This window comes from Vreelandella sp. 2A-K22, assembly GCF_054065485.1.
This window is the reverse complement of record NZ_JBSUGC010000006.1, coordinates 169,806-225,161: the sequence shown is the minus strand read 5'-3', so window position 1 is coordinate 225,161 and position 55,356 is coordinate 169,806. Positions and strand designations below refer to the sequence as shown.

59 protein-coding genes (1 of these 59 cut by a window edge) are annotated in these 55,356 nt (G+C 54.7%); 41 read left to right on the top strand and 18 right to left on the bottom strand.

Annotated elements, in window-relative coordinates:
- From yddG to ACW17M_RS10445, 5 genes are all read left to right on the top strand, one after another.
- A protein-coding gene (gene yddG / locus ACW17M_RS10465) for an aromatic amino acid exporter YddG (RefSeq protein ID WP_039859273.1) crosses the window boundary here: on the top strand, positions 1-299 show its 3' portion. Its footprint begins 583 nt before the window's first position; 299 of the gene's 882 nt are visible here — the last part of the coding sequence; its start codon lies off the left edge, out of view; it ends in the stop codon at positions 297-299.
- A 206-nt stretch (positions 300-505) separates the two neighbouring features.
- Positions 506-754, top strand: a complete 249-nt coding sequence (locus ACW17M_RS10460; RefSeq protein WP_457547354.1) for a hypothetical protein — start codon at positions 506-508, stop codon at positions 752-754.
- Positions 755-769: 15 nt separating this feature from the next.
- Entirely contained in the window at positions 770-1,033 is a 264-nt protein-coding gene (locus tag ACW17M_RS10455; RefSeq protein WP_457547353.1) for a GNAT family N-acetyltransferase, read from the top strand.
- Between the two features lie 62 nt (positions 1,034-1,095).
- Positions 1,096-1,566: a GNAT family N-acetyltransferase gene (locus ACW17M_RS10450; RefSeq protein WP_039859274.1), complete on the top strand. Its 471-nt coding sequence runs from the start codon at positions 1,096-1,098 to the stop codon at positions 1,564-1,566.
- A gap of 76 nt (positions 1,567-1,642) precedes the next feature.
- Positions 1,643-2,125 carry an N-acetyltransferase family protein gene (locus ACW17M_RS10445; protein WP_457547352.1) on the top strand — a complete coding sequence of 161 codons (483 nt, stop codon included), beginning with the start codon at positions 1,643-1,645 and terminating at the stop codon, positions 2,123-2,125.
- Positions 2,126-2,590: 465 nt separating this feature from the next.
- On the opposite strand, the gene ACW17M_RS10440 is transcribed toward ACW17M_RS10445, so the two are convergent.
- Positions 2,591-3,472 carry a helix-turn-helix domain-containing protein gene (locus ACW17M_RS10440; protein ID WP_009287226.1) on the bottom strand — a complete coding sequence of 294 codons (882 nt, stop codon included), beginning with the start codon at positions 3,470-3,472 and terminating at the stop codon, positions 2,591-2,593.
- 168 nt (positions 3,473-3,640) lie between these two features.
- On the opposite strand from ACW17M_RS10440, the gene ACW17M_RS10435 reads away from it, so the two are divergent.
- Entirely contained in the window at positions 3,641-4,537 is an 897-nt protein-coding gene (locus ACW17M_RS10435) for a DMT family transporter (RefSeq protein ID WP_009287227.1), read from the top strand.
- Positions 4,538-4,644: 107 nt separating this feature from the next.
- Here ACW17M_RS10435 and ACW17M_RS10430 read toward each other — a convergent pair whose 3' ends face one another.
- The 4 genes from ACW17M_RS10430 to ACW17M_RS10415 form a co-directional block, all read right to left on the bottom strand.
- Positions 4,645-4,875, bottom strand: a complete 231-nt coding sequence (locus ACW17M_RS10430) for a hypothetical protein (RefSeq protein WP_342583886.1) — start codon at positions 4,873-4,875, stop codon at positions 4,645-4,647.
- Complete coding sequence (locus tag ACW17M_RS10425; protein ID WP_027959845.1) at positions 4,872-5,285, bottom strand: hypothetical protein; 414 nt, start codon at positions 5,283-5,285, stop codon at positions 4,872-4,874. Before ACW17M_RS10425 ends, ACW17M_RS10430 begins: the two co-directional genes overlap by 4 nt.
- Positions 5,286-5,322: 37 nt before the next feature.
- A complete protein-coding gene (locus ACW17M_RS10420) occupies positions 5,323-6,144 on the bottom strand; it encodes an aldo/keto reductase (protein WP_027959844.1) in 822 nt (273 codons plus the stop codon).
- Between the two features lie 381 nt (positions 6,145-6,525).
- Complete coding sequence (locus tag ACW17M_RS10415) at positions 6,526-7,773, bottom strand: AGE family epimerase/isomerase (protein WP_027959843.1); 1,248 nt, start codon at positions 7,771-7,773, stop codon at positions 6,526-6,528.
- Positions 7,774-8,195: 422 nt separating this feature from the next.
- On the opposite strand from ACW17M_RS10415, the gene ACW17M_RS10410 reads away from it, so the two are divergent.
- The 7 genes from ACW17M_RS10410 to ACW17M_RS10380 all read left to right on the top strand — a co-directional run bounded on the left by ACW17M_RS10410 (position 8,196) and on the right by ACW17M_RS10380 (position 14,893).
- Complete coding sequence (locus ACW17M_RS10410) at positions 8,196-8,483, top strand: hypothetical protein (protein WP_027959842.1); 288 nt, start codon at positions 8,196-8,198, stop codon at positions 8,481-8,483.
- Positions 8,484-8,654: 171 nt separating this feature from the next.
- On the top strand, positions 8,655-9,650 hold the full coding sequence (locus ACW17M_RS10405) for a 3-oxoacyl-[acyl-carrier-protein] synthase III C-terminal domain-containing protein (protein WP_457547351.1): 996 nt from the start codon (positions 8,655-8,657) through the stop codon (positions 9,648-9,650).
- Entirely contained in the window at positions 9,647-10,657 is a 1,011-nt protein-coding gene (locus tag ACW17M_RS10400; RefSeq protein WP_427768580.1) for an NAD-dependent epimerase/dehydratase family protein, read from the top strand. The genes ACW17M_RS10405 and ACW17M_RS10400 overlap by 4 nt, the downstream gene beginning before the upstream one ends.
- Positions 10,654-11,502: an MBL fold metallo-hydrolase gene (locus ACW17M_RS10395; protein ID WP_041157819.1), complete on the top strand. Its 849-nt coding sequence runs from the start codon at positions 10,654-10,656 to the stop codon at positions 11,500-11,502. Before ACW17M_RS10400 ends, ACW17M_RS10395 begins: the two co-directional genes overlap by 4 nt.
- A complete protein-coding gene (locus ACW17M_RS10390) occupies positions 11,429-12,727 on the top strand; it encodes a hypothetical protein (protein WP_152618893.1) in 1,299 nt (432 codons plus the stop codon). Before ACW17M_RS10395 ends, ACW17M_RS10390 begins: the two co-directional genes overlap by 74 nt.
- A complete protein-coding gene (locus ACW17M_RS10385; protein ID WP_427768584.1) occupies positions 12,720-13,880 on the top strand; it encodes an ATP-grasp domain-containing protein in 1,161 nt (386 codons plus the stop codon). Before ACW17M_RS10390 ends, ACW17M_RS10385 begins: the two co-directional genes overlap by 8 nt.
- Positions 13,880-14,893, top strand: coding sequence for a Rieske 2Fe-2S domain-containing protein (locus ACW17M_RS10380; RefSeq protein ID WP_457547350.1), 1,014 nt, complete (start codon positions 13,880-13,882; stop codon positions 14,891-14,893). Before ACW17M_RS10385 ends, ACW17M_RS10380 begins: the two co-directional genes overlap by 1 nt.
- A 39-nt stretch (positions 14,894-14,932) precedes the next feature.
- Here ACW17M_RS10380 and ACW17M_RS10375 read toward each other — a convergent pair whose 3' ends face one another.
- The gene (locus ACW17M_RS10375; RefSeq protein ID WP_041157821.1) at positions 14,933-16,744 is read right to left on the bottom strand and encodes a DUF4153 domain-containing protein; all 1,812 of its coding nucleotides are present in this window, start codon (positions 16,742-16,744) and stop codon (positions 14,933-14,935) included.
- 226 nt (positions 16,745-16,970) lie between these two features.
- On the opposite strand from ACW17M_RS10375, the gene ACW17M_RS10370 reads away from it, so the two are divergent.
- The 6 genes from ACW17M_RS10370 (at position 16,971) to ACW17M_RS10345 (ending at position 21,558) form a co-directional block, all read left to right on the top strand.
- Positions 16,971-17,309, top strand: coding sequence for a low molecular weight protein tyrosine phosphatase family protein (locus tag ACW17M_RS10370; protein WP_041158123.1), 339 nt, complete (start codon positions 16,971-16,973; stop codon positions 17,307-17,309).
- Between the two features lie 161 nt (positions 17,310-17,470).
- Complete coding sequence (locus ACW17M_RS10365) at positions 17,471-18,064, top strand: hypothetical protein (protein ID WP_457547349.1); 594 nt, start codon at positions 17,471-17,473, stop codon at positions 18,062-18,064.
- A gap of 274 nt (positions 18,065-18,338) precedes the next feature.
- A complete protein-coding gene (locus tag ACW17M_RS10360) occupies positions 18,339-18,725 on the top strand; it encodes a DUF6559 family protein (RefSeq protein ID WP_027959836.1) in 387 nt (128 codons plus the stop codon).
- Between the two features lie 531 nt (positions 18,726-19,256).
- Positions 19,257-20,027 (top strand): aminoglycoside nucleotidyltransferase ANT9, encoded by a 771-nt coding sequence (locus ACW17M_RS10355; RefSeq protein ID WP_027959835.1) that lies wholly within the window; start codon positions 19,257-19,259, stop codon positions 20,025-20,027.
- 136 nt (positions 20,028-20,163) lie between these two features.
- Positions 20,164-20,847: a DUF899 domain-containing protein gene (locus tag ACW17M_RS10350; protein WP_027959834.1), complete on the top strand. Its 684-nt coding sequence runs from the start codon at positions 20,164-20,166 to the stop codon at positions 20,845-20,847.
- Positions 20,848-21,030: 183 nt separating this feature from the next.
- Complete coding sequence (locus ACW17M_RS10345) at positions 21,031-21,558, top strand: GNAT family N-acetyltransferase (RefSeq protein WP_009287232.1); 528 nt, start codon at positions 21,031-21,033, stop codon at positions 21,556-21,558.
- A gap of 420 nt (positions 21,559-21,978) precedes the next feature.
- On the opposite strand, the gene ACW17M_RS10340 is transcribed toward ACW17M_RS10345, so the two are convergent.
- On the bottom strand, positions 21,979-22,902 hold the full coding sequence (locus ACW17M_RS10340; protein WP_009287233.1) for a LysR family transcriptional regulator: 924 nt from the start codon (positions 22,900-22,902) through the stop codon (positions 21,979-21,981).
- Positions 22,903-22,999: 97 nt separating this feature from the next.
- On the opposite strand from ACW17M_RS10340, the gene ACW17M_RS10335 reads away from it, so the two are divergent.
- Positions 23,000-24,226 (top strand): MFS transporter, encoded by a 1,227-nt coding sequence (locus ACW17M_RS10335; protein ID WP_101148310.1) that lies wholly within the window; start codon positions 23,000-23,002, stop codon positions 24,224-24,226.
- A gap of 5 nt (positions 24,227-24,231) precedes the next feature.
- The gene (locus tag ACW17M_RS10330) at positions 24,232-25,263 is read left to right on the top strand and encodes an aldo/keto reductase (protein WP_161463328.1); all 1,032 of its coding nucleotides are present in this window, start codon (positions 24,232-24,234) and stop codon (positions 25,261-25,263) included.
- Between the two features lie 92 nt (positions 25,264-25,355).
- On the opposite strand, the gene ACW17M_RS10325 is transcribed toward ACW17M_RS10330, so the two are convergent.
- On the bottom strand, positions 25,356-26,423 hold the full coding sequence (locus ACW17M_RS10325; protein ID WP_457547348.1) for an AGE family epimerase/isomerase: 1,068 nt from the start codon (positions 26,421-26,423) through the stop codon (positions 25,356-25,358).
- On the opposite strand from ACW17M_RS10325, the gene ACW17M_RS10320 reads away from it, so the two are divergent.
- Positions 26,407-26,835 (top strand): hypothetical protein, encoded by a 429-nt coding sequence (locus ACW17M_RS10320; RefSeq protein ID WP_236614955.1) that lies wholly within the window; start codon positions 26,407-26,409, stop codon positions 26,833-26,835. The genes ACW17M_RS10325 and ACW17M_RS10320 overlap by 17 nt on opposite strands.
- Positions 26,836-27,007: 172 nt before the next feature.
- A complete protein-coding gene (locus ACW17M_RS10315; RefSeq protein WP_022520572.1) occupies positions 27,008-27,178 on the top strand; it encodes a hypothetical protein in 171 nt (56 codons plus the stop codon).
- A 48-nt stretch (positions 27,179-27,226) separates the two neighbouring features.
- Here ACW17M_RS10315 and ACW17M_RS10310 read toward each other — a convergent pair whose 3' ends face one another.
- Entirely contained in the window at positions 27,227-28,744 is a 1,518-nt protein-coding gene (locus ACW17M_RS10310; protein ID WP_400668707.1) for an ATP-binding cassette domain-containing protein, read from the bottom strand.
- Positions 28,745-28,848: 104 nt separating this feature from the next.
- Positions 28,849-30,321 (bottom strand): ketol-acid reductoisomerase, encoded by a 1,473-nt coding sequence (gene ilvC / locus ACW17M_RS10305; RefSeq protein ID WP_457547347.1) that lies wholly within the window; start codon positions 30,319-30,321, stop codon positions 28,849-28,851.
- Positions 30,322-30,564: 243 nt separating this feature from the next.
- Between ilvC and ilvY the strand changes: the two genes are divergently transcribed.
- A complete protein-coding gene (gene ilvY, locus ACW17M_RS10300) occupies positions 30,565-31,443 on the top strand; it encodes an HTH-type transcriptional activator IlvY (protein ID WP_009287237.1) in 879 nt (292 codons plus the stop codon).
- Positions 31,444-31,887: 444 nt separating this feature from the next.
- Positions 31,888-32,133: a GNAT family N-acetyltransferase gene (locus ACW17M_RS10295; protein ID WP_414126941.1), complete on the top strand. Its 246-nt coding sequence runs from the start codon at positions 31,888-31,890 to the stop codon at positions 32,131-32,133.
- Here ACW17M_RS10295 and ACW17M_RS10290 read toward each other — a convergent pair.
- Complete coding sequence (locus tag ACW17M_RS10290) at positions 32,044-32,913, bottom strand: LysR family transcriptional regulator (protein WP_457547346.1); 870 nt, start codon at positions 32,911-32,913, stop codon at positions 32,044-32,046. The two genes, ACW17M_RS10295 and ACW17M_RS10290, sit on opposite strands and share 90 nt — an antisense overlap.
- Before the next feature lie 114 nt (positions 32,914-33,027).
- Between ACW17M_RS10290 and ACW17M_RS10285 the strand changes: the two genes are divergently transcribed.
- From ACW17M_RS10285 to ACW17M_RS10265, 5 genes are all read left to right on the top strand, one after another.
- Complete coding sequence (locus tag ACW17M_RS10285; protein WP_035538570.1) at positions 33,028-33,456, top strand: DoxX family protein; 429 nt, start codon at positions 33,028-33,030, stop codon at positions 33,454-33,456.
- Entirely contained in the window at positions 33,453-34,133 is a 681-nt protein-coding gene (locus ACW17M_RS10280; RefSeq protein ID WP_457547345.1) for a glutathione S-transferase family protein, read from the top strand. The genes ACW17M_RS10285 and ACW17M_RS10280 overlap by 4 nt, the downstream gene beginning before the upstream one ends.
- A gap of 314 nt (positions 34,134-34,447) precedes the next feature.
- Positions 34,448-34,810: a TfoX/Sxy family protein gene (locus ACW17M_RS10275; protein WP_457547344.1), complete on the top strand. Its 363-nt coding sequence runs from the start codon at positions 34,448-34,450 to the stop codon at positions 34,808-34,810.
- A 286-nt stretch (positions 34,811-35,096) separates the two neighbouring features.
- Positions 35,097-35,861 carry an SDR family oxidoreductase gene (locus ACW17M_RS10270; protein WP_457547343.1) on the top strand — a complete coding sequence of 255 codons (765 nt, stop codon included), beginning with the start codon at positions 35,097-35,099 and terminating at the stop codon, positions 35,859-35,861.
- Between the two features lie 150 nt (positions 35,862-36,011).
- Positions 36,012-36,548, top strand: coding sequence for a YdeI/OmpD-associated family protein (locus ACW17M_RS10265; RefSeq protein ID WP_027959822.1), 537 nt, complete (start codon positions 36,012-36,014; stop codon positions 36,546-36,548).
- A gap of 86 nt (positions 36,549-36,634) precedes the next feature.
- On the opposite strand, the gene ACW17M_RS10260 is transcribed toward ACW17M_RS10265, so the two are convergent.
- Complete coding sequence (locus tag ACW17M_RS10260) at positions 36,635-37,303, bottom strand: FMN-dependent NADH-azoreductase (protein WP_141439697.1); 669 nt, start codon at positions 37,301-37,303, stop codon at positions 36,635-36,637.
- A 139-nt stretch (positions 37,304-37,442) separates the two neighbouring features.
- Here ACW17M_RS10260 and ACW17M_RS10255 point away from each other — a divergent pair, with 139 nt between their 5' ends.
- The gene (locus ACW17M_RS10255) at positions 37,443-38,291 is read left to right on the top strand and encodes a LysR family transcriptional regulator (protein ID WP_159176330.1); all 849 of its coding nucleotides are present in this window, start codon (positions 37,443-37,445) and stop codon (positions 38,289-38,291) included.
- A gap of 294 nt (positions 38,292-38,585) precedes the next feature.
- Here the strand turns inward: ACW17M_RS10255 and ACW17M_RS10250 are convergent, their stop codons facing one another.
- Complete coding sequence (locus ACW17M_RS10250; protein WP_457547342.1) at positions 38,586-39,401, bottom strand: aminotransferase class IV family protein; 816 nt, start codon at positions 39,399-39,401, stop codon at positions 38,586-38,588.
- Between the two features lie 79 nt (positions 39,402-39,480).
- On the opposite strand from ACW17M_RS10250, the gene ACW17M_RS10245 reads away from it, so the two are divergent.
- The gene (locus ACW17M_RS10245; protein ID WP_457547341.1) at positions 39,481-39,831 is read left to right on the top strand and encodes a MerR family transcriptional regulator; all 351 of its coding nucleotides are present in this window, start codon (positions 39,481-39,483) and stop codon (positions 39,829-39,831) included.
- A gap of 118 nt (positions 39,832-39,949) precedes the next feature.
- On the opposite strand, the gene ACW17M_RS10240 is transcribed toward ACW17M_RS10245, so the two are convergent.
- Positions 39,950-41,167 carry an MFS transporter gene (locus ACW17M_RS10240; protein WP_141439693.1) on the bottom strand — a complete coding sequence of 406 codons (1,218 nt, stop codon included), beginning with the start codon at positions 41,165-41,167 and terminating at the stop codon, positions 39,950-39,952.
- Positions 41,168-41,279: 112 nt separating this feature from the next.
- Here ACW17M_RS10240 and ACW17M_RS10235 point away from each other — a divergent pair, with 112 nt between their 5' ends.
- From ACW17M_RS10235 to ACW17M_RS10220, 4 genes are all read left to right on the top strand, one after another.
- On the top strand, positions 41,280-42,212 hold the full coding sequence (locus ACW17M_RS10235; protein WP_427768608.1) for an AraC family transcriptional regulator: 933 nt from the start codon (positions 41,280-41,282) through the stop codon (positions 42,210-42,212).
- 400 nt (positions 42,213-42,612) lie between these two features.
- Entirely contained in the window at positions 42,613-43,071 is a 459-nt protein-coding gene (locus ACW17M_RS10230) for a carboxymuconolactone decarboxylase family protein (RefSeq protein ID WP_457547340.1), read from the top strand.
- Between the two features lie 66 nt (positions 43,072-43,137).
- Positions 43,138-43,566 (top strand): RidA family protein, encoded by a 429-nt coding sequence (locus ACW17M_RS10225; RefSeq protein WP_039859290.1) that lies wholly within the window; start codon positions 43,138-43,140, stop codon positions 43,564-43,566.
- Positions 43,567-43,581: 15 nt separating this feature from the next.
- Positions 43,582-44,469: a sigma-70 family RNA polymerase sigma factor gene (locus ACW17M_RS10220; protein ID WP_457547339.1), complete on the top strand. Its 888-nt coding sequence runs from the start codon at positions 43,582-43,584 to the stop codon at positions 44,467-44,469.
- A gap of 121 nt (positions 44,470-44,590) precedes the next feature.
- Here ACW17M_RS10220 and ACW17M_RS10215 read toward each other — a convergent pair whose 3' ends face one another.
- Positions 44,591-45,157: a manganese efflux pump MntP gene (locus ACW17M_RS10215; protein ID WP_039859291.1), complete on the bottom strand. Its 567-nt coding sequence runs from the start codon at positions 45,155-45,157 to the stop codon at positions 44,591-44,593.
- Between the two features lie 444 nt (positions 45,158-45,601).
- Positions 45,602-46,561: an AraC family transcriptional regulator gene (locus tag ACW17M_RS10210; RefSeq protein WP_022520552.1), complete on the bottom strand. Its 960-nt coding sequence runs from the start codon at positions 46,559-46,561 to the stop codon at positions 45,602-45,604.
- A gap of 512 nt (positions 46,562-47,073) precedes the next feature.
- Between ACW17M_RS10210 and ACW17M_RS10205 the strand changes: the two genes are divergently transcribed.
- Together ACW17M_RS10205 and ACW17M_RS10200 are read left to right on the top strand one after the other, a co-directional pair.
- Positions 47,074-48,261, top strand: coding sequence for an efflux RND transporter periplasmic adaptor subunit (locus ACW17M_RS10205; protein ID WP_427768616.1), 1,188 nt, complete (start codon positions 47,074-47,076; stop codon positions 48,259-48,261).
- 6 nt (positions 48,262-48,267) lie between these two features.
- Positions 48,268-51,450, top strand: a complete 3,183-nt coding sequence (locus ACW17M_RS10200) for an efflux RND transporter permease subunit (RefSeq protein WP_427768618.1) — start codon at positions 48,268-48,270, stop codon at positions 51,448-51,450.
- Here ACW17M_RS10200 and ACW17M_RS10195 read toward each other — a convergent pair.
- Entirely contained in the window at positions 51,423-52,382 is a 960-nt protein-coding gene (locus ACW17M_RS10195) for a sodium-dependent bicarbonate transport family permease (protein ID WP_427768620.1), read from the bottom strand. The genes ACW17M_RS10200 and ACW17M_RS10195 overlap by 28 nt on opposite strands.
- 108 nt (positions 52,383-52,490) lie before the next feature.
- Between ACW17M_RS10195 and ACW17M_RS10190 the strand changes: the two genes are divergently transcribed.
- From ACW17M_RS10190 to ACW17M_RS10180, 3 genes are all read left to right on the top strand, one after another.
- Positions 52,491-53,450: a LysR family transcriptional regulator gene (locus ACW17M_RS10190; RefSeq protein WP_223827993.1), complete on the top strand. Its 960-nt coding sequence runs from the start codon at positions 52,491-52,493 to the stop codon at positions 53,448-53,450.
- Between the two features lie 193 nt (positions 53,451-53,643).
- Entirely contained in the window at positions 53,644-54,114 is a 471-nt protein-coding gene (locus tag ACW17M_RS10185) for a GFA family protein (RefSeq protein WP_041157837.1), read from the top strand.
- A 146-nt stretch (positions 54,115-54,260) separates the two neighbouring features.
- Positions 54,261-54,590 carry a four-helix bundle copper-binding protein gene (locus tag ACW17M_RS10180; protein ID WP_041157838.1) on the top strand — a complete coding sequence of 110 codons (330 nt, stop codon included), beginning with the start codon at positions 54,261-54,263 and terminating at the stop codon, positions 54,588-54,590.
- Between the two features lie 92 nt (positions 54,591-54,682).
- Here the strand turns inward: ACW17M_RS10180 and ACW17M_RS10175 are convergent, their stop codons facing one another.
- Entirely contained in the window at positions 54,683-55,336 is a 654-nt protein-coding gene (locus ACW17M_RS10175) for a phosphoribosyltransferase (protein WP_022520544.1), read from the bottom strand.
- Positions 55,337-55,356 lie beyond the last annotated feature (20 nt).

Below are 55,356 nucleotides of genomic sequence, written 5' to 3'. Positions count from 1 at the left end.
GGTGCCATATGCTGTGGGAAAAGACGGTGTGGCCGGATGGCTTGATGCAATGGGTAGGCGTGGTTGGGCTGGGCCTCGGGCCGGTTGGAATCGCATTTTTTACCTGGGACTATGGCGTCAAACACGGGAACATCCAGCTACTTGGCACCCTAGCCTACAGCGCGCCACTCATTTCGGTGGTGCTACTGATCCTGGCGGGATACGGCGAGGCCACGGTGGCCGTATTGAGTGCCAGCGTGCTCATCGTCATTGGTTCTTTGATCGCAAGTCGCGCGAAGCATCGGGGCGCGCAGCGCTAGAAATGATGGCAGACTGATAACGCTGGTGCTGCAAAAGACGACTTGCTGGCGTTATCGCCAACTCCGTTAAGGCAGAAGTGGTCACCGAGATTCAGCGTTAAAGCGGATAAGTAGTTGGTTGCAGGGGCGTGGTATAGCAAAACGTCATGGCAGCGGTTAGCCTAAACGGTTTGTTGATGACGCTCATTGAGCAAATAGGCGCAGCCATGGAACATTCATCCGCAGTCACGCTGGCGTTGGCAGACGCATCGGCATTTGATGCGTTCAAGCAAGAGTTAAAAGCCTCGTTTAGCGTGGCGGTAGAAGAGACCTTTGGCGCGGTGGAGCCGAGCTTGATTCCCTCTGACTCAGATATTGAGAACTCTCTTAATGCGCCAGATGCCATGGTGCATCACATCCTTTTAGATGGCGTTAAAGTGGGGGGCGCGATTGTAGTCATTGACGAATCCACCTAACACAACTCGCTGGACTTGTTCTATCTCTTGCCCAGCACCCACGGACGTGGCGTGGGCTACCGTGCGTGGAAAGCCATCGAGCAGGCGTACCCCAAGACGCGGGTATGGATGACCCATACGCCTTACTTCGAAAAGCGAAACATCCACTTTTATGTCAACAAGTGTGGTTTTAAGATTGCCTCCTTTTACAACCGCTATTACCTCTTGCCGGATGATGAGGAGGCAGGCAGTAAGGCACACAAGCTAGAGTTTTTTGGATTCGAAAAAGTCATGATGTAAGCCCCAGAAAGGGCGAGTATGAGCCGATAGCAACGGGCTCTCAAAGAAAAAAGGACTTTAGAATGACCGTAAGAGCAGCAGAAAAAAACGATATTGCCGCCATCGCCGAGGTGTACCAAGCGTGTTTCCCCCGTGAGAAAAATCACGTGCTGTGGATTGAGTCGTCGTTTAACACCTATCCACGGGGCGTTTACTACGTGGTGGAGGTGGAAGGCCAGGTGCGTGGCTATATCCTTTGGTGCGTTAAGAACGGCTTTCGGGAAAAAAGCATCATCGAGCTGGAGCAAATCGGCATTCACCCGGAAGCAGCAGGTAGGGGGCTGGGTAAGCGGCTCATTGTGGAGTCGCTAGCGCCGTTCAAGGCCCACGTGCGTCGCCAGGGCTGCGATGTGGGGGCGGTGATGGTGACCACCTCGGAAGGCAACTTCGCAGAGAAGCTGTATCAATCCACGCTGGGAGTCTCCCGCGCGGCCGTGATTAGCGGCTATGGGGCTGGAGATGAGGTGATCTTATATAACGCCAGCGTAGAGTAGCGCGAGAGCGGTTGCGTGCGAATTGGTGACGCAGCAAGCGGAACACAAACATTATTACAAGATACGGAGGTAGGTAATGTCAGGAGTGGAAATCCGGCAAGCTACCATTGAAGACTCGGCTTTAATCCATAAATTTGTCATAGAACTTGCGACTTATGAAAAAGCAGAACATGAAGCGTTAGCGACAGTCGCGGATATAGAAAACGCTTTGTTTGGCGATAATACGACGACTAAGGCCGTTATCTGTTATTTCAATAACGAACCTATTGGCTTTGCGGTCTATTTCTTCAATTTCTCAACATGGCTCGGTAAGCATGGGCTATATCTTGAAGATTTGTACGTTACTCAAAAATATCGTGGCGTCGGGGCTGGCAAAGCACTTTTGAAGTATCTTGCTAACATTGCAATATCGAAAAAATGCGGCCGTTTCGAGTGGAACGTACTTGACTGGAATGAACCTGCGATCCAGTTCTATGAGTCAATAGGCGCAAAACCGCAAAATGAATGGATAGGCTACCGTTTGACAGGAAAAGCGCTTGAAGACTTTGCAGTTAGTTAACAAGATATAACAAGTCGCAGCAGTTCGCGTCCGGTGGCCGCCCTTTCCTTGGCTTCTTCTTCGCCACTCCATAGGGCGAAACCCTGGAACATGATAAGGGCTAGGCCCAGCGTGGTAACTGCTGTGGGGGCGGCATGAATGCCGAACACTTCCGCCAGGTGCCAGGTGCCAGGTGCCAGGTGCCAGGTGCCAGGTGCCGCCGCTTAGCGGCGCCATCAGCGGCATTATGATCAGGCCGAAGAGGCTGATGGCTATACCTATAGCAACTGGTGAGTTTGTTGCGCGTGGCGCGTTATCCATTCCCCATCCCGTTAACGCCATCAATACCAGCAGCATGGCCTGGGCAATGAAAGCGTCTCCAATATAGCCCCCGGCCCAGTTGAGCGCTGCATAGCGCTGAAAGAAAAACGCGACGGCGACAAAGTCCTAAAGCGGGGCGGGTAGCAGGCAGTCTTCGTAAGAATCCTAGCTACGTTGTTGCGTCCGATACTCAGTAGGACTGACACCTGTCTCTGCGCGAAAGCGGTTGCTGAAATGACTGCTGGAGCCAAAACCGCAGCGTAGTGCGATCTCAGTCATATTTAGCGATGTTTCCGCCAACAAGTATTGCGCCCGGATAAGACGACGGTGCAGCACATAGCGATGTGGTGGGTAACCAGTGGCTTGTTTGAACATGCGGGCGAAGTGGTAGTCACTTAAGCCAGTGATACCCGCCATGCATGCCAGCGTAAGGGGTTGGTTCAGGTGATGCTCAATGAACTCCACCACTCGTTTTAATTGCCACGCAGGTAGTCCACCGGTTGGGCGCAGAGTTGGCAGTCGGTGCTGGCTATAGTGGCGTAGGGTGTGTATCAATGCCGTTTGGGTGGCGGAATCCAGCGCTAATTGATCCAGCGGGTCTTGCCAGTTGCTCTGGCCAAGGGTGGTGCAAAACAGCTGAGTGAGCAGGGCATCCTGGGCGAAGTCGATTTCGTCCAGTTGCACGCTTCGGCCATCTTTATCCCATACCTGTTCGATCAACTGACTCAGGTGAGTGTCGCTGAAATAGAAATGCAGTAGTGAGATAGGCCCATGCACGTCCCAACTTGTGATCAGATTGGCGGGCATTAAACACACGCTATTGCTGGTCTCGCTGGCAATGGTTTGTGATCCCTGCCTGCGTAGGGAGTTCTCCGCGCCGTTCAGATAAACGCTCAGAGTGTGGTGGTTTGAGTGAATTTTCTCAATACGGTCTTCTTGGTTACTCCAACGGGCCAGCGCCATGCCATTTTTTAGCTGGGTGCTACTTACTAGACGCGCCTGCGTCTGTTTCATCCTGGGATAGTGGCTCAAAGTGTCGGTGAACATGGGCGGCTCCTGGGAACTGCGTTAACAGTACTCAGGCTCAGCACGAAACTCAATTCAGCGAACCATTCAACCGCAAGAATAGACAAACTGGCGCAAACGCAGGCAAGCTAGCCAGCCGGGGTGAGCCGATACTATGGCTGACACTAACCACTCTGGGAATGGCAAGCCATGAATAGTCTTCTGTATATCTCAACAGTTCTTATCTGGGGCTCGACCTGGCTGGCTATCGCTTGGCAAGTGGGCGAGGTGGCGGTGCCGGTCTCGGTATTCTATCGTTTTCTCATCGCCGCGCTGGTGCTGTTGGCCGGGCTTACATTGTTGCGCCGACGCCAGGCTCTGCATACCAGGGATCATCTTTTCTGCCTGTTGCAGGGGGGCTGTGTCTTTGGTTTGAATTTCTACTGCTTCTATACCGCTGCGGGTTATCTGCCCAGCGGCCTAATTGCCATCCTGTTTTCTATGTCGATACTGTTTAATGCGGCCAATGGCTACCTGTTCTTTCGCACACCGGTTCCGCGGGTATTTTACCTGGCTTTGGCCCTTGGTCTGCCGGGCATGGCGCTGATTTTCTGGCAGGATCTGGTCACAGTTGAGGCTACGTGGGAACTGCTGGGCGCCATTGGTTTGACGTTGCTGGGTACCTACGGGTTTTCGCTGGGTAACATGGTGTCGGTCAGGCACCAGCGATGCGGCTTGAAAATCAACACCACCAACGCCTTTGCTATGCTGTATGGGGGGATGTTGATGGGGCTGATTGCCTGGGCTCAGGGAGCCAGTTTCAGCCTGCCAGCGGAACCGAGATATCTAGGTGCCCTGGTTTATTTGGCGGTAATAGGATCGGTGGGAGGCTTTGGTGCCTACTTTATGCTGGTCGGCCGTATTGGTGCCGGTAAGGCGGCTTATGCGACGGTATTGTTTCCTTTGGTTGCGCTGGCGCTGTCAACGGTGTTCGAGGGTTACCAGTGGCATGCGGATGCACTTATAGGGTTAGCAATGATTGTGAGTGGCAACCTGCTGATGTTTAATGCCCATCGTTTGGTTTGGCGGTGGCGGCAGCCTGTTTAGTGACTAATAAAGAGGGCACTGCATTTCAGTTGCGGTGGTTGGAGGCGCCGAGCCATACATGGGCGAAGAGTCGATCAGTCCGCCGTCATGCTCGAAGAATGCCTTAACTACTTCGGTACGCACATCGAGCAGCTTCGGATCACTGCCAACGTTGAATGTTCGCCAAGTGCCCATGCCGATAATGGCAGCGTTTTGTCCGTGCCCGCAAAGGTCTTCTGTTGCATCCCGCCCGTGTTGGCAAGAAGTGATACGGTTGGGAGCGTCATGGCGGTGAGCGTGGTGCCGATGATCGTAAGGCTTTGTCTGCGCGTGATGCGATGCTTGATGTGATGCTTCATAGCGGTCGCTCCTTCAGGTTTTTTTGAACCGGCACCGTGGCAGCCAACACCAGCACAAAGCATGTCAGCACAAATACCTTATTCACAAACCAGTTGGTACGCCAGATCGACCACTCAGGGTCGGCGAGAAAACGGACGAACAGGGTACAGATGATGAGGATTTCAATGACGGACATGCCCACCGCCAATGCACGCGTATAGCTAGGCCGTTCGAGCAGCGCCCAACCTAGCCAAACGTGCGCCAGTGGCCATAGATCCCAATAGATATGCCTTGCCCAGGGCTCGCCGTATGCCAGCCCGTACCCAATGGGAAACAGGTATTTAATGAACAGCGTCCACGCCGCCAGAATAAACAGCAGGTGGGCGAGAAAGCGAATCCAGGCGTTTGGTTGTGGGGCGGGCAGTGACATGACATCACTCCAGTGCTGGGCTGTTAATGACTCTTCTTCAAACCATCTTCAGAGACTGCTTGCGCATTGGGCGAGGATAGGCGGCATCGATCTGTGCCAGATCATCTTCGTCGAGTCTGACGTTATCTGCATCAAAGTTCTGTCTGAGGTGATCCAGTTTCACGGCTTTAGGAATAGCAATCACACCAGGGTGGCGCAGAGCCCAGGCGAGGGCGACTTGCGCGGTGGTGGCGCTGTGTTTGCCGGCGATGCGTTGCAGGGCGGCATCATGCAGTAGCGCGCCGCCTTGCCCGATCGGGCAATAGGCCATGAGCGGCATGTTTTGTTGTGCTTGCCAGGGCAGCAGGTCGTATTCAATGCCCCGTGCTTCGGGATTGTAGAGCACCTGATTGGTGGCGCAAGCTGGCTCGTTGAGCTCTGCTAAGTCGTCAATGTCGAAGTTCGACACACCCCAGCGCAGGATCTTGCCCTGCTCACGCAGCCGTTCGAAGGCTTCCACTGTTTCGCTCAGCGGGTACTGGCCGCGCCAGTGCAGCAGGTATAGATCGATAGTGTCGGTGCCCAATCGGCGCAGGCTGCGCTCGCAGGCAGCCTGAACACCCTTGGTGCTGGCGTTGTGCGGGTAGACCTTGCTGACCAGATACACCTCATCGCGCCGGTCACGGATCGCTTGGCCAACGACCTCTTCAGCACCGCCCTCGGCATACATCTCGGCGGTATCGATCAGCGTCATGCCCAGATCCAGCCCTTCGCGCAGCGCCCTGACCTCAGCCTGCCGCTGCCCTGCATTCTCGCCCATATGCCAGGTGCCCTGGCCGATACGGGGTACGCTTTCTCCGCCTAGTTTGATTGTCTGCATGTTCTCCTCCTGGTTGTTGGGTAAATGGATGAGAGGTGGGTTCTCGTCCTCTATATCATGCGAGAAGAGCGGAAGCATCGGGCGTACATGCTTAGGAGCAGCTAGCCAGGCGCGTCACTCGAATGCCTCCGCTTCGATACGTCAAAGTCATCGCTGCGCTTCAGGCAGGCCGTATAGCCGGGCCTAGGGGGAGCTTTGAATCTATTCCGGATCACTATGAGTTAATGCAGCTTGAACTCATTAAATTATTCAAGGAAAGAGTTCCAGAGTATGTACGATTAGCGACAGTCGAAAAATAGCTAGGTTAGCCACAGTGACCACTACCCTGGCAGCTAACCTCAGGTGGTCATAATACGATCAGTTCGGGTAAAGGTTGAGCTACTACAGCCTCTCGACAGCCAACGCCAAGTTGAGTGCCAAGGGTAGCCGCGGTATCAGTGTGGCCTGGTAAGCGTGGTAGAGATCGGGCTTGATGTCACCTTCGGCAGTGTCGATCTGCAGCTTACCGTCGAGCTCCTGATACCAGCCGCCCCGCGCGCGATCAATAAAGGTGGTGTCGATGAAATCCCAAAGCCGCCGATACCAGCGCTCGTAGTGGGCCTGATCGGTGCGTTGTAGAAACGCGGCAGCGGCGGCCAGTGCTTCGGCGTGAGTCCAGTGGCGACGCCGCAGGGAGTTTGGGCGACCCTCCCAATCCACGGTATACACTAGCCCTGGGGTGCCGTCGGTGGCCCAGCCGTCACGCAGGCTGGCGTCAAATAGCGCCGCAGCGTCAGCGAATAGCCAAGAAGGAGCTGCGCGGCCGCGAGATTCAAGCGCCGCCTCCAGTTGCAGCATCAGCCGCGACCACTCGAAACCGTGACCCGGCGTGGCGCCATAGGGATAGAACCCGTCGTCGGGGCAGTCGGCGTTGTGCTCCGGCCATTCTGACCAGTCGCCATGAAAATGCTCGAGGATGCGGTAATCCCGGGGAGCCGCGTGGTGGTGAATCAGCCGTTCAACGATGGCTAGCGCCCGGTCAAGCCATAGCGGTTCGTCGCGCACATCGGCTAGCGCCAAGCACAGCTCTACGCCGTGCATGTTGCTGTTACCGCCGCGGTAGTCGCTCAGTTCGCTCCAGTCCTGGCTAAAACTCTCGACAAAAGCTTGCTCATCCATCGACCAGAAGCGGGTGTCGATCACCCCAATGGCCTCTTCGAGCAGAGCAGCCGCGCCGGGAATGTCGGCGTGGGTCGCAGTGGCGGCACCGAGGGCGACGAAGTGATGGGTATAGCACTGCTTAGTGCGGTCGTCGCTGGTGGCGGGATCGGCCCCGAACCAGCCTCCGTGATGCTCGTCGCGCAGCTTGCCAGACAAAGCGCGAATGGCGTGCTCGGCCAGTGCTGCAGCACCTGGTAGGCCTTGTAGTGCCGCCAGGGCACAGCTGTGCGCCATGCGTGCGGTGAGCATGGTGTCGGCGCTGGCGCCGTCGGGAATGCGCCCGTCACCATCGAGTAGTGCGAAACCACCAGAGGCCAGACGCGCCTGGCGATGAAATTCGAACAATGCGAGCCCTTCGCGGGTCAGCCAGTGGTGATGGGTGGCACTATTGAGCCAGCGCCGGGGTTTTTGATCGGTGTCGTGGTTCATCGCAGCCATGCCTTATGTGATCGAGTGGGATCTTACCTCAGCCATTGACGATGGTGCCGCCGGTCTGACAGCTGGAAGGCTATAAGCGGTGCTTTGCTCAAGGGGCGTAGGTTATGTTTAATTGAGACACCGAGCCCTTTGTGGCCGCATACACAATCCATGCGCCAGATGCCAAAGCTACGTTATATGCTATGACCATGAATCCGACTTATAGAAAATGCAATCATAAAGACATACAACCTATCGCACCGTCAGGTGGCGCACTTCTCAGCCTGGTTCGCTTTTTTCATCGTCGCGCTTCGTTAGTTTCAGCGCAAAGTCTTTGCGCCAAAACAGTTGGTCAAGTATCGAATACCATAGCTTCTACATTTCCGCGTTTTTGCCACCCGTGAGAAGCGGCATTAAATATATATTGGAGTGCTATGTTTAGGCTCGAAGTCGCGGCATTAGTTACTGGTTTAGCAAGTATTGCAGTTGCTTTGCTCATCCCTTTTGCCTGGAGTTTGTTTCCCGAAATAATGCGCGCCTACTTTCTCGGTGGCGAGCCAGGGGCGATAGTCGTTGGAGTAGGTGTTTTAGTTGGGATAGTAGGAAGTATGCTGTTTGTTATAAACCTGTTTCGCAGGCAGTTCACTCTGTGGTGGGTGAGGCTATTAGCGGTGTTGGCTCTTTCCCTGGGCCTCGCCACGGTCGGTGCAACTGGAATTTAACAAACGTAAGCAGCAGACAGCTATCCGCAAATCACGAGCTTTTTTAGCGTGTGATTGGCTCTCCTTTACGCGCTCCACCAAGTTAGCCATAAAATGAACATCGTCTAATTTCTAATTGATTGATATTAAGCTTTATTAGAGTATGAGAGCGAATCGATTAGAATTGGACATATGATTAGCAACTTTACGATTGCCGGGTGGGGCAGCTATCGCCCTCACACCCTGTTAACTTCGCGCGCCCTGGACGAGCGTCAAGGTCAATCGGCCGGCTGGACAGAACGCCAGTTTGGCATCGCTGCGCGCCATGTCGCGAGCGAGGATGAGACCACCTCGACGATGGCGACTGAGGCAGCCCGTGAGGCGCTGAACCGCGCTGGCTGGGGCAATACACCGCCCGACGTCATCATTGGCGGTTGTGGCGTTATGGAGCAACCGATTCCGTCTACAGCCGCTTTAGTCCAGAACCGACTCGGCTTTGGCCAGTCCGGCGTGCCTAGCTTTGATGTTAACCAGACCTGTTTATCCTTTATGGTGGCACTGGATATCGCCGCCATGGGCATTGCCTGCGGGCGCTGGCGGCGCGCGCTTGTATTTGCGAGTGACATCGCGTCGGCAGGGCTTAACCCTGAGGAGCCGAAAACGCGGTCCATCTTTGGCGATGGCGCAGCGGCGCTGGCGATTGAGGCGACGTCAGACCCAACCTGCGGAATGCGCTCAAGCGTTACGGTTACCCATGGTGCTCACCACGCGCTAGCGCAGCTTCGGGCGGGCGGCACAAAGTTGCGCATCGCTGAAGGTTACCAGGCGCTGGTCGCCGGTTCCTATTTCGAGATGGACGCCTTTGGCATCTTCAAGGCCGCTGCCAAAGCGTTGCCTGGCGTCATTGAGCGTGCGCTCGAACAGGCGGAAATAAGCAAGGATGATCTTGCCTGCGTGATTTGCCACCAGGCGAGTGCGCCAGGGGTCGAGCATATCAAGCGGCTTTTCGCGCCCAACAGTGACCGCGTGGTCAATATCTTCCCAACGACCGGTAACCAGATCGCCGCCTCAATCCCGACCGTGCTCGCCTATGCTCTCACCACGGGGGGCGCCAAGCCGGGTGACTATATCCTGCTGTTGGGCACCGCCGCGGGGATCAGTGCCAGTGCCATGGTGCTTAATCTATGAGCCAACGGCGCATCCTTATCACCGGGGCGACCGGCGGGCTGGGCATGGCGCTGGTGCGCGAGGCGCTAAAACGCGGGCATGCTGTGCGAGCCACAGGGCGTTCGCAGGCGGCGGGCGAGGCGCTTACGTCACTCGGCGCGCAGTTCGTTAGGGCGGATCTTAGCCATCCAAAAGCTGATTTTCGCGGGCTCTTAAAGGATGTCGATAGCGTGATTCATGCCGCCGCCTTATCGGCCAGCTGGGGCCCCCGGCGAGCATTTGAGATCCACAACATTCAACTGACAGAACGCCTGCTTGAAGCGGCCAGCCGCTCGGGCGTTGAACGTTTCGTATTTGTTTCTTCGCCGTCAATTTTTGCGGCGTATCGTGACCGGATAGCCATCGGCGAATATGACGGCCCTGCGCTTCAGCCACTTAACCACTACGCACGTACCAAGCTCGCGGCGGAAAGTCGCGTGCTTGCGCCGCGGGAAGACGCCATGGCCTGCTGCGCCATTCGCCCGCGCGCACTGGTGGGGCCGGGCGACCGGGTGATCTTGCCCAAGCTGGCCGAACTGGCGGGGCGCGAGCGGATGCCGCTTCCGCGTGGCGGCAGGGCGCTGATTGAGTTGACCGATCTGCGCGACGCAGCATGGGCCATCTGCGCCGCTGAGGAGCAGGCAGTTGGGCTTGCCGGAAAGGCAATCAACATATCGGGAGGTAACCCTATTGCGGTACGAGAGGTGGCTGGTAAGCTCGCCGATGCGTTAGGCAAAACACCGCAGCTTGTCTCACTGCCGGTTGGCTTGGCGCGTGCTATCGCTGTGCTCAGTGAAAACGCTGCGCTGCTGATGCGCTCCGCCCGCGAGCCGATGCTGACACGTTACAAGCTGGCGACGCTGGCCTACTCTCAGACCTTTGATCTTGAGCCTGCTCAGCGACTACTCGGCTACCGACCCCAGCATGATGCACTGGCAACCCTGCTGGCCGAAGCGCGGCAGCTTGCCATGCAGGAAAAGCAGCCATGATCCGCGTCGGATTTCGCTGGCTTGAACGCGGTTTATGCCGCCATCCAGAGATCGCCACTTTCTCAGGTGGGAGCCTATGTGCGGTTGATTTTCCCGCCATGGTGGGGGTGATTGATCACCCGACGCGGGGTATTTTGTTGTTCGATACCGGCTATGATCCTGCTTTTATCAATGCAACCGAGACGTTTCCCGAGCGGTTCTATCGCTGGACAACGCCGGTCAAAATTGATGCACAGCAGGCGTGGAGCGCCTGGCTCGCGACCCATGGGATTGAAGATAGCGCGATTGCCGGCACCATCATCTCGCATTTTCATGGCGATCATGTCGCCGGGATGTGCCACCTTGCCCAGCGGCCGGTCTATTGCGCCCGTGCGGGTCTGTCCGAATTGCGCCGACCGGGTCGCTTTGGCCGCGTGTGCCAGGGCCTGCTGCCTGCACTGGTTCCTCAGGCGGCCGATGCCAATGCTCGCTTTTTCGAAGATGCTCCAGCAGTGGCGCTACCCAGCGGATTTGCGCCCTTTAACGAAGGTCGTGACATCCTGGGCGATGGTAGCCTGATCGCCGTCGAACTGCCCGGCCACTGCGTCGGCCACTGGGGGCTGGCACTGCGCACCAACGACGATCGCCAGGTCTTGCTCGCTGCCGATGCGGTGTGGCTTGGCAAGTCAATCACGCAGCGCCGACCGCCGCCGCGGCTTACCACCACGCTTCTCGGCGATACCCATCGTTATCGCGCAACGCTAAACCTATTGAGCGAGGCGGCGTGCTGCAATGGCGACTTGGTCATCCTGCCTTCACATTGCGCTGCCAGTGCCAAGCTTTTTGGCGGCCATGATGCGAACTGACCGGGTCTTAGCCGCGTGGATACGAGCGCGGCGTGCGCTGAGCATGTCGCCGGGGCAACTGGCTATGCGGCGAGCCAGCATGTGGCGCAAGCTGCAGCCTGTCATCGCCCTTACGCCCGCACGGGCACGCTATGCCGGTCGTGATTTGGCTGAGTTTCCAGTCACTGAAATCGCGGATCTTCGTGCTGATTACGGCGCCTGGAACAGCCTAGATATGAGCGATGGGGAACTGCGCGAGTTGGCCGCCGCCGCGGAACAAGACACAGCCGTTGGCGAACTGTCGGCAGGCTGGTCGACCGGAACGGGAGGCGGTGCGCGAGGGCTCTTTCTCGCCAGCCCCGCAGAACGTGCCGACTACATCGGCCAGAGCCTGGCCCGACTGCTACCGGCGCGTGCCTTGCTCAAGCGCCAGCGGCTCGCCCTGCATTTGCGCGCCAGTAATGCGCTTTACAGCGATGTGGGGCGAGGGCGGTTTACGTTTGCACATTTCCCCCTCGAAGCGTCGATTGAACAGAGCATTGCGGGCTTGGCGCAATTCGCGCCGACGATCCTGATCGCACCGCCCCATCGGCTGGCCGCTTTCGCTGAAGCAGGGGCGCATTTCCCCTCGCTGCAGTATCTGTTTTGCGGCAGCGAACCGGCCGGTGACGCGGAGCGTCACTACTTTACTGAGCGATTGGGGGTAAGGCCACGCCAAATATACCAAGCGACCGAAGGGTTTCTGGCCGCTGAGTGTGCCAACGGCAGGCTGCATCTCAACGATCATGCGATGGCTATCGAGCTTGAGCCGGTTCCCGGCACGCCCGGCTATCGACCGATCATTACCGACCTTCGCCGCACCAGCCAACCGATTGTCCGTGTTCGCGGCGACGATTATCTTGAGCTCGACTGTTGTTCCTGCCCGTGCGGTTTTGCGGGTCGCGTCATCCATGCGCCTCAAGGCCGGGTGAACGATATCTGGCGCTTTGCAGATCGCAGCGTTACGCCACCCCAAGTGGTAGCCGCGCTTGAGACGGTGCTGGGGGGCGACAAAATCTGGCAGGCAGAAGCAGGGCCTGAGCGCGTCGTGCTACACCTGTCGCCGCTTTGCCCAGCCGCGATTTCAACTACGGCTGCACGGGCGCTGAGCCAGGCATGCGCTTTGCAGGTGCCGGTTGAAGTCGCCCATGATCTGAGCGCGTGGAGCGGCCCCAAGCGCCGTAAAGTGGTGTGGCGTGATGGCTAGACGCGTGCTTATTACCGGCGCCCGGGCGGTTGCCGCGCTGGATATTGCCCGGGATTTCGCCGCGGCCGGATGGGAGCCGCATCTGGCTGACAGCGTACCGGTGCGCATGGCGCGCTGGTCGAAAGCACCTGCGCGGGTTCACCGCTATCCCGCGCCACGGCAGCAGGGCGAAGCCTTTCACGCGCGTATTGTCGAGCTAGTCGATACCTTCGGTTTCGAGCGGGTGGTGCCGACCTGCGAGGAGGTTTTCCATCTTGCGGCGCCCGCCCTTCAGTGCCGATTGGGTGAGCGCCTGTTTGTGCCTAACCTTGCCACGTTACGCCAACTACACGACAAGCTCGCCTTTGCGCGCCACTGTGGCGAATGGGGCTTGCCCGTGCCGGAAAGCCATCCGATAGACTCCGTAGAAGACTTGACTCGCTTCGCTAGCAGAAGTCGCGAGTGGGTGTTCAAACCGCGCTTCAGCCGATTTGGTGATAGCGCGCTGGTCGCCCCTGACCGGCCTGCGTTGGCCGCTATTACACCCAGCCCCGACAACCCCTGGATGGCACAAGCGCGTATCCATGGTGAAGAAGTTTGCTTTCATGGCGTGGCGCATCGGGGAGAATTGGTTGCCTTTGCAGCCTACCGTTCCAGCTGGCGCCTGGGCGGGGGAGCTGGCTATGCTTTCGATCCTGTCGCTGATCACCATCGCGAAGCGCTGCGAACAATAGCTGCTCGCCTGGCGCAGTGTGCCAATATCCACGGGCAGTTCGCCTGCGATGCAATGTTCGATGCAGCTGGCGCTGCCTACTTGCTTGAGTGCAATCCGCGCGCGACTAGCGGCGTGCATCTGCTTACTGGTGCCGGTCATCTTGCCCATGCAATCGGTGACGGGATCGCCGCACCTGATGCCGCGCCACGCACTCTTTATCTTGGCCCGGCGATGGTCGCATTTGGCCTGCCGCAGGCGGTGCGTGGTGCGCGTATGCGCGATTGGTGGCGCTGCGTTGCTACCGGGCGCGACGTGGTGTCTCGGCCTGGCGATCGCTGGCCTTTGCTTGGTGCGCTTTGCGACGCCGCTTCCTTCTCCCTGATGGGTTTCAAACACAATATCTCGACTAATGCCGCCGCCACTTACGATCTCGAGTGGAATGGTGAGGAGCTGCCTTAATGACATTTCCCCAGTCAGTCCGCGATGCCTGGCACCTGGTTGCCTTATCGAAAGACCTGAAACGCGGCAAAGCGCAAAAGGTCATGTGTTGCGATACACCGATTGCACTCTTTCGCAGCGAAGAGGGGATTGGCGCCTTGGTTGATCGCTGCCCGCACCGCAATTACCCACTTTCTGAAGGGCGTGTGCACAAGGGGGCACTCGAGTGCCCTTACCACGGCTGGCGCTTCGCAAGCGATGGAACCTGTATCGAAGTGCCCGGTTGTTTGGTCGATACGGCCCATGATCAAAAGCTGAAGGCCGACGCACTGTGCGTAGTCGAACGGCACGGCGGGATCTTTGTGGCGCTTTCTGACGCGGCACCGCCCGAGCCCGTGTTACCGCCTGATTTTGGCAACCCTGAACTTGATCATTTCTGGTGGCAACAAGGCACCTGGGTGGGTCGCGCCTACGATGCGGTTGAAAATGTGATGGATCCGTTCCACACCAATCATCTGCATCATGGTTTTATTCGTCGCCGGGATCGACGCTTGCCAGTGGAGCTGATTGTTACCAGCCACGGCGACGGGATCGATATGGCCATCGAGCAAACCCAGCCTGACTATGGTCTGATGTCGCGCTTTTTGGAGCGCGACCGCTCGCGCAGTGTATCGCGCTATTATCCGCCCACTACGGTTCAAGCGCGGTGGGAAGGTGAGACCAAGCTAACCCTGTGTGTCACCGCCATTTTCACGCCAGCGACGGGAAACAGTTTCACGCCTTTCGCGCGCTTTTCGACACCCAAGGGGTTGGCGCCAAGCTGGCTCAAACAAGCAGCCATACGATTGTTCCTGGCCCCAGTGGTCTCGCAGGATCGTCGTGCACTAGAGCGCCAACACGAAGTGATGACTCACTTCGGACAACCTAAATTCATCTCTGGACCTGGCGATATTCTCAAAACCCGATTGCATCGGCTCTGGGTCGGTGAGCAGTTAGAGCCCGGCACTGATCCAGCCGTGGAGGTAAGGCTTTAGCCCCCGCGTAAACCGTAGTCAATGCGGGGAGCAGCCACCTTAATCAATCCGAACATCGCTTGCCTCTGCGCGGGCTTGTATTTGTTGCCTGACGCTTTCGAGGCTGGGCTGCAAGCTATATAGGCAGATACCACTCTGATAGGCGTTTAACGACCCTGGTATGGGCTGTAAATCGGTTGACGGTTTGGTATTTCGACAGCCGTCAGCATTTTCATCCTGCGCTGCGCCTAACTCAGTCAGCGTGCCTAGATGCTGCCAGCCTGCATTGTGCTCGGTATAGACCTGTCCATGCGAGCTGTAGGACGCGTAGATAAGCCATTGTAATTCATGCTCATTGCTTACCTGAAACGCTTGGCAGGGTTCAACTTGGCTTAGGCAGGCTGAGCCCTGCTCAATTAACAAGGCGAGCAGTGGCTCGGGTAGCGTGGCGTCTTCAGGGTTCACGCTAAACTGCTGGGCGACATCATCCAGGTTGTGGGTATCCACGAGAGGATCCTGGTTCCAGCGATTGGTTTGCTTTAGCGAGAGATCAATACGCCGTATCAGCTCAGGTCGCGATTGGGCAAACTCGCTGTCAGCAAGTGCTTGTAATGCCAAACTGCCCGGCTGGCCGAGGTGAAAGCGTAGATAGCGGTAGTCGAAAGCATCCACAGTGGTGCGTCCGTCTATCAACCGCTTGACCTGATGCTGGGCCACCCAGTGGCGCATATCCGCCAGCGGCGTATTAACCACGATCAGCGCCCCGGCCACCAGCAGGGCCAAGCCAACATTGGCGCGCTGTAGATTGGGTAGTGCTGCTTGCCGTCGCCAAAGCAGAATCAAACTATAGCTGAAGGTAAAGGCCGCGGTTAGCACTTGCAGCAGTGCCGCCCAGAGCCTATCCAAGCTGAGTCCATATTGGTCGATTCGTAGCCAGAGCGCCCAGGCGGCCAGCAGGCTACCTATCGGCAGCAATACGACGGCGAGCATAATGGCGCTGCGTAACCATATAGGATAGGGCAGCTTGTTATCGGTTTGATAGAAAACGGCGTTGAAGAACAACAGCAGGGTCAACATCAGCGCCATAAGTATTTGCGCGGCTCTGCCGGTATCCCATATCGGCTGCAGGCCGGTCCAGGGCAGCACGGCAAAGAACATCAATATGATTAGGGCAACCAGCGGCAGTAGCGCCTTGATAAGCGCTTCGCACATCAGTCTTACGCTCGCGATAAAACGAAAGCGATTGCGGATCATCACCAGCCCCATGCCAATCACCAGCCAGGTGACTGGATAGAAAAAAGCGGGTGTTTGGAACAATGTTTTGAAAAAGTCTAAGCCAATGGCTGAAAAGAGCGCTGCCCACAAAGATAGCAAGCTCCAAAAAACGCCAATGAACAGGCCTAGTTGGGCGATTGTCAGGGCGTGCTCCCATGAATAATCCAACATGGGCTGATAGGTTTTTGGCCAAGTGCCACTGGCGGCGCTGCTACGAAAGAACAGCGCAAGAATAAACAAGGCAACTCCTACGGCCATGCAAAAGGCAAAGGTAAACGGGTGACCTCCCCACTGCTGTGGCTCGGGCACCTGCTCGACCCAGCCAAGGTGCCAGCCCAGCCAAAACAGTAGGGGAGCTAGCAGCAGCGGTAGGAAGTTGATGCGATCACGCAGTCGTACGATGCTGATCAGATAAAAAGCTGGCAAGGCGACCGCGACGGTGTAGAGCGCCTTAAGCCAGCGCTGGTCGGCGACCAGCCAGTACTCATGGTCGATAGCCAAATGCAGCGCATAGAGCGCGCAACCCTGTACAACGGCGAGAAAAATCAAGCCCAGGCTAGTGGCCCGATCCAGGGTATTTAGGCGATTATCGTCCATGACAGCTCTTCTACGGTTGAGTGGCGGCGTGAGGCCCGTAATTCTTCTAAGCAGCTAACGGGCTCTAAATAACTAGCTGGCCCTAGGTAATTAACTAGCCCTAAGCAACTATAATAACGCGAGGAAGTTACAAAGGTTGCAAAGTGCAAAGGTAGACGGCACGAAATACTGCTAATTAATTATGCTGTGCTTTAGGCACGTCGTAAAGCCGGGCCAGGGAGGAGTTTTGAATCTTCTGTTTATATGCAGCGCAAATAGACTCCGCAGTCCGACGGCTGAACGTGTCTTTTCAGCTTACCCCGGTATTCAAGCAATCGGAGCTGGAACAAGTTCGAGTGCTAAAACGCCCGTTTCTTGGCGCTTAATTGAGTGGACTGACATCGTCCTAGTGATGGAAAAGAGCCATCGGGATGAAATCACCAAGACGTACTGGGAGTTACTCAAGGGGAAGAGATTAGTCTGCCTGGATATTCCCGACCACTACGAGTTAATGCAGCCTGAACTCATCACCCTGCTCAAGGAAAGGGTTCCTGAGTATGTGCGGTTGTCGGCAGTCGAAACATAGCGAGGAGCTGGTGCGCCGTAGGATTGATAATAGCGCTGACGAGCCGTTCTCCGCTCATTTCAGGTTTATATGAAATTATACTTATAAAAAACTTGGTTTTTTAAAGCTCTGGTCAGGTAAAGTTTACTTGGACTGCCATGAGCCATAACCAGGAGGGAAGCATGTATCGAGTAGTGATCGTTCTATGTATTTTTTTAGCGGGCTGCACCACAAAACTTTGGGAGCCCAAGCCAGAGAGAGTGATGGCCGTCAACGGCTTCTACGTTAATAAAGAAACGAACGATTTAGTGGTCACCACGCGGCGTGAAGCTTTTTTGTTTCCCTCTCAGCAGCAACTTGGCCAGGCGCTGATGCTTAGCCGAGAAGTTGAGTTTCTTCCCGAATTTAGCGGCTTCTCGCTCTCTAGCTCCAATGTGGTGACCGGCAGCATTAAGCTTACACTGCATGAACAGAACCCTTCAGCCGAACTTGTCAGTCAATTAACCGCATTGGGCTTTACGAAAAACCCCGTCACCGATAGCTTCCAGTTGATACGGGAGATTAGAGGCGAGCGATATACCATTGAAGGAAGTTTGCCGCTTGAAAAGCTCGTAAAGGAGTATCAAGTCAGTATGAGCATGCCCAGGGGCCCCATCGATACAGCCGGGCGTGTTATCGCAACGCCTGTTGCCATTACATTTGATGCGGCCGCAACGGTCGTGGCGATTCCTCTCTTCGTACTCTTTGCGGTGTCACAGGGTTTGTTTGGGCCATGAGTAAACAGAGCGTCTTAACGAGCTCACAGGGGAAGTTTAAAAACAGTTGCCTACAGAGTCTGACTAATGCCTAGGCTTTTTCTGAAAAGTCGGCGTGCGCAGGCCAGGTAAGGACACAGCCTATTAAAAAGAATCGGATTCGCGTGCGAATTTACGGGTTGTAAATGAGTGCTTTGATTGGACTCGTGCACGAGCCGATTTTTAATAAGAGTATGGCCAAGCGTAATAGTTAACCAGAGGTTTCCTGGTATTTATTAAAGAACGGAGGTTAAGGGTGGGACTACTCGATAACTTTAAGAAGAAGCGTGCTATTAAAGGCTACATAGAGAAACTGCCTAACGTCTTGGTCAACGATTATGGCCGCCAGGAATATTACACACAGCTGCAGGTAAGGCGGAGTATTGAGCGTGCGGGGCTAAATAGCCAGCATCAGCACTACGCGCTGGCGATGTATGCTAATCGTCCAGAATTTGTCGCTTATCAGAGCGAGATACATGAAAATTTCAGCTATGAAAAACTGCGTGAAGAGGTCGGCGGTGCCTACTTTTCGGGTAGTACTGAGTTCAACTGTTCAAGCGTAATAGCAGCGTCAGCGAGTTTTGGAGGTGACGCGTCTAGCATCGATTGCTCTGGCGGCGGAGGAGATGGCGGCGGTCAGTGAGCCAGTAATAGCCCATGGCGAGGCTACTTGCATCTGTTTTAGCCAATATGTTAAAGCTGCCAATGCATTGTTCCAGCAAGCCGATAGCCATCTTAAAAGCTAAAGCTGTTTGAAAAGTCGTGTGTGCTGCCGCATCAAGCAGCCAGTGCTGGTCATCACAAAGCCGCCTATAAGCTCAGTCCCGTGGCCGATGAACTTGTCCAGCTTGTTTTTCATTAGGCCACTGTCCTGATGAATTATCTGCTCGTGATGCGTGAGAACATTCCTACTTTGGCTATGTAGATTGTGAAGGTTTCGCCGAGATTGTTCACGACTATCAGCGTCGTGGAGTTAATATCTTTTAGAGAATCACTGATAAACCGTGGGGCCTGCATGAGTTTGGGGTAGTAACACCCGAGGTCATAAGCTTATGTTTGATGAAGATATTGGGCCACCTAAAAACTCAAAAACACTCTCTATCTGGTTCGATTTTTACCATCGCCGCATTTCGTCAGTGTAGGAAACTACATTCCAGCAAAAGTGGTGTGACCCGTGATTCCATATGAAGCACAACAAGCGCAATCCATCGCGGAAGACGTGCTTGGCGAGTCGATTGTGGGTATTTATCTTTTTGGTTCTGCCGTTGCCGATGGCTTACAGCGTAACAGCGATGTTGATGTTCTGGTGGCAGTGAGCGACTCACCAACCTGTAAGCAGAGGGAGGCTCTGGTTGCGCAGCTGATGAAGGTCTCTGGCACGATTGGCAATGCACAAGCTACCAGGCCAGTAGAGCTGACGGTCATCACGATCTCTGATGTTGTGCCCTGGCGGTTCCCGCCGCGGGCGGAACTTATATACGGTGAGTGGTTGCGGGATGAGTTCGAGGCAGGGCACATCCCGAAACCAGCCTGTGATCCTGATCTGGCGATTGTGCTGAAAAAGGTGATCGATAACAGCCTGCCGCTATATGGGATCAACGCCGCTGAGGTGTTTGAGCCAGTGCCAATGGCTGATGTCCAAAGAGCGATTCGTGATTCCTTGCCTACGTTGCTGGCAGAGACAGCAGGTGATGAACGCAATGTGCTCTTAACCTTGTCTCGCATGTGGCTGACCGTAGCAACGGGTGATATTGCTTCAAAAGATGTGGCAGCAGAGTGGGCAAAGGAACAGCTGGCAAAGGAAGATGCGGCTTTATTGGACTACGCTAAGCAAGGCTACCTCGGAAAGGTCGTCGACCAATGGCAGGGGAAGCAGGGGGAGTTCCAGGCGCTAATTTGTTCCATGCGGCAATCCATCGAAACGTGCCTTGCCACCCCGCATTGATAGAAGCGCTGACCCTTACCGAAAGGGAGGTGACTATGGTGCTACTCAAGCACTGAGTCGGCTATTGGTATCAACCCATGAATTAGATCTTTCTGCGGAGCGAGAACAAACGGGCTTTAAAGAAGAAGGGCCAAATATGCCAACAACTAAACACCCTTTACCGCAAGTTGTCTCCCCTGAAGAGTGGGAGGCGGCACTCAACCGATTGCTCATTAAAGAAAAAGAACACACTCGGGCACGCGATGCCTTGAGCGCTGAGCGGCGCAAGCTACCCATGGTGAAAATGGAAAAGCCTTATGTCTTCCAGGGCGATGAGGGCAGTGTGTCCTTCCTTGACTTGTTCGCTGGGCGACGTCAACTGATTGTTTACCATTTCATGTTTGCCCCCGATTGGAAGGCGGGGTGTGATGGGTGCTCGTGGGTGGCCGATGCCATGACGCACCCGGCGCACCTCCATGCACGTGACACTTCGCTGGTCATGGTGTCACGCGCTCCGCTAGAGAAAATCAATCAATATAAGACGCGCATGGGCTGGACGATTCCCTGGTACTCCTCTTACGGAAGCGACTTCAACGAGGATGTCGGCGCAACGACAGAGGAGGGCGAAAGGCATGGCGCGAGTGTCTTCCTCCGCGATGGAAACGACATTTATCGTACCTACTTTACCGGTGCCCGTGGCGTCGAATATTTAGGTAGCCACTGGACATACCTGGATTTGACGCCGTTTGGTCGCCAGGAAACCTGGGAGGACTCACCGGAAGGTTGGCCACAGACGAAGCCGTATGTGTGGAACCGCCGCCACGACGAGTATGGCGGCTGAAACTCATATGTGAGCTAAACAACCATTGAAGTGAGGCGTTTTTTTGCAGATTGTGCATGTGTTTCAAAGGCCGTTCTGTTCAAGCGTTAGTTTGCAATCAATGGCAATTTAAGAACACCTTCCCTCCAAATGAAATCGAGGAGTGAGGATTGCCCCGGGGCCGCTTTTATCTAGAGCTTTGTTATGCAGCGTAATACGCAACCCTCCTTTAACACCAATCATCTAACGCTCCGGCCACGGAGGCTAAGTGATCTCGAAGAGTGTTTGAGAATGGATCGTGATCCAGAGGTAACGCGGTTCGTCCAGGGGCCTTGGCATAAGCCTAGCGCTCATAGAAGCTTTGTGGTTGAGCGGATTGAGCAAGTGTATCCCTCTGGGCTGGGCTATTGGACGATCCGTGATCGTGAAACAGAAAAATTCTACGGTTGGGTTCTTTTAATTCCTTACCATGTGCTAAAGCCTGAAGTAGAGATCGGTTGGCGCTTAGTCAGGGATGCGTGGGGTAAAGGGGTCGCTACAGAGGCAGCGAAGATTATTCTTGAGCATGGGCTCAACACCGTTGGGCTTCCTCGCATAGTTGCGGATATAGACCCACAGAATATTGCGTCAGCTCGCGTAGCCGAAAAAATTGGTATGAAATATGTCGAGGATCGCATCTTAGGTGGCAGTAAATTTCTTTCGTTTCAAAGCAGATCTATAGTAGCTGTATAACCTGAAGCTCAGTCTGATCACCTCGGTTTGCAATCTTATAAGGAACCGAAAAAACTAAGCCTTAAAAAGCTCTTCAACCATAATATCAATAAATACCCGTAGCTTGGGGGCCAAGTGTTTGCTGGAGGGCCATAGCTTATAGTGATCACCACTCTCCTAACGCAACCTCTCTCATCACCCAAATGCGTTGGCACGGAGGTCACCATCTATGACCCCGATCTTGATTCCTTAGGAGTGTGCGCTGATCGAATTGTGGCGTGTCTCACTGAAGCCTTTTCGACAGGTTAAAAATGTCTAAAGAGAGCTATGACAAAAAATGCTAACGCCCCCGAGCCTCCATACCATGTGGTTATTTTTAGCAGCCATCGCACTGAGGGAGGAAACGGAGGCGCGGAAATGGCTTCTTCGGATTATTGACACTTACTGATTTTCCCGTCGCAACGCCCAGACAGGATGTTCAGCTAGGCGCTCTTCCAGAAACGCTACAAACGCCCTTACCCGAGGCGGCACCAGCTGCCGCTGGGGCATCACCGCGTAGATACCGGTTTCCGTTAATCGGTAATCCGGCAATACCACGCTCAATTGACCGCTGCGCAGGTATTCGTGGATGTGCCACACCGAGTGCTGTGCGATGCCCAGGCCGCCGAGTACCGCCTCGGTGAGCATTTCACCCTGATTGCTGCGTATGCGGCCGCCTACCTGTACCGCCTCGCTTTGCCCTTGTTTGTCGGTGAGATGCCAGATGTCCTGCCGACGCCGACTGCTGGAAAGTACCAGGCATTGGTGATCGGCCAGGTCGCCGGGGTGTTGTGGGGTGCCGTGGCGTTTCAGGTAGTCGGGAGAGGCGCACAGTACCCGCTCGTCGTCGGCCAGGCGTCGCGCCACCAAACTGGAATCTTCCAGAATGCCGATGCGAATGCCCAGATCGTAGCCCTCGCCCACCAGATCCACTACTTGGTCAGTCAGGCCGACACACAGATCCAGCCGGGGATAACGGTTAAGGAACTCGGGCAACAGCGGCGAAATGTACTGACGCCCGAAGGAGTGGGGTAGGGTGACGCGCAGGGTGCCGGTGACGTTGTCGGCGCCGCTGCGTAGATCCTGGGTGAGTGCTTCCAGCCCCTCCACTAGATCGCGGCCCTGTTCCGCCAGCGCCAACCCCTCGGGGGTGGGGTGAAGGCGTCGGGTTGTGCGGTGCAGTAGTCGTACATTGAGGCCCTTTTCCAACCGCTGCAGACGTTGACTGGCCACGGCCACCGAGAGGTCAAGGCTGCGGGCGGCGGCGCTGATCGTACCCAGATCCACCACGCGAAGAAAGAGAGCGATGTCGCTTAGACGATCCATGATGGTCTCATTATCAATAAAATATTGAAAGTCATTAAAGATCCTAAAGGTATCAAGGAGGGTGATGCAGGTCTAGCATTCGCCTCATCATTCCCTGATGGACGTTTTGATGATGACTTCAACCTCTTCGCGCCCGATCCCCTGGGCGCTCTACGCTTTGACCATTGGTGCCTTCGGCATCGGCACCACCGAGTTCGTGATCATGGGGGTGCTGGAGCAAGTGGCCGCCGATCTGGATGTGAGCATCCGCCAAGCGGGCCTGCTGATCTCCGGATATGCCCTGGGTGTGTTCGTGGGCGCGCCGTTGCTCACCATTGCCAGTGCCCGCTGGCCTCGCAAGAAGGTGCTGGTGGCGTTGATGGTTATTTTTACCCTCGGCAACCTGGCCTGCGCGCTGGCTCCGAACTACTCGATGCTGATGGTTGCCCGGGTGGTGACCTCCCTAGCACACGGCACTTTTTTCGGCGTCGGTTCGGTGGTCGCCACTGGCCTGGTGGCGCCGGACAAACGGGCCAGTGCCATCGCCACGATGTTCACCGGCTTGACCGTGGCGACGCTGCTGGGCGTGCCCGCTGGCGCTTGGCTGGGGCACGAATATGGCTGGCGCACCACCTTCTGGGCAATCACCGGTGTGGGCGTACTGGCGACCCTGGTGATCGCCCTCATGGTGCCTCGCGACAGCGGTGACGGAGAGGTATTGGGTTGGCAAAAGAGTCTGGCGTCGATCGGTCGACCCACGGTGTTGCTGGGGTTGCTGATGACAGCGCTTGGCATCGCCGGGGTGTTCACCGTGTTTACCTACATCCAGCCGATGCTGACCGGCATCGCCGGTTTCTCCCAGGATGCGGTGTCGCTGATTCTGCTGGTATTCGGCGTTGGCATGATCGTCGGTAACCTGCTCGGCGGGCGTCTCGCGGATCGGGGGCTGGCACCGGCCCTGATTATCACATTGGCAGTGCTGGCGGCGGTGCTGGGTCTGTTTCCTTTTGCGCTCGGCTATCAGTGGACAACGGTGGTCTTCGTCGGCCTGCTGGGCATGGCCGGTTTCGCTACGGTGGCGCCCTTGCAACTGTGGGTACTTAACCGGGCGGAAGGCGCGGCCAGCCTGGCGTCCAGCTTCAATATCGGTGCGTTCAATCTGGGCAATGCCATTGGTGCGGGCTTGGGCGGTGTGGTGATTGAGCGCAGCGGCAGCTTTACCGCCGTGCCTGGCGCCGCCGCACTGGTTGCTCTTACCGGACTGGCGGTGGCCGTTTGGGCCATCAAACGTGAGCATGGCGAGTCCCTTCGGCCCGCCCCGGCAATTTCCTGCGAACAGGAGTGAGTGTGATGGAATATCGTTATCTAGGGCGGTCTGGTTTCAAGGTGCCTGCATTGGGTTTCGGGGCCGGCACCTTCGGTGGCAAGGGGCCGCTGTTCAGTGCCTGGGGCAATACCGATGTTGAGCAAGCGAAGCGGCTGATCGATATATGTCTGGACGCTGGGGTCAATCTGTTCGACTCCGCAGATGTTTATTCCGATGGTGCATCGGAAGCGATCCTTGGTGCGGCGATCAAAGGCCGTCGTGACCGGGTGATCGTGTCCACGAAACTGTCACTACGCAGCGGGGATGACGCCAATGACGTGGGCAGCTCTCGACACCACTTGATCCGCGCCACCGAGCGCGCACTAAAAAGGCTGGGAACCGATTATATCGATGTGCTGCAACTGCATCACTTCGATGCCATGACCCCGGTGGAGGAGGTGATGTCCGCACTGGATGATCTGGTGCGGGCTGGCAAGGTTCGCTACCTGGGGGCGTCCAATTTCTCTGGCTGGCAGTTGATGAAGTCCCAAAGCGTTGCTGAGCGTTATGGCTATGCGCGCTTCGTGGCGAACCAGACGTATTACTCCCTGGTGGGCAGAGATTACGAGTGGGAGCTGATGCCATTGGGGCAGGATCAAGGCCTGGGTGCTCTGGTGTGGAGCCCGCTGGGCTGGGGCCGCCTGACCGGTAAGATTCGTCGCGGCCAACCACTGCCCGTCGGGAGCCGTCTTCACGAGACCGAAGGATTCGCGCCACCTGTGCCGAATGAAAGACTGTACCGGGTACTGGACGTGCTATTCGAGATCGCTGACGAAGTCGGCAAGAGCGTGCCCCAGGTAGCGATTAACTGGTTGCTGCGCCGTCCGACGGTGTCATCGGTTTTGATAGGTGCCCGGGACGAAACCCAGTTACGGCAGAATCTTGGTGCGGTTGGCTGGCGCCTTGATGAGTCTCAGGTTGCACGATTAGACGTGGCGAGCGCGGTAACTCCACCTTACCCCTATTATCCCTATTGGAACGGCCAGTTCGCTGAGCGTAATCCACCACTGGTATGACTGAAATAAACTGAAAAAGCCGGGCCCACGACAGGCACGGCGACTGAGGGGGGACCACCTCGGGTGAACGTTGCACTATTTATTACAACCAGTTACAACCGGTGGACGGTTAACGCTAGGTTGGGGGCTAAGGGCAACCGTGGCAGCAACGTGGACTGGTAGGCATGGTAGAGATCGGGTTTGACGTCGCCTTCGGCGGGGTCGATCTGCAACTCACCGCTGAGCTCCTGGTACCAGCCGCCCCGTTTACGATCGATAAAGAGGGTGTCGATCGCATCCCAGAGTTGCCGATACCAGTGCTCGTAGTGGGCCTCGCCGGTGCGCTGTAGGAACGCGGCCGCCGCGCCCGCCGCCTTGGCGTGGGTCCAGTGGCGTCGCCGCAGGGAGTGCGGGTTACCCTCCCAATCGACGGTATATACCAGCCCCGGGGCGCCGTCGGTATTCCAGCCGTCGCGCAGGCTGGCGTCAAATAGCGCCGCAGCGTCGGTGAACAGCCAGGCAGGAACCGTTCGGCCGCGGGATTGCAGCGATGCTTCCAGGTGCAGCATCAAACGCGACCACTCAAAGCCGTGCCCCGGCGTAGCGCCATAGGGGTAGAAGCCGTCGTCAGGGCGGTCGGCGTTGTGTTCCGGCCACTCCGACCAGTCGCCGTGAAAATGCTCGATGATGCGGTATTCCCGGGGAGTCGCGTGGCGGTGAATCAGTCGTTCGACGATGGCCAGCGCCCGATCAAGCCACAGCGGTTCGTCGCGCACATCGGCTAGCGCCAAGCACAGCTCTACGCCGTGCATGTTGCTGTTACCGCCGCGGTAGTCGCTCAGTTCGCTCCAGTCCTGACTGAAACTCTCGACGAAAGCTTGCTCATCCATCGACCAGAAGCGGGTGTCGATCACCCCAATGGCCTCTTCGAGCAGAGCAGCCGCGCCGGGAATATCGGCGTGGGTCGCAGTGGCGGCACCGAGGGCGACGAAGTGATGGATATAGCACTGCTTGGTGCGGTCGTCGCTGGTGGCGGGGTCGGCGCCGAACCAGCCGCCGTGTTGCTCGTCGTGCAGCTTACCTTCCAACGCGCGAATAGCATGCTCGGCCAGCGCGGCAGCGCCCGGCACGCCCTGTAGCGCTGCTAAGGCACAACTATGCGCCATGCGCGCGGTAAGCATGGTGTCGGCCACGGCGTCGTCGGGTATGCGCCCGTCACCATCGAGCGGTGCGAAGCCGCCGGAGTCCAGTCGCGCCTGGCGGTGGAACTCAAACAGCGCGAGCCCTTCGCGGGTCAGCCAGAAGGGTGGGTGGCGCTATCGAGCCAGCGCCGGGGCTTTTGATCGGTGTCATGGGGCTTTGTGCCGTGGTTCATTGCATCCATATCCTTATGTGATCAAGAGGGCGCTCGCCTCAGCCATTGACGATGGTGCCACCGTTGGGGTGGATCGTTTGGCCGCTGACGAAGGCGGCCTTGCTACCGGGCAGTGTCTGCGACTGGGCGTGGATCCTGAGCTTGCTAACAATATTCACCTCCGTGTGATGCGTGAAGGCACGGCAACAGGCTGCGCCTGCATCCAACGTAGACCTTGATCTATATCATCACAAGGTCGATGATCTCTTGAAGGCTATGCGCGTTGCGTCGCTCAGGTGTGCGGATCGAAAGTAACCGTTCGCTTTGAGACTGATTAGTTCCAAAACCTAACAAGCCTGTTGAGCGACATTAGTCGCCCAAGTCCTAATTATTATTTACTGGATATGTTTCATGGCGAAGAAAGTAGTTATGTTTGAATACGAGAAAGAAACCAAAAACAGCGTTCGCTATAAAGAAGTGCCTGATGAAGGAACGGCGCCTATCGTGGGCACTCTGTATGTTCAGAAATGGTTTGCTGGCGATAGCAAATCGATTGAGGTAACGATAGACAAAAAAGACTAGCTGGCTGGCCATTTTTCAGTATAGTTAATGATCTTAACTATTTGAAAATTAGTTATTTTTCTCCAGTCCTAAATAATGCTCTATGCCTGTTATCTGATCTTCCGCGTGGTGGTTGACGTAGAGCACGGTGGTTTCTGAGCCCTGGCAGATTTTCTCGATCAGGGCGAGGACCAGTTGGCGGTTTATGTCGTCCAGGCCAAGGCAAGGTTCATCTAGAATCAACAGGGGCGGATGTTTGACCATGGCGCGGGCAATGAGTAGCAGGCGCTGGTCGCCGTACGAGAGTTTGTTAAACGGCTGGTCGGCGCGGTCTTGCATGCCCAGTATTTCGAGCCATTGGTCGGCAATTTTTTTCTGGCTGTCAGTGGGCTTGGTGTACATGCCGATGCTGTCGTAGAAACCGGAAATAATCACGTTTTTGCAGCTGGTGCTAACCCGGTATTCCCACTGCAGGTTAGTGGATACATAGCCGATAAACTGTTTAATCTGCCAGATGCTTTCGCCGTTACCGCGCTGGAAACCAAACACGAAAATATCGTTGGTATAGCACTGCGGATGATCGCCGGTGATCAACGATAAAACGCAGGTTTTGCCGCTACCGTTAGGGCCGCTCAGTTGCCAATGCTGGCCCCGTTCTATCGTCCAATCGAGCTTATCGACAATCACGGTGTCGCCGTATTGGATGGTCGCTTGCGTTAGTTTTACTAATGGCTGGCTCGGGTCGAGAGCGGGTAGCTTATTGGTGGGGTCGGCCTCTGGCACGCTTAGGTCGGTGGTTTTCAAATGCAGTAATTGGTAGAGCTCATTAAAGGCGGCGTCGTCCAGACGATCTACCGTGAGCTTCAAGCGGCCTTTGTCGCTACTCTGTTTATCCCCTCTCTTTTTATTCCCACTATTGTTATCCGAACGGTCTTTATCCCCACGTTCTTTATCTAAGTAGGCCACATGGGTGATGAAGTCGGGCATTTCATCAAAGCGATTCAGCACCATGACCATGGGAACGGTGTCGATGATAGACGCTAGATGTGCTTGAAGCATGGCGAGGGTATCGACATCCAGGCCATCGAAGGGCTCGTCTAAAATAAGTAAATCAGGCTTATTGGCCAAAGCGCGAATCAACATGACTTTACGGGTTTCGCCGGTGGAAAGTTTGCGAAACGCGCGCTCGAGCAGTTTCCCTAGGCCAAACTTTTCGACCAAGGATTGGGCAAGTTCAGTGTCTTTGCAATGGTCGAAAATCATTTCACTGACGGGAGTGCCGAGTGAAATGACGTCCATAATGTCGGCGTCGTCTTTTTTCAACTCTTGGGCGATGAGCTCTGCCTGTGCTTCAAAAGAGACGATTTCCACGTTGTTGGGAAGGCCTTGAATGCTTCCGCTCTGGATGTCACCAATGCCCGCGAGCGCAGCAGCAAGGGCGGATTTACCTGCGCCATTGGGGCCAGTGATAACCCAATGCTGTTCTGGCGTAATGGTCCAATCAATCTCGCTTAGTGTGAAACGATCATCAAAGCTAACCGTCGCTTTTGATAGGCGTATATTGTCTAGGCGGGTTAACGAATCCATTACTCTCTTCCTTACGCTGTTCGAGGTACCAAAAAAGCCGAGCATATCGTGATGATATCTCGGCTTTTTTTGGCGGCTTAAACGTCTATCGGTTAATCAGGCGATTAAACGATTTTTTTCATGTCAGCCATGTAGCCGCGAAGAACCGAGCCAACGGCTTCTACGGGGTGTGAACGAAGGGCGGTGTTAACTTCGATCAGGCGTGCGTTATCAACGCCGTTGTCGTCTAGCGAAAGCCCTTTACCGATCACATCGGATTTGATGCCTTTCATAAAGTCTGCCAACAGTGGCACACAGGCGTGGTTGTAGAGGTAGCAACCGTATTCCGCCGTATCAGAGATAGTCGCGTTCATTTCGTACAATTTCTTACGCGCGATGGTGTTCGCGATGAGCGGCGTTTCGTGTAGCGACTCGTAGTAAGCCGATTCAGCGATGATGCCCGCCGCTGTCATGGTTTCGAAAGCAAGCTCAACACCGGCTTTCACCATAGCGACCATCAAAATGCCGTTGTCGAAGAACTCTTGCTCAGAGATTTCTACATCGCCAGCGGGTGTTTTCTCGAAGTTCGTCTCAGCCGTTTCTGCACGCCATTTTAGAAGGTTCGCATCATCGTTCGCCCAGTCTTCCATCATCGTTTTAGAAAAGTGACCACTCATGATGTCGTCTTGGTGCTTGTTGTACAGCGGACGCATGATGTCTTTTAACTCTTCAGAAAGATCGAACGCTTTAATCTTCGCTGGGTTAGAAAGACGATCTAGCATATTTGTCACGCCGCCGTACTTCAGCGCTTCGGTGACTGTTTCCCAGCCGTACTGGATTAGCTTAGAGGCGTAACCCGGGTCGATACCTTCTTCGACCATCTTGTCGAAGCAAAGCAGGGAGCCCGTTTGCAGCATGCCGCAAAGGATCGTTTGCTCGCCCATCAGGTCGGATTTAACTTCCGCGATGAAAGAGGACATCAGCACGCCCGCTTTATGGCCGCCAGTACCTACTGCGTAAGCTTTCGCGAGCGCAAGGCCTTCGCCTTTGGGGTCATTGTCTTCGTGAACAGCGATCAAGGTGGGAACACCGAAACCACGCACGTATTCAGCGCGAACTTCAGAGCCAGGGCACTTCGGTGCCACCATGATGACGGTTAAGTCGTCGCGAATTTTCATGCCTTCTTCTACGATGTTGAAGCCGTGAGAGTAAGACAGACAAGCGCCTTCCTTCATCAGCGGCATCACCGTTGTCACTACTGAGGTGTGCTGCTTATCAGGGGTGAGGTTCAAAACAACGTCTGCGGTTGGGATCAACTCTTCGTAAGTACCCACCACAAAACCGTTTTCAGAGGCGTTTTGCCAGGACTGGCGCTTTTGCTCAATGGCTTCAGGGCGCAGTGCATAAGAAACGTCTAAGCCGCTGTCACGTAGGTTCAAACCTTGGTTAAGGCCTTGTGCGCCACAGCCGATAACCACCATTTTTTTGCCTTTTAGCGCTTCGACGCCATCAGCAAACTCAGCGGTGTGCATGAAGCGGCATTGCGCTAGCTGAGCCAATTGCTCGCGTAGCGGTAACGTATTGAAATAGTTAGCCATCGTTAGCATCCTAATTTTATGATCAATGTGTCGGTGTAAGGTACACCGATATTAAAAAGGTGACACCGTCGCTAGGGGTAAACGCTAGCGCCATGTCAGTAAGAGCATGTGATGAGAGGTAATGTATAGAAGAGTGACTCTTTCTTAAATTGATATATTTGCAATAACACGTCCCATTTTTCGCAACTGTCGGTTAGTATTCGGACATCGCCACAAGCGCAGTCGCGGAGCGTCGGTCTTATTATGAATATTAAACTTTTAAAACAATTCCTTGCCCTGGCAGAAACGCTGCATTTCGGACGCGCCAGCGATGAGTGTCATATCAGCATTTCTGCGCTGTCGCGCAACATTCGTCATTTAGAAGACGAGCTGGGTGTACCGCTGTTTAATCGCGACAATCGAACCGTGGCATTGACTCAGGAAGGCCAGAAATTTCTTAAATACGCGCGCGATACCAGCAGCCAGTGGAACTTGATCCGCCATGAGTTAACTGACAACTCTGATCAATTAAGCGGTGAAATCAGCTTGTACGGTTCAGTCACCGCTAGCTACAGTTTTCTGTACGAGCTGCTGCGCCGCTTTCGTATCGCCTATCCTGCGATTGAAATAAAGCTGCGCACGGGGGATCCAGAACACGCGATTGCGCATGTTCTGGATGGTAAAGAAGACCTCAGCATCGCGGCACGCCCCGCAAACTTACCTCGCGGGTTAGCATTCAAGCCCATTGCCACGTCGCCTTTGTTATTTATCGCACCACTTGAGCAGCAAGTGCCAAATATTCCCACGACCTCGCCAACCGCACCCGGAGAGTGGGCGAATATCCCGATGATTTTATCTGAAAGCGGTGTCTCAAGAACTCGTGTGGACGAATGGTTTCGCCAACGCGATATTGCCCCGCGCATTTATGCACAGGTCACGGGCAATGAGGCGATTGTAAGTATGGTGAGCTTGGGATTCGGCATTGGCGTAGTGCCAAAAATTGTGCTCGATAACAGCCCATTGAAGGATCGTATTCGGGTGCTTGATGTGAAGCCTGAGCTGGAACCCTACGATATTGGCTTGTTTACGTTAAAGAAAAACTTAAAAAACCCGCTGGTCGATGCATTTTGGAGCTTGATGTAGGCCTGTAAGCCTGGATTCATAGAATAACCCCCTATAAATCGATTCACTATAGGCTTGAAGATGGCCGAGCGGTTGAGGTGCAATTTATAGAAACACAGCATGGCGTTTAGCTCATAGAAACGTTTGAAGTTGAAGATGAAAATTCAGCGGATCTGCAAAAGCAGAGTTGGCTCGGTATTCTTAACAATTTTAAGAAGCACGTTGAGAGCAAAAGCAATTAACAATGGGGCTCGCCCTTGAGCGGCTGCTCCAAACAGAATGGCCCGGATATTATGGCGTAGGTAGCCCCGGTAATGCGCGCCGAGCTCTTGTGGCGTATTCAAACCGCAATCAATTGCCTGTCGGCCTCGTGGCATTTGTCGGCTCGGAACCTTGCGGTGTTGTAGCGCTTAAGTCAGAGTCCATCACAACACACAGACATCTTTCGCCGTGGGTGAGTGGGGTATGGTCGCACCGCAGTACCGGCGCCACGGTATTGGTGCCTGTATGGCCTCTGCCCTTGAGAAGGTAGCCCGCAACCTCGATTTCAAGGCCATCAATATCGATCCCCGGCGTCATCCTGCCCAACGCCGCTTCGGCCCTCTTCACTTTTCCGCGAGATTACAGACGATGGTCTCCGGCAAAGTCGTCTGCCAGGTGGCGCATCACCAGCTTGATGCGTTCCACCTGGCGCAGATCCGGGTGAGTTAGCAGCCACAGGTTCGATGTCTTGCCTGGCGGTAAAGCGAATAGGGCTTCCAGTTCTGGTCTCTGCTGATCGTTCGGCAACAGGGCCAGGCCGTGGCCACTCTGGGCTAGTGAAGACATAGCCACCAGGTCGTCGCTGCGCGCCGACACACACTTCGCCAAATTGCGTTCCACCCAGACGAAAGCCGGTAAGTGCTGCATACCACCGCTGGCACCGATTAGACGATGATGCTGTAAAGCGTCCAAGTCGTCCGGAAAGCCGTATTTTTCCCTGTAGGCCGCACTGCCGTAAACACTCCAACCTATAGACCGCACTTGTCGGCCAACTAGATGCTCTGGCGGCGCATCGGTAACGCGAACTGCAATGTCCGCTTGCCGACTGTTCATATTGACCTCGAGATTACTGACCAACAATTCGACCTTGATATCCGGATAGCTCCGATTGAAGTCGGCTAGATAATCCGGCAGGTACCTGTACGCGAGATTGTTGGGCGCGGTGATCCGTACTTTACCCTTCGGCTGCACGTCGCGACCCGCAATGTGACGCTCCATATCGTTGAAGGCGCCATCGACGCGATTGGCGATATCTCTCAGTTCCTCCCCCAGGGGTGTCAGCGCATAGCCGCCGGACTGGCGTTCGAACAGACGGGAGCCCAGATCCTTCTCGAGGGCGTTCAACCGGCGAAACACGGTCGAATGGTTCACACCCAGCGCCCGAGCCGCGCCAGCCAGAGACCCCGCCTGTTCGATGGCGAGAAAGATCTTCAGTGCATTCCAGTCCATCAGGGTTTCCCCAGTGTTTGCAAAAATGCAATTTTAACTTGCTGGTATCGCGAATTCCATTCGCCAGATGCAAGAGCGATATTGAACCCGAAACCAATGCCAAGGAGAACGCAGATGTTAGACAGATTAACCCCCCAACTGGCCGCCCTGATACTGCGACTATCACTCGGGTTGGTGCTTCTGGCTCACAGCCTCTATCTGAAAATGGTGGTCTTCACTCTGCCCGGTACCGCCGAATTCTTTGACAGTGTCGGCCTGCCTGGCCTGCTGGCGTACGGGGTATTCCTGATCGAAGTCCTGGCCGGAACAGGCCTCATCGCAGGCTGGCACAGCCGGGTATGGGCATTAGCGGTAATACCCGTCTTGTTGGGCGCTACCTGGGTACATGCCGGCAATGGCTGGCTTTTTACCAATACCGGAGGTGGCTGGGAGTACCCGTTGTTCCTGACCGCCATGGCCGTGGTTCAGCTGTGTCTGGGCGACGGACAATATGCGCTCAACGCCCGACAATCTTTTGTTCACCACAAGGAGCCTCACCAATGAGCCCAGAATTCGAACTCATCGCCCATGTACTTTGCCCCTATGTACAACGCTCGGTCATTGTGCTGCATGAGAAACAAATTCCTTACCGTCGCACGGACATCGACCTGGTCGACAAGCCGGATTGGTTCCGGCAAATTTCCCCGCTGGGAAAGGTACCGGTACTGGTGGTCGGAGCACGGCAGTCCTTGTTCGAGTCTGCTGTGATCTGCGAATACCTGAATGAGGTCACTCCGGGCTCACTGCATCCGGAAGATCCATTGGAGCGTGCCGATCATCGCGCCTGGATCGAATTCGGATCCGGCCTGCTGAGCAGCATCGCTCAACTCTATAACGCCCCGACACAGGAGAGGTTCAGTGCCGCGCTCGCGATGTTACGGAAGGGGCTTTTACAACTGGATGAACGGTTGGGCAATGGCCCCTATTTTTCCGGACATAACTTTCGGATCATCGATGCCGTTTATGGCCCGATTTTCAGGTATTTTGACGTATTTGATTCGGTGATAGGGCTGGATTTGTCTCGGGAAGCGGGGAACGTTCAGCGCTGGCGAGGCCATCTGCGATCTCGCGAGTCTATCCGGCAGGCTGTCACCGTTGACTACCCTGAGCGCCTGTTGGCCTATATTCAGAACCGGGGAAGCTATATGTCCACGCTGGTAACAGGCGTGGCTCATGAGTGATTGGGAACTTGCCAGGTCTTATGACTATATTGAGGATGCCGGACACTTGATTATTGAAGAGACGCCTGATGAATTGGTAAAGGAAATTCTGGATTTCACTCAGGCTTAGAAATACGCTGTTAAGAAAAATTTATTTCAAATTTCTAGTGACTGGAAAATTGATGAAAAATTATTAAGAGATCTAGTAATAGCTCGGCTTGCTGAGCTGGAATGATTTTGACTCAACTTTCGTTTAAAGCGAAGTCAGTCCATTCCAGTCTTAATATTCCATACAATGCTGCTATGCAGTACGGCTGAAATCGGATTTTAGGATAATGAAAGCTACCAGCGAATTTATCGCAAACCTCAGCGACGTATTTGCGCTATTTGGTGCAATAGAAACTAAGCGCATGTTTGGAGGATATGGCGTTTATCGCGATGGTCTTATGTTTGCGCTCGTCGCCGATGATGTTCTTTACCTCAAAGCGGATGAAAGTTCGGTAGGCTCCTTTATCGAATTGGGCATGGAGCAGTTTGAATACGAGAAGAGGGGTAAAAGGGTGAAAATGGCTTATTACGCTGCACCCGAGGAAATCTTTGAAAATCCAGTTCATGCCCGGGAATGGGCCGATCGTGCTTATGAAACTGCATTGCGGGCGAAACGCCTGAAGGGTAAGGCCAGAGTCAAGAGAAAGTAAATAGGTAATTATATCTCTATCAAAGAGTAGAATAGACTAAACATCTGCCCAAATTTTCGTTGTAATGGCCCATATAAGCCGACACCTTTTATTTACATCGTGGACTTATTCCGGAGCAGTATAAGCAACGGCTCGCTGCGCCATAACAGGACTCCGATGTAATCAGCATCTGCGTACCCGCGTAATATAGCAAGTTTCGGGTCGGCGCTGGGTAAACGACCTCTTATGATCTTCGCTGTTGGTGGAGGGTTGTTCCTTTTTTTGAACAGTGATGGAGGTCACAAAGATGAAAGCACTCGAAAATAAAGTCGCCATTGTTACTGGTGCTAGCGCAGGCATTGGAAGAGCGACTGCCCGGCTTTTCGCTAAGGAGGGGGCTACTGTAGTGGTAGCGGCCAGAAGAGAGTCAGAGCTGGATGCGTTGGTCGACGCTATAAAAGAGGAGGGTGGCCAAGCGTTAGCGGTTGCTGGCGACGTAGGTGATGAGTCTTTCGCCAGAAAGCTCGTTGACGAGACGCTCGCGAGGTTTGGTCAATTGGATGCGGCATTTAACAACGCAGGCATTTTAGGTGCGATGGGGCCGGTGCCCGAGATGTCATTGGCCGATTGGAATCAGGTGACCACGACCAATTTAACGAGCGCTTTTCTGGCTGCTAAGTATCAACTGCCGGCCATGCTAACGAGTGGTGGTGGTTCGTTAATTTTCACCTCAACATTTGTCGGCTATAGCGCAGGAATGCCAGGCATGGCTGCTTATGCGGCCAGTAAAGCGGGATTAATCGGACTGACGCAAGTACTCGCTTGTGAATATGGCTCTGATAACATTCGGGTGAATGCGTTACTACCGGGAGGTACGGATACTGCTGCAGCCAGGGAGTTTGCCAACACTCCCGAAGCGTTAGCGTTCGTAGCCAGCCTGCATGCAATGAAGCGGACGGCAAAGCCTGAAGAAATTGCTCAATCCGCACTCTACCTGGCTTCAGATGCATCCAGCTTTACGACCGGAACGGCACTGTTGGCAGATGGCGGAGTATCAATAAATCGCGTCTGAAGATAGGCCTCACTCTGACTATAATCAGAGTGAGGAGGCCATGAGCTATGCAGCAGCACCATGTCACAGGCAGCCCGCTTTGGAGGAGGGGTTGCCCCTTTTGATTGGAGTGCTGTTAATTGCCACATTAAAAATAGGACACAAAGAGCTATGACATCTCAGTTTAAAGCAACGCTTCTTCGTCCGGCCAAGCAGGATAGCGATAATTCATGGGCTTTTGTCGTGCTGCCCAAAAGCGTGAGTGAGAAGCTCCCACGGCGAGGCAGGACAACGGTCGAGGGCACCCTCAATACTTATGCCTTCCAGGCTACTCTTGAACCGGACGGCCAATTGAGCCATTGGTTGCGGGTAAGTAAAGAGCTGCTTGAGTCGGCAGGCGTTAACAGTGGCGACGATGTCACCTTTGAGATTACGCCCGTAGAGCAGGAGCCTGAACCCGAGGTGCCCGCTGATTTGCAGGATGCCCTTGCAGAGTCTCCAGAAGCTCAAGCCGTTTGGAGCGATACCACGACGATTGCTCGCCTGGACTGGATTCATTGGATTACGTCCGCCAAGCAGTCCAAGACCCGAGCGAAGCGGATTCTCGATGCTTGCGACATGCTTGCTTCTGGAAAGCGCCGCGTTTGCTGCTTCGATCCATCTGGCTATTACAGTAAAGCGTTTAGCCCACCTAAAACGGCAGGTTAGCGTTGCAGCCTCTGTATTGCTGTTCAAGATTAATAGCTTTTAAGCAGGGCAGCGCATATTGCACTGCCCTGCTACTGCTTAAGGATTTATGCTTTGCTAGCCAAATCAGTCGCTAGTAATCCTGCATTTTTAAGCGCATTAGCAACTGATTCCTGATGCCTTTCGTCCCCAAATTCTTGGTACTCTGACGTTATTTCATAAAATGACTCGACACCCAAGTATCTGCCCAATGTTTTAATATGTGGCCCGAGGTGATTCATATGCTCACGTTCACCTCCTGGCCCAAACCCAAATTCTCCGCATGAGGTCACTAAAATAAGTGTTTTTCCAGACAAAAGTGGCTCTATAGGATGGTCGCCACGAGTCAAGTCAAAGCTAAATGTTTTATTTATACGCATTACCTGATCGAACCATGCTTTAAGAGGGGCGGGCATGCCGTAGTTATACATAGGTGAAGATATTAAAATGACATCCGCTTGAGATAACTCGTTAAATAGCTGATCTGATAAAGCCAGTTTTTCGCGCTGCTCAGAACTTTTTCGGTCATCCGGAGTAAACACAGCGCCTATCCAGTCTTGGTCAATGAAAGCTGGTGGATTTAAGCCAATATCACGATAAATGTAATTATCTGTACTTTTAGCAGACCTCCATTTATCAACAAACTGCATAGCAATGCGCTTTGATATTGAGTTGTGGTCGGGGTTTGGGTTGGACGTCTTGCGTACGCTGGCGTCTATATGAAGTAATGTGTGCATAGTGGGCTCGACTGATAGTGATGTGGAGTGGCTATGCTGCCTTTTTGCCAATACTGCGACAAATGAATAAACTGGCTCGATAGATGAGTAAAACTTACCTATTGAGAAACGAGATTGAGTCCAAAATGGGGGGCTGGCGGTGAAGGCTTCATTGCAAGCGATTAAGGTGTTTGAAGCAGCAGCTCGACTGGGGAGCTTTAAAGATGCCGCTGAGGAGCTGTCGATAACGCCAGCAGGTGTGTCGCACCACATCAGCAACCTTGAGAGTAGGTTGGGAGTGCGGCTGTTTAACCGAAAAAACCGGAAAGTGATATTAACTTCAGAGGGGCACCAGCTCGCTGAGGCAACAACAGCAGGTCTGCAGAAAATTCAGACTGCGCTAGATAATATAAAGTCAGGGGCATCACGACTGAATGTTGATACCACTTCATCCTTTGCTGCCCTGGTGTTAATTCCGTTATTACATGATTTCAATAAAATCTATCAAAATATTGATGTTGAAATATCAACAGGTGAAGTGGTGGCATCTAAAATTAATGCCCTCTCTATCCGTTTGGGAGACGTAACCCGTGTTGATGAGTCAAGCTTATTGAAAAAAGAACGTTTTAACGTATATGGAGACTCTTCTTTTATCAACTCTATCACAGCGGATAAGCCTCCTATTGTCTACCTGACTAAATGGAAGAATAGTAAATTACCGGACTCACCTTGGGAAAGCTGGTTAATGGAAAATGGGGAGTCTCTTCCAAACTTTGAAATAAGATATTTTGATCAGGAGCTCTATGGCGTGTATGAAGCTATTGCTGGGAAAGGGCTGGTGTTTTGTTCAGAGACTCTGGTTTCTGACTTTGTGAAAGCTAACACATTGCAGCCAATGTCGTATCAAGGCGTTGATTCAATGCTGTGTTACTACATCCCGACCCAAAGTTGGCAGCATAGCGCCAAAATGCAGGCCTTTGTCGATTGGCTTAAGTCTAAAATTAATTAAATTTCACATTGTGTTTGCTAAATCTACCCTTATAAGAGTGAGTAAGGCATGGCAATTCAACACATACAAGCGAGCCTACATGCAGGCCCTTGAAAGCCTTTTGTTAAATAAAGGTGCGCTTACCAGCATTGAGCGAGCAACTGGTCTGTTGATTGCAACGTTTGAACGGAAAGGCCGTGTTCACTCTTGTGGTGGCGGGGGCAATGTGCAGTGCTCTTTGCCGAAGAGCTTGCTGAGACAACGCTGGGAAATCGATGGTGTTGTCTCAGATTCCGCGCTATATGGAAAGACCCCCTACAACACACTGTTGGGCTCAGCTTGGTAGGCTTTATGAAACAGACTGATGAACGGGGTTATTTCTGCAAAAGCAGTGGTAGCAATGGCAGTGACTGCGATCCCAGGTGTCCATGAATTCATCACCGCGGCACCGGACAGTTCCTGAAGACGCTCAATGGTGATCTCCTCATGGCGCTGGGCAATACCGAGGCGGTTTAGTTGGCGTTGAACAATACCCATCATGGTGCCCTGCAATATCGTTGCCTGTGGCCAGATAACCGTCTCACCGTCCCAGAAGGCAAGGTTCCAGATGGTTGCCTCGCTCAATCGCCCATGGCGGTCGACAAAGGCTGCATCGTCGAAGCCCTGGCGCAGAGCTTGATGTAGATAGTAGGTTTTGCCCGCCTCACCAACGTGCTTGATAGAAGCCAGAGGTCGCTCGTGATCTACCCTACTCAGCCTCAACGGCCCTTTAGGGACATTAGCCGGTGCGCTGCTACGGACGAGCACGTCTGGCTCTGCATCCATGCTGGCCGCGGTGAATTCACCGTGGCTGGAGAAGAGAGTAACCGTTAATGACTGGTCTTTCGGGCCTTCATCAATAGCTGTTCTGATGTAGGAGATTAGCTGCTCTTCGGGAAGCATCTTTCCAAAAAACTCTTTTGACGCTTTCTGCAGACGGGCAAGATGAAGATCTAGCCCTTTGATCTCTCGATCTCGTACCTGCATGGCCGTGAAATGGGCAAACCCTGCAAAGGCCAGGGGTATCAGCTCTGAAAGAGTGGCTGGCTGCCCATTAATATGGGCCTGAAAATTGCTGGCGTTAGTGGACATAGCAGTGACTCCTGATTGAACTTGCAGTGAAGAATCACTACCCTAAACCCTCACAGCGCTGTAAGAGTCAATAGAGCGAATGAAAATAGGTGAACTGGCTAAACGCACCGGAGCGAGCATTCGCATGCTGCGCTACTATGAAGCGGAAGGTTTGCTTAAGCCAACGCGCGCCACCAATGGGTACCGTCATTACGGGCAGGGTGAGATCCGCACTGTCGAGCGGATCAAGCTGCTCGGTTCAGCAGGCATGACTCTGGCAACCATTAAGCAATTCCTACCGTGTGTGAGAGGGGAGGGCCCAGTCTTCGAGCCCTGTGACGAACTACGCAATGTTTTGCACGAACAAATTGAGCTTGCCGACCAGAAAGCAGCCAAACTGGCCCAAAGCCGTGCCATTCTGGAGAGTTTCCTGTGCGATATTGAACGGTGATGAACCGTGGGTAACGGGAACTGCAAGAGGCATGTAACGCTTGAATCACCGCATTTCCGCTGGGTGGTCTAGTCAACTGAGGAGCCGGGAAGTTTCACTGCTCCCGGCTCTCTTGCTATCAGGCCGGGCTTTGTGAGCGTGGCCCAAATGACAGCACAAGCAGGGTTCCCAGGGTGGTAGTGATCAGGGCTAATAGGGGCCCACCTAAAGCGCCGAGGTAATCCACTAGTATGCCGCCGCCTATAGCACCGCTGGCGATAGCAACCTGAAAAGCGGCAACTATCAAGCCCCCCGCAGCTTCAACCTGATCAGGTGCGGCACGAACTATCCAGGTTTGAAATCCGATGGGAAATGCGCCGAAAGCAAACCCCCACAGTGCGATAGATACAGCAGTAACGCTGGCCAGACTACCCGCGAACAGTAGCGTAATGGTGATCGCAATAATGAGTGCTCCACCAAACATAATGGCGTTGCGCTCGCTACGCTCAGCAATAAATGCACCGGCGAAATTGCCAAAAAAACCACCAATACCAAAGCCGAGCAGTACCGCAGAGATTGCACTGACGGATAATTGCGCCACCTCTTCAAGGAGCGGTCGTATGTAGGTAAATCCGGCAAAATGGCCTGAAATCATCAGCACTACGGCTAACAGCACAACGCGAACCTGCGTGCGTTGAAGCAGTTGGAAGAGAGTGCGCAGGCTTGGGTTATCTTTTGGCGGCATAGCGGGAATGGTGAAAAGCTGAGTCACGAGCGTTATCAAACTAAGGAAACCAGCGGCAATAAACGCACTTCTCCACCCCCAGAGACCACCGATATAGGCGCCCAAAGGCGCTGCACAAACGGTAGCGACAGACACGCCGGTCAAAACAATAGACATGGCGCGTGCAAACAGATTATCGGGCACCATGCGCATTGCCAGGGCAGCGGCCATCGACCAGAACCCTCCCAAGGCAATTCCCAGCAGTACTCGAGCAAAAATTAAAACAAAAAAGCTATTCGCCGTTGCCGCCAAAGCGTTGGAAACGACAAGCAGCAGCGTTAAAAAAAGCAGCACAAACCTACGATCAAAATTGCGGGTCAGAAGTGGGATTGTTAGCGCGGCAAGCGCAGCTACTGCAGCAGTAGCCGTGACCGCTTGGCCCGCGGCGCCAACGGAGATGTTGAGATCCGCTGCCATGGCCGTCAGCAGGCTGGCCGGTAAAAATTCAGCAGTCACCAAACCAAAAACCCCCAGCGCGAGGCTGACAATGCCCATCCAGTTGGCTGAGGTAGGTTCAGCGGTGGGTGTTGCCGTTAGTAATGACGGGCTGGCGGAGCAAGTAGTGTCGTTCATTGCAGGCCTACTAAAGTGTTAGTTGAAGCTGCAGTGTAAAATTAAGGGTTTGGCTTTTCTATGATATAAAATCCGTAAAGAATGACTATTTGTCCAAACCGGGTTCATTAATATGCGCGACACCTTAACTGAAATTCTGCTCGGCCTGCGCCTTGAGGGCGTGGAGTATGGGCGCTGCCTGCTGCGCGCCCCTTGGGCCGTCGCAACCTCTGCCCAGCCAGCAGCACTTTTTCTTTTTGTGGCTCAAGGCGGGTGTTGGTTGCGTACCGAGACAACCGAGTGGACATACCTGAACGCTGGCGATGCGGTGCTCTTTCCGCGTGGAGCGTCCTACGTAATGGCCAGCTCGCAGGACGTGCCTGCAGTGGATAAGGCTACGTTGGCTCGTAGGCCGGTCTCCGAGAATATTTATCTGGTGAACAGTGAGTCAAAAGAGAGTGATATTGAGCCGGATGTGCTTTTTTGTGGCGCCATGCACTTCAATCTCGACCCGCTACACCCTCTGATTGCGATAATGCCTGACATGATGCGCGCTAGCGATTTGGCTAAACGTGATCCCTCGGTACCTGCCTTATTGGAGGCAATGGAGCGAGAAATTAGCCTGGATCGAATCGGTGCCTGCGGCATACTTGCCCGTTTGGCCGATGTGCTGGCCGCCACTATTATTCGTGCTTGGATTGAGTGTGCCTGCAGCGACTCTAGCGGCTGGATTGCAGCCGTGCGCTGCCCACAGCTCGGCAAGGTGCTGGCAGCCATCCATACGCAGCCGGAGCGCGATTGGTCAGTCGCCGAGTTAGCGGATGTCATGGGGGCTTCGCGCTCAAGCTTTAACGATAAGTTCAGCCGGATGTTAGGGGTGACTCCCGCCAAGTATGTGGCGCGGGTAAAGATGTTTCAGGCTCGACAGTGGATAGCGCGGGACAATATGCGCATCGCCGTGGCCGCGAACCGGCTTGGCTATGACTCTGAAGCCTCATTCAGTCGCGCGTTCAAACGCATTATTGGACACCCGCCGAGTGAGGCACGTGAAGCAGAGACTATGTAATGGTTAAAGTTTTGCTTCAACGCCCGATGAAGTTGCTGAACGACTTCCCAGAGGGAACTTGAGCAATTACAGTCTGCGTTTACGCAAGGTATGAATATGGCCGCCGCAGTAAGTGGCGCCACCCTTTTGGCGCTTGCGTTGATATCAGCCGTTACTCTACGGCATGTGAAAGCCGTTGGAAAAGAGAGTGATTGAGTGGCCCACAGGGTAGGGGAGATAGCGATAAGTATCCGAAATGCCCTGGCCACTAGCCAATGCTTTGGCGTACTCCTCGTCTCCCAGGCGTTTTATTTTCTAAATTATTTCTCACCATGTCACAAACATTAAGGCTGTTCCGTCTACCTCTGTAGAACGACCGGTGGATAGCTTTCCACTCCATATAAAACAGAGGAGCAAGACAATGGAAACACGCCTGAACGCCTTTAAAGCCTCTCCAGAGGGCATTACCGCGATGACTAAGCTAGAGGAGTACGTTCGCCACTGTGGACTGGAATTTAGTCTGATTGAGCTAGTTAAAACACGCGCCTCTCAGATCAATGGCTGTGCATTTTGCCTGCATATGCACACCAGCGATGCCCGCGCAGCGGGTGAGAGCGAGGCACGCCTTTACCTGCTGTCTGCCTGGCGCGAGTCCACTCTCTATACGCCACGGGAACGGGCGGCGTTGGCCTGGACCGAGGCGTTGACAAGGTTGGCTGGCACTGGCGCACCAACGAAGGATTACGAGCAGGGCCTAGCGAATTTTACCGAGAAAGAGTTCGTTGACCTTACCTTACTGATTGGAGCGATTAACGTCTGGAACCGCATTAGTGTGGGGTTTCGTTCGCTTCATCCGAATGAAACCCAAAGCCGTCAGTAATCAGAGCTGAGGGTTAGTGGTATGTTTTGTTGCATCATAAAACGCTTTAAATGGGGAATTATCGCTATGGCGCTGAACACAGCTCACGCAGGTGGAGTGACAACAACCATCGTCAATTCTGATGAACTTTATGATCCTGCACCTAACGGCTATAGCCACGCGGTGGTTGCCAGCGGAGGCAGCCGGGTTGCCTACATTGCCGGTCAGGGAGGCGAAAATGCCCAGGGAGTACTGCCTGAGTCGTTTGCGGATCAAGTTGCCCAAGCTTATCGCAACCTTAGAACTGTGTTGCAAGAACTTGATGCGAGCCCGCAACAGGTTACTCGTATTAACACCTATGTCGTCAATTATGATCCTTCGATGTTGGAGGTTATGACCCGCTATGTGAAGGAGACCTTTGGCGATGCGCTGCCTGCGCAAACACTTGTGCCGGTACCGCGGTTAGCGCTGGATGGTATGTTGTTTGAAGTTGACGCGACCGCCGTTCTTGAGTAGCGGGAGTCAGGCACCATGACGGAACAATTCGCGCGCCAGTTTAATCACTGGCGCCGTTATCTGACCGGTATCGCCTATCGAATGCTGGGTTCGGTGAGCGAAGCGGAGGATGTGGTACAGGATGCCTACCTGCGCTGGCATGATGCTGACCACCTTTCGGTGAACGATGTGCGTGCCTATCTGACCACCGTCACCAGCCGGCTTTGTCTTGACCGCCTTAGGGTCGCTCATCGACAACGTGAGGTTTATGTGGGCCCCTGGTTGCCTGAACCGCTGGTGGAAACGCTGGATACTCCGGTAGACCCCGAGGCGCTAGCCAGCGATGTCTCTTTCGCCCTGATGCTGGCGCTGGAGCGACTGTCGCCTATGGAACGGGCTGCGTTCCTACTGCACGATGTGTTCGGTCTGGATTTTGGTCAGGTCGCCATCAGCCTCGAACGTAGTGAAACAAGCTGTCGCCAACTTGCCAGCCGGGCTCGAAAAAAGGTGCGGGCCGCACGCCCGCGCTATCAGGTGGCGGCTGGAGAGCACAGCCAACTGACCCAACGCTTCTTTGAAGCAGCACGCAGTGGCGATGTCACCGAATTGAAGGCTTTGTTGAGCGGCAGCGCGACGCTGCATGCCGATGGAGGCGGCAAGAGAGTTGCTGTACGCAGACTCATTATCGGCGCAGATAAAATAAGCCGGTTCTTTGCAGGCTTGGCCCACAAGTCGACGTCATCCAACCCTTGCTGGGTAAGTCATGTAATTGTCAATGGGCTTCCGGGGTGGTTAACGATCGAACACGATGGGCTACCTCAGGTCATGACGCTGGAGGTCGTGGATAGTCGTATCCAGGCACTTTACGTTGTGCGTAATCCGGATAAATTACGCCACTTGGCTGACCAGCTACCGCAGCTTTAGTCTTTAGTTAAGTAAATAGATTTTTCTCAAGCTTTTCTTTTACGGCAGCTTCATGTGTAAAAGCTCAATCGCTTAAGAAGGACTTTCAGGTTTAAAAAAGGTCAAGGTTATAAATTGCTGGTTAAGCATTAAAAAAAGCTGTGTGCTCGGCCAATATTGCTAAGCCAATTCCGATTAGCACAATACCGCCGATAAGTTCTGCCCAGTGACCGACGAACTTGCCAAGCTTATTGCCCAGAAAAGTGCCTACAGAGGCCATTACCGTAGTAGCGAGGCCGATAGCTAGGCTGGTGGCGATGATATTGGCATCGATAAAGGCGAGGCTGGCGCCCACAGCCATGGCATCAATGCTGGTAGCAGTGGCGGTCAACACCAATAACCAGAGCGTCTGTTTGCGGTGCTCTATCTTGTCTTCCTTTTTGAGCCCGGCATGCATCATGTGAAGGCCGATAAGCGTCAGCAGGGTAAAGGCCACCCAGTGATCCCAGGCTTGCACATACTGCTGAGATGCCTTGCCCGCTACCCAGCCGAGTACCGGGGTAATGGCTTCGATCACACCAAAGACCAGGCCAATCCCGATGGCGTGACGATACCGTGGCTTTTGCAGCTCGGCGCCTTTGCTGATGGAGGCGGCGAAGGCATCCGCCGACATGGATACGGCCAGAAACAGCAGGGTAATCGGTGTCATGGAGTGTGAACTCGCTCGCTGGAAAAGTACCGCGCACATTTACCCAGTGGCAGAGTAGTAATACTATGCTTGAGTGTAAAAGTCGGGTATTCAATAGCGATGAATCCTACCACGATTTATTAAACAAACAAGACAGAGTCTTAAAAATAAAGTTTGTAATAGTGAACTAATATAGCCTTGGCTAACAATGTGTGTGTTAGCTGATTTTGTTTGCTTTTAATATACTTTTTGCGGCTTGTGCGAAAGATGTGAACCTATTGTGTTCGTCATGTTTAATGACGTTTTGATGTGCTTTTAAGGTTAAAGATTTATAGTTATCTATAGCGTTATTGTTGTTGGTGATTTAGTTGAAATGATTCAAGATTAAGTGGTTTGAAGTTATAAAAGACTAAATAGCCGTTTATCAGAAACATCGGGAAAACCAGAAGCCGATCACACTGGAAGTCATGCAGTCTGCGGTGCTGTTCCCGCTGCCCGCAGTTGAATGACATCTGCCCGGGGTGGCGCGCCGAACATGCGGCTGTATTCGCGGCTAAAGTGGGAAGGGCTTTCATAACCTACCCGGTAGCTGGCGGTAGCCGCCTCGAGCCCTTCGGCCAGCATGAGTCGTCGGGCCTCGTGCAGGCGAAGTTTCTTCTGGTACTGCAGGGGCGACATGCGTGTGACTTGCCGGAAGCTATGGTAAAGCGTCGATTCACTCATGTTGGCGGTTGCTGCCAGTTCACGGATCTTGAGCGGTTGCGTGTAGCGCTCTTTAAGCGCATAGATGACCCGCGCAATCCGGTTGGCCTGGGAGTCGGAGGCGGCAAACCGGCGCATGTGAGGCCCCATGGCACCCATGAGTGCCCGATAGATCAACTCCCGACGGGCCAAGGGGGAAAGCACCTTGATGTCTTCCGGGGAGTCGAGCAGGCTCAACAATCGATAAAGTGCACCCTGCATGCGTGCATCCATGGGGGCCGATTTTAATCCGCAGTCCGTCTCGGAGCAGATAGTATCATTTCCCGCGGGCGGCGCTGTGTCGCCCAGTTCCAGTATCAGTCCTGCTACCTCCTGGGGATCCACCGAGACTTTTACCGCCAAGTAGGGCTTTTCCGGGGTGGCATGGTCAATCCTGCCTACCACCGGTAGGTAAACGGCGCTACCCATGTAGCTGGGCCCGGTGTAGACGATCTCCTTGTCACCTAGTAGCACGGTCTTGCTGCCTTGAATGACAAAACACAGGCACGGCTCGTATACCGCACAGTGAAAGCTGGTAGGGGCGTCAGCGCGCACCAGTTGCACTTCGGCAATCGCCGTATCCTGAAGCTCTTCAAGTGGGCTCCAGCGACGGGCAACACTGATTAACTGTTGCGACAGGTTGTCGCTGAGCTGGACAATCTGCTCAGGCAAGATAGTGGTCAATGGCTTTCCTCCCTATTAGTTCGCAGTATATGCCTTCGATTTATAAATCGTAGGCTTTTTCATTTGATTCTGCAGGATCAGGCAAGTACCCCGTAGAAATCGACAACCCGCATCAGCTGTCACCTGACCGTCATACTGTGCAAGTCCGAAAATCGTTCGTTTGTTTGATTGGGCCTGCTTATTGGGCCGCTCTCTGCCCGTGACAGAAACAGGCAAGCTTTCCGCAGGAACACGATACCTCCCTCGCGCTCGTACCGCCTATTGTAGGTAGCGTCTGATGGGCGCTAAGCCCGCAGCCTGGTGCTGCGGGCTTGCCTGTCCTCCGTATGACCAGAGCGTCTTTCAAGAACGCTGCCGATCTGAGGCGAGGCGCCCCCTCACGGTGGAAGCCGCAGGGCAATGTCGAAATGGATCGTGCTGAACCGACTAATTAAATGCCAACCGCCAACGCGGTGAGGCGTTATATAACGAATGCTGCTATCGGCGTCCGATAGCCACTGGAGCAAGTAATCATGGGAAGTCTGTCTCTAAGAACCCGCTTTGCAAGCAGCCGGGCGATATTCCTGTTCCTGCTGCTGATGGCCTTGCTTACCGGCTGTGAAGCCAAGAGTGAGGAGGCGGCTTCTGCATCGCCCCCGCCACCCCCAGAAGTCGAGGTGGCAGAAGTGACCGCTCAGCCGGTGGTGTTGAGTGAGTCATTCACCGGGCGGGTGGAAGCGGCTGAAACGGTTGAATTAAGGTCGCGAGTCAGCGGCTATATCCAGGAAGTTGCCTTCGAGGAGGGAGAGCTGGTAGAGCTGGGAGATCTGCTGTTCTTGATCGATCCACGCCCATACCAGGCCCGTGTTAACGCCGCCCAAGCGGATCTTGCCCAGGCCAGGAGCCAGCAGGCTCAGGCTGGCAGTGAAGCTGAACGCGCCCGGGTGTTGCTGGGGCGTCAGGCCATTTCCCAGGAAGTGCATGACCAGCGTCAATCGGCCCTGAGTAACGCTCGTGCCATGGTCGATGCCGCCGAGGCAGCGTTGCAGACCGCCGAGCTTGACCTTGAATACACCCGCATTACAGCACCGGTCAGTGGCCGCGTCGGTCGGGCGATGGTCACTCGCGGTAACCTGGCCAGCGCCGACCAGAGCCTGCTGACCACGCTGGTGAGCATCGATCCGATACACGTCTACTTCGAGGCCGACGAGCAGGCCGCGTTTGCCAGCCAGACACTTCTCACCGGTGAAGCATCGAACAACCTGAATATCGAGCTGGGCGGCGACCCGCAGCGCCAGTACAAAGGCACCCTGGACTTTATCGACAACCGCTTGAACCCCAACACCGGTACCCTGCAATTCAGGGCAGTGCTGGACAACCCGGATGGCCGCATTCGGCCCGGGGAGTTTGCGCGGGTCGAAATGCCGGTCGCGCGGTTGGACCAAGCGTTGCTGGTGGATGGCAAGGCGGTCCTGACCGACCAGGATCGCCGCTACGTCTACGTGGTGGATGAGAACAACCTCGCCCAGCGTCGCCAGGTCGACACAGGGCGCCGGGTGGATGAACGCACGGTCATCAGCGAAGGGCTTGCTGCCGGCGACCGGGTGATCGTCAACGGGGTGCAAAAAGTCTTCATGCCGGGTATGGAAGTGAGCCCCCAAACGGTGCCCGCCGCCCCGGCTGCTGACGCCCAACCCGCCATTGCTGCCAGGGAGGACTAGACCGCCATGAATTTCTCGCGTTTCTTTGTGGATCGACCGATTTTTGCAGCGGTGCTGTCGATCATTATTCTAGCGGTGGGGCTGATCTCCATACCCAACCTGCCCATTAGCGAGTACCCGGACGTGGTGCCGCCATCAGTGGTCGTTCGCACGGTCTACCCCGGCGCTAACCCGAAGGAGATCGCCGAAACGGTCGCCACGCCACTGGAAGAAGCCATCAACGGCGTTGAGGATATGATGTACCTCAAGTCCGTGGCGGGCTCTGACGGTGTGCTGCAAATGACCGTCACCTTCCGCCCTGGTACCGATGCTGAGCAGGCCGCCGTTCGGGTGCAGAACCGCGTCAGCCAGGCGGAAGCCCGACTGCCGGAAGCAGTGCGTCGGCAAGGCGTCACCACCCAGAAGCAGTCGCCAACGTTTCTGATGGTCGTTCACCTGACCTCGCCCAGCGGTGAATACGACACCCTCTACCTGCGCAACTATGTGCGACTGAATGTCCGTGACCGGCTGGCCCGGATCGAAGGGATCGGGGACGCGCAAATCTTCGGCGGAGGGGACTACGCCATGCGGGCGTGGCTCGATCCTGATCGAATAGCTGCCCGTGGCCTGACGGCCAGTGATGTGGTGGGGGCCATGCGTGAACAAAATGTACAGGTCTCCGCCGGGCAGTTGGGAGCTGAGCCCATTGAAGATAGTGACTTTCTTACCCTGATCAACGCCCAAGGGCGGCTGGAAACAGTAGAGGAGTTTGGCGACATCGTGCTGAAGCGCGGCGAGGGCGGCGAGATACTCAGGCTTTCGGATGTGGCTAGGCTGGAAATGGGCGCCGGGGACTATACGCTGCGCTCGCAGTTGGACGGCAACAACGCGGTGGGGGTGGGAATATTCCAGGCACCGGGTGCCAATGCGCTGGATATCCGAGAGCAGGTGATCGCTACCATGGAGGAGCTGTCCGAGCAGTTCCCTGAAGGTGTTGAGTACGAAGCGGTCTACGACACTACGATCTTTGTTAATGACTCTATAAAGTCAGTGATCGCCACCCTGCTGGAAGCCGTGCTGCTGGTAGTGCTGGTGGTCACGCTATTCCTGCAGACCTGGCGTGCGTCCATTATCCCGCTGCTGGCGGTGCCGGTCTCGGTGATCGGCACCTTCGGGGCGCTTTACCTGCTGGGCTACTCCATCAACACGCTGACCCTGTTTGGGCTGGTGCTGGCCATCGGTATCGTGGTGGACGACGCCATCGTGGTGGTGGAAAACGTGGAGCGTAACATCGAAGAGGGCCTGAAGCCCCAGGCCGCCGCTCATCAGGCCATGAAAGAAGTCTCCGGGCCTATCATTGCCGTGGGGCTGGTGCTGTGCGCGGTGTTTATTCCCATGGCCTTCCTGTCGGGGGTGACCGGTCAATTCTATAGCCAGTTCGCGGTGACGATTGCCATCTCCACGGTGATCTCCACCATCAACTCCCTGACCCTGTCGCCCGCGCTGGCAGCGATGCTGCTCAAGCCCCATGACGCGCCCAAGGATCGGCTCACCCGCGTGATCGATACGCTGTTCGGCTGGATTTTCCGACCCTTCAACCGTTTCTTTAACGCCAGCTCCAACAAGTACCAGGGCGGCGTGGCCCGCTCCCTGAAGCATCGCGGCGCGGTGTTTGTGGTCTACGCGCTGTTGCTGCTGGGCACCGGGGTGATGTTCAAGGCGGTGCCGCCGGGGTTTATTCCTGTGCAGGACAAGCTTTACCTGATTGCCGGCGTCATCCTGCCGGAAGGCGCGTCTCTGGAGAGAACCGACGAGATGCTTCAGGACGTCGTGGACATTGCCATGGAAACCGAAGGCGTGGAGCACGCCATTGCCTTTCCCGGCCTGAACGCGCTGCAGTTCACCAACACCTCCAACACCGGTGTGGCGTTTCTTACCCTCAGCGCCTTTGGTGAGCGCAGCCTTAGCGCCGCGGAGATAAACGCCCGCATCAACCAGGGCATTGGCGGCCTGAAAGAAGGCTTTGCTTTCTCCTTCATGCCGCCGCCGATTCTGGGCCTGGGCAATGGGTCGGGGTTTCAGCTGTTTATCGAGGATCGTGGCAATCTTGGCTATGGGGCGCTGCAGCAGGCGGTGAACCAGCTCCAGGGGGCTATTTCACAAACGCCGGGAATGGGCTTTCCGATCAGCAGTTATCAATCCAACGTGCCGCAACTGGATGCCGAAGTGGACCGGCTGAGGGCCAAGGCCCAGGGCGTGCCCTTGACCGAGCTGTTCGACACCCTGCAGACCTATCTTGGATCGACCTATGTGAATGACTTCAATCGCTTTGGGCGCACCTGGCAGGTGATCGCCCAGGCGGACGCCCCTTACCGGGCCAGCGTGGAAGATATCGCCCGGCTGCGTACCCGTAATGACCAGGGGGAAATGGTACCCATCGGCACGATGGTGAACATCACGCAGACCTTCGGCCCGGATCCGGTGTTGCGCTATAACGGCTACCCAGCAGCAGACCTGGCCGGCGAATTTGACCCCCGCGTGCTTTCTTCCGCCCAGGCGATGGATGCCATCAACGCCCTGGCGGAAGAGGTGCTGCCCCCGGGCATGGCGCTGGAGTGGACCGACCTGAGCTACCAGCAATCCACCCAGGGTAATGCGGCTCTAGTGGTCTTCCCGCTGTCGATCCTGCTGGTATTCCTGGTGTTGGCGGCCCTCTACGAGAGCTGGACGCTACCGCTGGCGGTGATTCTGATCGTGCCCATGTCGATGCTCGCGGCGCTGATTGGTGTCTGGTTTGGCGGAGGTGACAACAACATCTTCGTGCAGGTGGGGCTGGTGGTGCTGATTGGCCTGGCCTGTAAGAACGCCATCCTGATCGTGGAGTTCGCCCGGGAGCTGGAACTGCAGGGCAAGGGTGTAGTGGAAGCGGCCCTGGAAGCTTGCCGGTTGCGCCTGCGGCCGATCATCATGACCTCGATCGCTTTCACCGCGGCGGTGTTGCCTTCGGTAGTTGCCACCGGCGCAGGCGCCGAGGTACGGGCGGCGCTGGGAACTGCGGTGTTTGCCGGCATGATCGGCGTCACCCTGTTTGGCTTGTTCCTCACGCCGGTGTTCTACGTGGCGCTGCGTAAACTGTCTGGCCCATTGGTCAGCCATCATAGCGCTACATTGGACACTTCACCTCACCCTACCAGCCATGCCCAAAGTTGATGATAGAGAGGTATGCCCATTAACACGTTAAAAGGGAAGGTGAGCCCCAAAGATGCCAGCATGGCAAGGCCAATGTTGGCATCTGGAATGGCGGCGCGAATAGCAACGGGGGCGGCAATGTAAGAGGCACTGGCGGAGAGACTGGCTAGAATAACCGCTGATCCAGCGGGTAGCCCTAGCCAGTACGCCATTAGCAGGCCAAAGCAGGAAAGCACGATAGGTGCCGCGAGCGCGAATATAATCAGACGGCTGTGCCCCCACCGCAGGCTGCGCAGTGTTTCTGCCGCGACCAAGCCCATCTCCAACAGGAACAGCGCCAGAATGCCATGGAAGGCTTTGGTATACAGCCCGGTGACTGACTCACCTGCATTTGGGCCGTATAGCCAGCCAATAAGCACACCGCCCACCAACAGGATTACACCGCGATTGGTCAGAGTCTCGTGCCACAGCCCGGAAGTTTTGATCGGCTCTGACGTTGTGTCAGCGGCCTTTTTACGGCTGAAGCGCCGGTAGAGCCACAGGCCCAGCATGATGGCCGGTAGTTCGAGCAGTACCAGGTAAAGCGTCACCTGCCCACCTGTTATTAGGCTATGCGCTTCAGTATACGCCAGGGCCACGGCGAACGTACCGGCGCTAACGGAGCCATAGTGGGCTGCAAGGCTGGCGCTGTCGGCGATGGATAGCCGTACTAAATAGTGAACCACCGGAAAGATAAGCAGTGGAATGATGATCCCCAGCAGAGTGACGCCAGATAACTCGACCAGCAGCGATATGCTCAAACTGCCATGCAGCGCCATGCCGCCTTTAAGGCCAATGGTCAGCATCAGCAGTAGGCTCAATATGTCATAAGCGGCTTTGGGAATACTGAGATCGGAGCGCACCACACCGGCAACCACACCTAGCACAAAAAACATCACCACAATATCCGGCACGGACAATCTCCTTGATGGGTTTTAAAGCAGTTACTTTAGCGATCCAAAGAGATTGATGAAAAAAAATAAGATTTATATAGTCATAGATGATTATCTATGGGGCTGGCTATGAAAGTACGACAACTCACTTTTCGCTTGCTACAGGTCTATGCCGACGTGGTTCGCACAGGCTCACTGACGGCCACGGCAAATCGGCTCCACCTGACCCAACCCACGGTGTCTCAGCAGCTAAAGCGGCTGAGAGAAATTGTCGGTGAACCGATTGTGCGCCACGAGGAAGGGCGCCTGGTGCCCACTGAGGTTGGTCAGGCGCTTTATCAACTCAGCCAGGACTTGCTTAGCCGTGCTGATGTGTTTAGTCAGTACCTGGAGGAGTACAACCGCGGAGGGCGCGGACACTTCAGTATCGGCTTGGTGAACACCGCGCAATATGTACTGCCACGGCTGTTAGGGCCGTTTGGTCAGGCTAACCCCCAGGTAGATGTCACGGTGGAGATAGGTAATCGCCAGCAGATGCTCAATCGTTTTGAGCGCCATGAGGATGATATCTACGTATTTAGCCACCCGCCCATTGATGACGATGTGTTAGCCGCGCCTTTTCTGAGCAATCCATTGGTAGTGGTGGGGCCGCAGCATTGCCGCTGGGCAGGCGTAGAAGGTCTCAGCATGGACGCACTCAAAGAGGAGCGATTTCTGCTGCGCGAACCGGGCTCTGCGACTCGGCATACCTTTGAAGCCTGGCTGTACAGTGCGGGTATTGAGCTACGCTCTACCCAGCAGATCGCCAGTAACGAGGCTATTCGGCTAGCGGTGGCGTCAAACATGGGTCTAGCGGTGCTGTCTCGCCACGTTGTTGCAGATTCGCCCAACGGCGTCCAAGAGCTGCCGTTGCCGGGCTTTCCGCTGAAAAGTCGTTGGCACTTTGTGGTCAGACGGCAACGCCGCTTACCCCCCGCCGCCATTCGTTTTTTGAGCTATGTACAAGGTTCGCTGGCACAAGCGTTTGACGAGCCCGAAGGGGAGATGGCCGTGGCTGAATTGCTCCAAGCCTTAAAGCCTGAACGCTGATGCATTGACTCACAAACAGCGTCAATTATCCCCGTTGAAAGCGACGTAGATCCTATGCGCTAAGCTAAGATATTAAGATAGAGCCTGAGAGCGCACTTAAGAGAGTACTAAAGAGAGTACTTAAGATCGCACTCGGTTCATGCAGTCGCACCTTGATATTTGTCTTGGGTAACCGCTGCAAACGGAGGTAACTATGCTGCTCAAAGGATCATGCCACTGCCAGGCAGTGACGTTCAGTGTGAAGTCAAACCACCCCTATCCTTTTAATCGCTGTTACTGTTCTGTGTGCCGCAAAACGGCTGGCGGGGGTGGGTACGCAATCAACCTCAGTGGAGAAAGCAAAACGCTCAACGTTAGCGGCGAAGAGCATATTACTGTCTACCGCGCCTTCATTAAGGGGGAGCAGAGCACGGGAGAGCGGCATTTCTGCAAGCACTGTGCATCGTCGCTGTGGGTTTATGACCCCGAATGGCCCGAGCTGGTACACCCTTTCGCTTCGGCGATTGATACGGACTTGCCGACCCCTCCCCGGAAAACGCACATGATGCTGGGAAGTCGGGCCGACTGGGTCGAGGTCAATGGGCAGTTCCAAGATAAATGCTTCGACGAATACCCCGATGAAAGCCTTGCTGAGTGGCACCAGCGCCTGAGGTTGGAGTGTTAGAGTTAAGTGACGCCGCTTGCTGCGCTTGTGTTGCAAGCTCTCTGTTCTACTCTATTAGACGAGTTCTTCAGGAACTCAACATACGGCTTGTCACGCCTGTGCAGGAGTAGGCCGAGTGCTCGTTTGATGACAAGGAGGGTAGAAAGATGGAATTTGAAAAATATAAGCCATGTATTGAAGCGTGCAATATCTGCGCGATCTACTGTGATTCTTGTGCCACTGCCTGCTTGCAAGAAGATGATGTAAAAATGATGGCTGAGTGCATCCGTTTAGATCGTCAATGTGCACAGATATGCCGCTTGGCAGCCTCCTTCATGGCCCAGGGGAGTGAATACGCCAAGGAAATCTGTCGGATATGTGCTGATATTTGTAAAGCGTGTGGAAATGAGTGTGCCAAACACGATGCTAAGCATTGTCAGGAGTGCGCCAAAGCGTGCCAACATTGCGCCAATGAGTGTGCTGCGATGGCTGCCTAAGGCCGCATAAAAGCCTCAATAATTAAACAAGTCAGCTTTCACTGCGTATGAAAGCTGGCTTTTTTGTACTTTAATCTATATCAAAGAATGCGTTAAAGAGAGTGAGCCTTCTGCAATAGGGAGATCACTTCGTCATCGCTGGTTTGGGTAAAATCTTGATAGTGAAGGCCAACGGCAATAAATGGCTCGGGAGTAGCTAAACAGATCAAATCGTCGACCTCGGTAGCCAACTCATCCAGCGTGGACTGCGGGGCGACAGGCACTGCCAAGGTAACGGAAGCGGCTCCTGCTTGGCGTAGTGCTCTGGCGGCTGCTTTAGCTGTTCCACCGGTGGCGATACCATCATCCACCAATAATATGTGACGTTCGCTAACGTTAATGGGCGCCTGATTACCAATATAAGTCTGACGACGGCGGGTTATCTCGCTTAGTTGGCGCTGTACTTCAGCTTCCAGATAACTTTCAGAAGGCTGAAAAATCTGCAGCAAATCCGGTGTCCACAGCACTTGAGGTGGGTCGCCATCGACGACAGCGCCTAGCCCAATCTCGGGTTGCCCAGGCGCACCAATCTTACGCACGATGACCACATCAAGCGGAAGTTTAAGTGCTGCCGCTACCTCGTAAGCAACTGGTACACCCCCACGAGGTAATGCCAGCACTAGGTCATAACGCGCGTCGGATAATACATAAGCAAGCTTTCGCCCTGCTGCGCGTCGATCATCAAAAAGCTCTTGATGCTTGTGCATGTGTGGCTTCTCAACTCCAA

Excerpts from the sequence above, each read along its gene's own strand:
- ACW17M_RS10460 (WP_457547354.1), top strand. The coding sequence starts at position 506 with ATGGAACATTCATCCGCAGTCACGCTGGCGTTGGCAGACGCATCGGCA.
- ACW17M_RS10450 (WP_039859274.1), top strand. The coding sequence starts at position 1,096 with ATGACCGTAAGAGCAGCAGAAAAAAACGATATTGCCGCCATCGCCGAG.
- ACW17M_RS10445 (WP_457547352.1), top strand. The coding sequence starts at position 1,643 with ATGTCAGGAGTGGAAATCCGGCAAGCTACCATTGAAGACTCGGCTTTA.
- ACW17M_RS10440 (WP_009287226.1), bottom strand. The coding sequence starts at position 3,472 with ATGTTCACCGACACTTTGAGCCACTATCCCAGGATGAAACAGACGCAG.
- ACW17M_RS10435 (WP_009287227.1), top strand. The coding sequence starts at position 3,641 with ATGAATAGTCTTCTGTATATCTCAACAGTTCTTATCTGGGGCTCGACC.
- ACW17M_RS10430 (WP_342583886.1), bottom strand. The coding sequence starts at position 4,875 with ATGAAGCATCACATCAAGCATCGCATCACGCGCAGACAAAGCCTTACG.
- ACW17M_RS10425 (WP_027959845.1), bottom strand. The coding sequence starts at position 5,285 with ATGTCACTGCCCGCCCCACAACCAAACGCCTGGATTCGCTTTCTCGCC.
- ACW17M_RS10420 (WP_027959844.1), bottom strand. The coding sequence starts at position 6,144 with ATGCAGACAATCAAACTAGGCGGAGAAAGCGTACCCCGTATCGGCCAG.
- ACW17M_RS10415 (WP_027959843.1), bottom strand. The coding sequence starts at position 7,773 with ATGAACCACGACACCGATCAAAAACCCCGGCGCTGGCTCAATAGTGCC.
- ACW17M_RS10410 (WP_027959842.1), top strand. The coding sequence starts at position 8,196 with ATGTTTAGGCTCGAAGTCGCGGCATTAGTTACTGGTTTAGCAAGTATT.
- ACW17M_RS10405 (WP_457547351.1), top strand. The coding sequence starts at position 8,655 with ATGATTAGCAACTTTACGATTGCCGGGTGGGGCAGCTATCGCCCTCAC.
- ACW17M_RS10400 (WP_427768580.1), top strand. The coding sequence starts at position 9,647 with ATGAGCCAACGGCGCATCCTTATCACCGGGGCGACCGGCGGGCTGGGC.
- ACW17M_RS10395 (WP_041157819.1), top strand. The coding sequence starts at position 10,654 with ATGATCCGCGTCGGATTTCGCTGGCTTGAACGCGGTTTATGCCGCCAT.
- ACW17M_RS10390 (WP_152618893.1), top strand. The coding sequence starts at position 11,429 with ATGGCGACTTGGTCATCCTGCCTTCACATTGCGCTGCCAGTGCCAAGC.
- ACW17M_RS10385 (WP_427768584.1), top strand. The coding sequence starts at position 12,720 with ATGGCTAGACGCGTGCTTATTACCGGCGCCCGGGCGGTTGCCGCGCTG.
- ACW17M_RS10380 (WP_457547350.1), top strand. The coding sequence starts at position 13,880 with ATGACATTTCCCCAGTCAGTCCGCGATGCCTGGCACCTGGTTGCCTTA.
- ACW17M_RS10375 (WP_041157821.1), bottom strand. The coding sequence starts at position 16,744 with ATGGACGATAATCGCCTAAATACCCTGGATCGGGCCACTAGCCTGGGC.
- ACW17M_RS10365 (WP_457547349.1), top strand. The coding sequence starts at position 17,471 with ATGTATCGAGTAGTGATCGTTCTATGTATTTTTTTAGCGGGCTGCACC.
- ACW17M_RS10350 (WP_027959834.1), top strand. The coding sequence starts at position 20,164 with ATGCCAACAACTAAACACCCTTTACCGCAAGTTGTCTCCCCTGAAGAG.
- ACW17M_RS10345 (WP_009287232.1), top strand. The coding sequence starts at position 21,031 with ATGCAGCGTAATACGCAACCCTCCTTTAACACCAATCATCTAACGCTC.
- ACW17M_RS10340 (WP_009287233.1), bottom strand. The coding sequence starts at position 22,902 with ATGGATCGTCTAAGCGACATCGCTCTCTTTCTTCGCGTGGTGGATCTG.
- ACW17M_RS10335 (WP_101148310.1), top strand. The coding sequence starts at position 23,000 with ATGGACGTTTTGATGATGACTTCAACCTCTTCGCGCCCGATCCCCTGG.
- ACW17M_RS10330 (WP_161463328.1), top strand. The coding sequence starts at position 24,232 with ATGGAATATCGTTATCTAGGGCGGTCTGGTTTCAAGGTGCCTGCATTG.
- ACW17M_RS10320 (WP_236614955.1), top strand. The coding sequence starts at position 26,407 with ATGCGCGCGGTAAGCATGGTGTCGGCCACGGCGTCGTCGGGTATGCGC.
- ACW17M_RS10325 (WP_457547348.1), bottom strand. The coding sequence starts at position 26,423 with ATGCTTACCGCGCGCATGGCGCATAGTTGTGCCTTAGCAGCGCTACAG.
- ACW17M_RS10315 (WP_022520572.1), top strand. The coding sequence starts at position 27,008 with ATGGCGAAGAAAGTAGTTATGTTTGAATACGAGAAAGAAACCAAAAAC.
- ACW17M_RS10310 (WP_400668707.1), bottom strand. The coding sequence starts at position 28,744 with ATGGATTCGTTAACCCGCCTAGACAATATACGCCTATCAAAAGCGACG.
- ilvC (WP_457547347.1), bottom strand. The coding sequence starts at position 30,321 with ATGGCTAACTATTTCAATACGTTACCGCTACGCGAGCAATTGGCTCAG.
- ilvY (WP_009287237.1), top strand. The coding sequence starts at position 30,565 with ATGAATATTAAACTTTTAAAACAATTCCTTGCCCTGGCAGAAACGCTG.
- ACW17M_RS10295 (WP_414126941.1), top strand. The coding sequence starts at position 31,888 with ATGGTCGCACCGCAGTACCGGCGCCACGGTATTGGTGCCTGTATGGCC.
- ACW17M_RS10290 (WP_457547346.1), bottom strand. The coding sequence starts at position 32,913 with ATGGACTGGAATGCACTGAAGATCTTTCTCGCCATCGAACAGGCGGGG.
- ACW17M_RS10285 (WP_035538570.1), top strand. The coding sequence starts at position 33,028 with ATGTTAGACAGATTAACCCCCCAACTGGCCGCCCTGATACTGCGACTA.
- ACW17M_RS10280 (WP_457547345.1), top strand. The coding sequence starts at position 33,453 with ATGAGCCCAGAATTCGAACTCATCGCCCATGTACTTTGCCCCTATGTA.
- ACW17M_RS10275 (WP_457547344.1), top strand. The coding sequence starts at position 34,448 with ATGAAAGCTACCAGCGAATTTATCGCAAACCTCAGCGACGTATTTGCG.
- ACW17M_RS10270 (WP_457547343.1), top strand. The coding sequence starts at position 35,097 with ATGAAAGCACTCGAAAATAAAGTCGCCATTGTTACTGGTGCTAGCGCA.
- ACW17M_RS10265 (WP_027959822.1), top strand. The coding sequence starts at position 36,012 with ATGACATCTCAGTTTAAAGCAACGCTTCTTCGTCCGGCCAAGCAGGAT.
- ACW17M_RS10260 (WP_141439697.1), bottom strand. The coding sequence starts at position 37,303 with ATGCACACATTACTTCATATAGACGCCAGCGTACGCAAGACGTCCAAC.
- ACW17M_RS10250 (WP_457547342.1), bottom strand. The coding sequence starts at position 39,401 with ATGTCCACTAACGCCAGCAATTTTCAGGCCCATATTAATGGGCAGCCA.
- ACW17M_RS10245 (WP_457547341.1), top strand. The coding sequence starts at position 39,481 with ATGAAAATAGGTGAACTGGCTAAACGCACCGGAGCGAGCATTCGCATG.
- ACW17M_RS10240 (WP_141439693.1), bottom strand. The coding sequence starts at position 41,167 with ATGAACGACACTACTTGCTCCGCCAGCCCGTCATTACTAACGGCAACA.
- ACW17M_RS10235 (WP_427768608.1), top strand. The coding sequence starts at position 41,280 with ATGCGCGACACCTTAACTGAAATTCTGCTCGGCCTGCGCCTTGAGGGC.
- ACW17M_RS10230 (WP_457547340.1), top strand. The coding sequence starts at position 42,613 with ATGGAAACACGCCTGAACGCCTTTAAAGCCTCTCCAGAGGGCATTACC.
- ACW17M_RS10225 (WP_039859290.1), top strand. The coding sequence starts at position 43,138 with ATGGCGCTGAACACAGCTCACGCAGGTGGAGTGACAACAACCATCGTC.
- ACW17M_RS10220 (WP_457547339.1), top strand. The coding sequence starts at position 43,582 with ATGACGGAACAATTCGCGCGCCAGTTTAATCACTGGCGCCGTTATCTG.
- ACW17M_RS10215 (WP_039859291.1), bottom strand. The coding sequence starts at position 45,157 with ATGACACCGATTACCCTGCTGTTTCTGGCCGTATCCATGTCGGCGGAT.
- ACW17M_RS10205 (WP_427768616.1), top strand. The coding sequence starts at position 47,074 with ATGGGAAGTCTGTCTCTAAGAACCCGCTTTGCAAGCAGCCGGGCGATA.
- ACW17M_RS10200 (WP_427768618.1), top strand. The coding sequence starts at position 48,268 with ATGAATTTCTCGCGTTTCTTTGTGGATCGACCGATTTTTGCAGCGGTG.
- ACW17M_RS10190 (WP_223827993.1), top strand. The coding sequence starts at position 52,491 with ATGAAAGTACGACAACTCACTTTTCGCTTGCTACAGGTCTATGCCGAC.
- ACW17M_RS10185 (WP_041157837.1), top strand. The coding sequence starts at position 53,644 with ATGCTGCTCAAAGGATCATGCCACTGCCAGGCAGTGACGTTCAGTGTG.
- ACW17M_RS10180 (WP_041157838.1), top strand. The coding sequence starts at position 54,261 with ATGGAATTTGAAAAATATAAGCCATGTATTGAAGCGTGCAATATCTGC.
- ACW17M_RS10175 (WP_022520544.1), bottom strand. The coding sequence starts at position 55,336 with ATGCACAAGCATCAAGAGCTTTTTGATGATCGACGCGCAGCAGGGCGA.